This is a genomic window from Cupriavidus sp. FW305-26 (assembly GCF_058787975.1).
Window position 1 is genome coordinate 1 of the sequence record NZ_JBYTAH010000018.1, and the last position, 56,211, is coordinate 56,211.

Annotated in this window: 48 protein-coding genes and 1 tRNA gene (1 of these 49 only partly in view); 28 read left to right on the forward strand and 21 right to left on the reverse strand. The window is 66.9% G+C overall.

All coding sequences use genetic code 11. The annotated features are described in order from the left end of the window. Positions 1-85 precede the first annotated feature (85 nt). From lspA to AC3WQZ_RS12610, 3 genes are all read right to left on the reverse strand, one after another. Positions 86-613 carry a signal peptidase II gene (gene lspA / locus AC3WQZ_RS12600; RefSeq protein ID WP_010814992.1) on the reverse strand — a complete coding sequence of 176 codons (528 nt, stop codon included), beginning with the start codon at positions 611-613 and terminating at the stop codon, positions 86-88. Further along, positions 613-3,507, reverse strand: a complete 2,895-nt coding sequence (gene ileS / locus AC3WQZ_RS12605; protein ID WP_492300649.1) for an isoleucine--tRNA ligase — start codon at positions 3,505-3,507, stop codon at positions 613-615. Before ileS ends, lspA begins: the two co-directional genes overlap by 1 nt. A 124-nt stretch (positions 3,508-3,631) precedes the next feature. Further along, positions 3,632-4,627, reverse strand: coding sequence for a bifunctional riboflavin kinase/FAD synthetase (locus tag AC3WQZ_RS12610; protein ID WP_010814990.1), 996 nt, complete (start codon positions 4,625-4,627; stop codon positions 3,632-3,634). 227 nt (positions 4,628-4,854) lie between these two features. Here AC3WQZ_RS12610 and AC3WQZ_RS12615 point away from each other — a divergent pair, with 227 nt between their 5' ends. Continuing rightward, the gene (locus tag AC3WQZ_RS12615) at positions 4,855-6,669 is read left to right on the forward strand and encodes a hybrid sensor histidine kinase/response regulator (RefSeq protein WP_010814989.1); all 1,815 of its coding nucleotides are present in this window, start codon (positions 4,855-4,857) and stop codon (positions 6,667-6,669) included. Positions 6,670-6,683: 14 nt separating this feature from the next. Here AC3WQZ_RS12615 and AC3WQZ_RS12620 read toward each other — a convergent pair whose 3' ends face one another. Next, a complete protein-coding gene (locus AC3WQZ_RS12620) occupies positions 6,684-7,343 on the reverse strand; it encodes a response regulator (protein WP_011615962.1) in 660 nt (219 codons plus the stop codon). A gap of 257 nt (positions 7,344-7,600) precedes the next feature. Here AC3WQZ_RS12620 and purN point away from each other — a divergent pair, with 257 nt between their 5' ends. From purN to nadC, 6 genes are all read left to right on the forward strand, one after another. Beyond that, on the forward strand, positions 7,601-8,269 hold the full coding sequence (gene purN / locus AC3WQZ_RS12625) for a phosphoribosylglycinamide formyltransferase (RefSeq protein WP_037023529.1): 669 nt from the start codon (positions 7,601-7,603) through the stop codon (positions 8,267-8,269). Further along, a complete protein-coding gene (locus AC3WQZ_RS12630; RefSeq protein WP_010814986.1) occupies positions 8,266-9,666 on the forward strand; it encodes an RsmB/NOP family class I SAM-dependent RNA methyltransferase in 1,401 nt (466 codons plus the stop codon). The genes purN and AC3WQZ_RS12630 overlap by 4 nt, the downstream gene beginning before the upstream one ends. 65 nt (positions 9,667-9,731) lie before the next feature. After that, positions 9,732-11,138 (forward strand): mechanosensitive ion channel family protein, encoded by a 1,407-nt coding sequence (locus AC3WQZ_RS12635; protein ID WP_010814985.1) that lies wholly within the window; start codon positions 9,732-9,734, stop codon positions 11,136-11,138. A 385-nt stretch (positions 11,139-11,523) separates the two neighbouring features. Beyond that, positions 11,524-12,714: a DesA family fatty acid desaturase gene (locus AC3WQZ_RS12640; RefSeq protein WP_010814984.1), complete on the forward strand. Its 1,191-nt coding sequence runs from the start codon at positions 11,524-11,526 to the stop codon at positions 12,712-12,714. Between the two features lie 127 nt (positions 12,715-12,841). Further along, entirely contained in the window at positions 12,842-13,996 is a 1,155-nt protein-coding gene (nadA, locus tag AC3WQZ_RS12645) for a quinolinate synthase NadA (RefSeq protein ID WP_010814983.1), read from the forward strand. After that, on the forward strand, positions 13,993-14,856 hold the full coding sequence (nadC, locus tag AC3WQZ_RS12650; RefSeq protein WP_439668226.1) for a carboxylating nicotinate-nucleotide diphosphorylase: 864 nt from the start codon (positions 13,993-13,995) through the stop codon (positions 14,854-14,856). The genes nadA and nadC overlap by 4 nt, the downstream gene beginning before the upstream one ends. A gap of 73 nt (positions 14,857-14,929) precedes the next feature. On the opposite strand, the gene nadB is transcribed toward nadC, so the two are convergent. The 4 genes from nadB to radC form a co-directional block, all read right to left on the reverse strand. Continuing rightward, on the reverse strand, positions 14,930-16,522 hold the full coding sequence (gene nadB / locus AC3WQZ_RS12655) for an L-aspartate oxidase (protein WP_010814981.1): 1,593 nt from the start codon (positions 16,520-16,522) through the stop codon (positions 14,930-14,932). A gap of 187 nt (positions 16,523-16,709) precedes the next feature. Further along, positions 16,710-16,880 (reverse strand): 50S ribosomal protein L33, encoded by a 171-nt coding sequence (rpmG, locus tag AC3WQZ_RS12660; RefSeq protein WP_010814980.1) that lies wholly within the window; start codon positions 16,878-16,880, stop codon positions 16,710-16,712. A 13-nt stretch (positions 16,881-16,893) separates the two neighbouring features. Continuing rightward, positions 16,894-17,127, reverse strand: coding sequence for a 50S ribosomal protein L28 (gene rpmB / locus AC3WQZ_RS12665; protein ID WP_006575661.1), 234 nt, complete (start codon positions 17,125-17,127; stop codon positions 16,894-16,896). Between the two features lie 191 nt (positions 17,128-17,318). Continuing rightward, a complete protein-coding gene (gene radC / locus AC3WQZ_RS12670) occupies positions 17,319-18,005 on the reverse strand; it encodes a RadC family protein (RefSeq protein WP_058697791.1) in 687 nt (228 codons plus the stop codon). Between the two features lie 106 nt (positions 18,006-18,111). On the opposite strand from radC, the gene AC3WQZ_RS12675 reads away from it, so the two are divergent. From AC3WQZ_RS12675 to AC3WQZ_RS12705, 7 genes are all read left to right on the forward strand, one after another. Next, positions 18,112-18,600, forward strand: coding sequence for an FKBP-type peptidyl-prolyl cis-trans isomerase (locus AC3WQZ_RS12675; protein ID WP_492300652.1), 489 nt, complete (start codon positions 18,112-18,114; stop codon positions 18,598-18,600). Between the two features lie 39 nt (positions 18,601-18,639). Further along, positions 18,640-19,605 carry a 4-hydroxy-3-methylbut-2-enyl diphosphate reductase gene (ispH, locus tag AC3WQZ_RS12680; RefSeq protein WP_010814977.1) on the forward strand — a complete coding sequence of 322 codons (966 nt, stop codon included), beginning with the start codon at positions 18,640-18,642 and terminating at the stop codon, positions 19,603-19,605. Positions 19,606-20,172: 567 nt separating this feature from the next. Beyond that, positions 20,173-21,375 carry a branched-chain amino acid ABC transporter substrate-binding protein gene (locus AC3WQZ_RS12685; RefSeq protein WP_010814976.1) on the forward strand — a complete coding sequence of 401 codons (1,203 nt, stop codon included), beginning with the start codon at positions 20,173-20,175 and terminating at the stop codon, positions 21,373-21,375. 215 nt (positions 21,376-21,590) lie between these two features. Beyond that, positions 21,591-22,526, forward strand: a complete 936-nt coding sequence (locus tag AC3WQZ_RS12690) for a branched-chain amino acid ABC transporter permease (protein WP_010814975.1) — start codon at positions 21,591-21,593, stop codon at positions 22,524-22,526. Between the two features lie 13 nt (positions 22,527-22,539). Further along, complete coding sequence (locus AC3WQZ_RS12695; protein WP_010814974.1) at positions 22,540-23,697, forward strand: ABC transporter permease subunit; 1,158 nt, start codon at positions 22,540-22,542, stop codon at positions 23,695-23,697. Positions 23,698-23,710: 13 nt separating this feature from the next. Next, on the forward strand, positions 23,711-24,487 hold the full coding sequence (locus AC3WQZ_RS12700; protein WP_010814973.1) for an ABC transporter ATP-binding protein: 777 nt from the start codon (positions 23,711-23,713) through the stop codon (positions 24,485-24,487). Between the two features lie 17 nt (positions 24,488-24,504). Beyond that, positions 24,505-25,221 (forward strand): ABC transporter ATP-binding protein, encoded by a 717-nt coding sequence (locus AC3WQZ_RS12705; protein WP_010814972.1) that lies wholly within the window; start codon positions 24,505-24,507, stop codon positions 25,219-25,221. 227 nt (positions 25,222-25,448) lie between these two features. Here the strand turns inward: AC3WQZ_RS12705 and AC3WQZ_RS12710 are convergent, their stop codons facing one another. Then, a complete protein-coding gene (locus AC3WQZ_RS12710) occupies positions 25,449-26,636 on the reverse strand; it encodes an acetylornithine transaminase (protein WP_010814971.1) in 1,188 nt (395 codons plus the stop codon). A 279-nt stretch (positions 26,637-26,915) separates the two neighbouring features. Continuing rightward, entirely contained in the window at positions 26,916-27,974 is a 1,059-nt protein-coding gene (locus AC3WQZ_RS12715; RefSeq protein WP_010814970.1) for a CDP-6-deoxy-delta-3,4-glucoseen reductase, read from the reverse strand. 9 nt (positions 27,975-27,983) lie between these two features. Between AC3WQZ_RS12715 and AC3WQZ_RS12720 the strand changes: the two genes are divergently transcribed. The 11 genes from AC3WQZ_RS12720 to hutG all read left to right on the forward strand — a co-directional run bounded on the left by AC3WQZ_RS12720 (position 27,984) and on the right by hutG (position 40,218). Then, positions 27,984-28,991: an NAD-dependent epimerase/dehydratase family protein gene (locus AC3WQZ_RS12720; RefSeq protein WP_011615959.1), complete on the forward strand. Its 1,008-nt coding sequence runs from the start codon at positions 27,984-27,986 to the stop codon at positions 28,989-28,991. Between the two features lie 311 nt (positions 28,992-29,302). Next, entirely contained in the window at positions 29,303-30,271 is a 969-nt protein-coding gene (locus AC3WQZ_RS12725) for an ABC transporter substrate-binding protein (protein ID WP_011615958.1), read from the forward strand. 27 nt (positions 30,272-30,298) lie between these two features. Continuing rightward, positions 30,299-31,168 (forward strand): ABC transporter permease, encoded by an 870-nt coding sequence (locus AC3WQZ_RS12730; RefSeq protein ID WP_010814967.1) that lies wholly within the window; start codon positions 30,299-30,301, stop codon positions 31,166-31,168. Further along, the gene (locus AC3WQZ_RS12735) at positions 31,165-31,944 is read left to right on the forward strand and encodes an ABC transporter ATP-binding protein (protein WP_439668222.1); all 780 of its coding nucleotides are present in this window, start codon (positions 31,165-31,167) and stop codon (positions 31,942-31,944) included. Before AC3WQZ_RS12730 ends, AC3WQZ_RS12735 begins: the two co-directional genes overlap by 4 nt. Before the next feature lie 16 nt (positions 31,945-31,960). After that, a complete protein-coding gene (gene hutC, locus AC3WQZ_RS12740) occupies positions 31,961-32,722 on the forward strand; it encodes a histidine utilization transcriptional repressor HutC (RefSeq protein ID WP_492300654.1) in 762 nt (253 codons plus the stop codon). A gap of 64 nt (positions 32,723-32,786) precedes the next feature. After that, positions 32,787-34,364: a histidine ammonia-lyase gene (gene hutH / locus AC3WQZ_RS12745; RefSeq protein ID WP_010814964.1), complete on the forward strand. Its 1,578-nt coding sequence runs from the start codon at positions 32,787-32,789 to the stop codon at positions 34,362-34,364. 51 nt (positions 34,365-34,415) lie between these two features. Further along, complete coding sequence (hutU, locus tag AC3WQZ_RS12750) at positions 34,416-36,116, forward strand: urocanate hydratase (protein WP_010814963.1); 1,701 nt, start codon at positions 34,416-34,418, stop codon at positions 36,114-36,116. After that, a complete protein-coding gene (locus tag AC3WQZ_RS12755) occupies positions 36,113-36,715 on the forward strand; it encodes a HutD/Ves family protein (RefSeq protein ID WP_010814962.1) in 603 nt (200 codons plus the stop codon). Before hutU ends, AC3WQZ_RS12755 begins: the two co-directional genes overlap by 4 nt. After that, positions 36,712-37,965, forward strand: coding sequence for an imidazolonepropionase (gene hutI, locus AC3WQZ_RS12760; RefSeq protein WP_011615957.1), 1,254 nt, complete (start codon positions 36,712-36,714; stop codon positions 37,963-37,965). The genes AC3WQZ_RS12755 and hutI overlap by 4 nt, the downstream gene beginning before the upstream one ends. Then, positions 37,962-39,368: a formimidoylglutamate deiminase gene (locus AC3WQZ_RS12765; protein WP_492300656.1), complete on the forward strand. Its 1,407-nt coding sequence runs from the start codon at positions 37,962-37,964 to the stop codon at positions 39,366-39,368. Before hutI ends, AC3WQZ_RS12765 begins: the two co-directional genes overlap by 4 nt. 37 nt (positions 39,369-39,405) lie before the next feature. Then, on the forward strand, positions 39,406-40,218 hold the full coding sequence (hutG, locus tag AC3WQZ_RS12770; RefSeq protein WP_492298084.1) for an N-formylglutamate deformylase: 813 nt from the start codon (positions 39,406-39,408) through the stop codon (positions 40,216-40,218). Between the two features lie 42 nt (positions 40,219-40,260). Here hutG and AC3WQZ_RS12775 read toward each other — a convergent pair whose 3' ends face one another. The 7 genes from AC3WQZ_RS12775 to AC3WQZ_RS12805 form a co-directional block, all read right to left on the reverse strand. Next, positions 40,261-41,169 (reverse strand): SMP-30/gluconolactonase/LRE family protein, encoded by a 909-nt coding sequence (locus AC3WQZ_RS12775; protein ID WP_492300658.1) that lies wholly within the window; start codon positions 41,167-41,169, stop codon positions 40,261-40,263. A gap of 40 nt (positions 41,170-41,209) precedes the next feature. Beyond that, positions 41,210-42,583 carry a GntT/GntP/DsdX family permease gene (locus AC3WQZ_RS12780; RefSeq protein ID WP_492300659.1) on the reverse strand — a complete coding sequence of 458 codons (1,374 nt, stop codon included), beginning with the start codon at positions 42,581-42,583 and terminating at the stop codon, positions 41,210-41,212. A 2-nt stretch (positions 42,584-42,585) separates the two neighbouring features. Then, complete coding sequence (locus AC3WQZ_RS12785; protein WP_492300660.1) at positions 42,586-43,446, reverse strand: cytochrome b561 domain-containing protein; 861 nt, start codon at positions 43,444-43,446, stop codon at positions 42,586-42,588. Between the two features lie 568 nt (positions 43,447-44,014). After that, a complete protein-coding gene (locus AC3WQZ_RS12790; protein WP_058697786.1) occupies positions 44,015-45,640 on the reverse strand; it encodes a bifunctional aspartate transaminase/aspartate 4-decarboxylase in 1,626 nt (541 codons plus the stop codon). 94 nt (positions 45,641-45,734) lie between these two features. Next, positions 45,735-47,408: an aspartate-alanine antiporter gene (gene aspT / locus AC3WQZ_RS12795; protein ID WP_492300661.1), complete on the reverse strand. Its 1,674-nt coding sequence runs from the start codon at positions 47,406-47,408 to the stop codon at positions 45,735-45,737. Positions 47,409-47,896: 488 nt separating this feature from the next. Next, positions 47,897-48,640, reverse strand: a complete 744-nt coding sequence (gene loiP, locus AC3WQZ_RS12800) for a metalloprotease LoiP (protein ID WP_492300662.1) — start codon at positions 48,638-48,640, stop codon at positions 47,897-47,899. 194 nt (positions 48,641-48,834) lie between these two features. After that, a tRNA-Leu gene (locus AC3WQZ_RS12805) sits at positions 48,835-48,919 on the reverse strand. A gap of 149 nt (positions 48,920-49,068) precedes the next feature. On the opposite strand from AC3WQZ_RS12805, the gene AC3WQZ_RS12810 reads away from it, so the two are divergent. Beyond that, positions 49,069-49,989 carry an alpha/beta hydrolase gene (locus tag AC3WQZ_RS12810; RefSeq protein WP_439668214.1) on the forward strand — a complete coding sequence of 307 codons (921 nt, stop codon included), beginning with the start codon at positions 49,069-49,071 and terminating at the stop codon, positions 49,987-49,989. 22 nt (positions 49,990-50,011) lie between these two features. On the opposite strand, the gene AC3WQZ_RS12815 is transcribed toward AC3WQZ_RS12810, so the two are convergent. The 4 genes from AC3WQZ_RS12815 to AC3WQZ_RS12830 all read right to left on the reverse strand — a co-directional run bounded on the left by AC3WQZ_RS12815 (position 50,012) and on the right by AC3WQZ_RS12830 (position 54,363). Further along, the gene (locus AC3WQZ_RS12815) at positions 50,012-50,938 is read right to left on the reverse strand and encodes an NAD(P)-dependent oxidoreductase (protein WP_255266274.1); all 927 of its coding nucleotides are present in this window, start codon (positions 50,936-50,938) and stop codon (positions 50,012-50,014) included. Next, positions 50,922-52,079, reverse strand: a complete 1,158-nt coding sequence (locus AC3WQZ_RS12820; RefSeq protein ID WP_492300682.1) for an ABC transporter substrate-binding protein — start codon at positions 52,077-52,079, stop codon at positions 50,922-50,924. The genes AC3WQZ_RS12815 and AC3WQZ_RS12820 overlap by 17 nt, the downstream gene beginning before the upstream one ends. Before the next feature lie 94 nt (positions 52,080-52,173). Next, entirely contained in the window at positions 52,174-53,337 is a 1,164-nt protein-coding gene (locus AC3WQZ_RS12825; protein ID WP_010814949.1) for a methyltransferase, read from the reverse strand. 84 nt (positions 53,338-53,421) lie between these two features. Next, complete coding sequence (locus tag AC3WQZ_RS12830) at positions 53,422-54,363, reverse strand: CysB family HTH-type transcriptional regulator (protein ID WP_010814948.1); 942 nt, start codon at positions 54,361-54,363, stop codon at positions 53,422-53,424. A 166-nt stretch (positions 54,364-54,529) separates the two neighbouring features. Here AC3WQZ_RS12830 and AC3WQZ_RS12835 point away from each other — a divergent pair, with 166 nt between their 5' ends. Both AC3WQZ_RS12835 and AC3WQZ_RS12840 read left to right on the forward strand, forming a co-directional pair. Continuing rightward, complete coding sequence (locus AC3WQZ_RS12835) at positions 54,530-55,303, forward strand: sulfite exporter TauE/SafE family protein (RefSeq protein WP_010814947.1); 774 nt, start codon at positions 54,530-54,532, stop codon at positions 55,301-55,303. Positions 55,304-55,331: 28 nt separating this feature from the next. Beyond that, positions 55,332-56,211, forward strand: the 5' portion of a protein-coding gene (locus AC3WQZ_RS12840; RefSeq protein WP_010814946.1) for a nitrite/sulfite reductase. The gene runs 803 nt beyond the window's last position; the window shows 880 of its 1,683 coding nt (coding positions 1-880); its start codon is at positions 55,332-55,334; its stop codon lies beyond the right edge, outside the window.

Consider the following 56,211-nt stretch of genomic DNA (forward strand, 5'->3'; position numbering starts at 1 on the left):
CGGTTCTGGTGGCGTGGTGCCTTGCTGAACCGCCCCTCACCCTAGCCTCTCCCCGTGAGGGGAGAGGGGAACACAATCAGGGCGCTCAGTGGCGCCGCACCCTGCGCAGCTCGTCCACGATCAGCAGCACCGCGCCGACCGTGATCGCGCAGTCGGCCACGTTGAAGGCCGGCCAGTGGTAGTTGCGCACATAGAAATCCAGGAAATCGACCACGTGCCCGTAGACCACGCGGTCGATCACGTTGCCGACCGCGCCGCCCAGGATCAGCGACACCGCGAAGCAGAACAGCCGCTGTCCGGTGTGGCGATACAGCAGCCACACGATGAACGCGCCCACCACGATGCCCAGCCCGGTGAAGAACCAGCGCTGCCAGCCGCCGGCATCGGCCAGGAAGCTGAACGCCGCGCCCTTGTTGTAGACCAGCACCAGGTTGAAGAAGCCGGTCACCGGGCGCGATTCACCATAGGTGAAGGTGCGCACGATGACGATCTTGAAGAACTGGTCGAGCACCACCACCAGCAGCGCGAAGGCCATCCACAGCAGCGGGGTGGTGCTGGCGGCCTTGTTGTTGCGGCGTGCCGGGCGCGCGGAACGGGACGTGGTCGATGCCATCAGGCATGGCTCCTGTGTTCACCGGCGCCGAACAGGTTGCTGTCGCAGCGCCCGCAGAGGGTCGGATGGTCCGGGTTGTGGCCGACATCGGCGCGGTAGTGCCAGCAGCGCTCGCACTTGGCATGGGTCGACGGGGTCACGGTGACCAGCAGGTCGCCGGCCTCGGGCGCGTGCGTTACCTTGGCCGATGAGGTCAGCAGCACGAAGCGCAGGTCGTCGCCCAGGCTCTGCAGCGCGTCCAGCACCGGGCCGCCGGCCTGGATGGTCAGTTCGGCCTGCAGCGACGAGCCGATCTCGCCTTCCACGCGCACCGCTTCCAGCTGCTTGGTGACCTCGGCGCGCACTTCGCGCAGCGTGTGCCACTTCTGCAGCAGGTCGTCGGCGCCATCGTCGACTTCCGGTATCGCGTAGTAGGTGCTGGTGAAGATGGTGTCGGTGTGCTCGGTGCCGTGGGCGAAGATCTGCCACGCTTCCTCGGCGGTGAACGACAGGAACGGCGCCATCCAGTGCAGCATCGCCTGGGTGATGTGGTACAGCGCGTTCTGCGCCGCGCGGCGGGCCTTGGAGTCCGGCGCGGTGGTGTACAGGCGGTCCTTCAGCACATCGAGGTAGAACCCGCCCAGGTCCTCGGAGCAGAAGGTCTGCAGCTTGGACACCACCGGGTGGAATTCATACACCTCATAGTGCGACAGCACTTCCTTTTGCAGCTGCGCGGTCAGCGCCACTGCGTAGCGGTCGATCTCCAGCCATTCCGACGCCGGCAGCGCGTGCCTGGCGTGGTCGTAGTCGGACAGGTTGGACAGCAGGAAGCGCAGCGTGTTGCGGATGCGGCGGTAGCCTTCCACCACGCGCTTGAGGATCTCGTCCGAGATCGACAGCTCGCCGGAGTAGTCGGTCGAGGCTACCCACAGGCGGATGATCTCGGCGCCCATCTTGTTCGAGATGTCCTGCGGCGACACGGTGTTGCCGATCGACTTGGACATCTTGCGGCCTTCGCCGTCGACTGTGAAGCCGTGCGTCAGCAGCGCCTTGTAGGGCGGCTTGCCGTACAGCATCGACGCGGTCAGCAGCGACGAGTGGAACCAGCCGCGGTGCTGGTCCGAGCCTTCCAGGTACAGGTCGGCGAGGCGGCCATCGGCTTCATCGGCGGACGGATCGTACAGGTCGTCGCGGTGCGAGCCGCGGATCACGGACCAGTGCGTGGTGCCGGAGTCGAACCACACGTCCAGCGTGTCGCGGTTCTTCTCGTACTGGCTGGCCTCGTCGCCCAGCAGCTCGGCCGGGTCCAGCGTCTGCCAGGCCTCGATGCCATGCTGCTCGACGCGCCTGGCCACTTCTTCCAGCAACTGCGGCGTGCGCGGGTGCAGCGCTCCGGTTTCCTTGTGCAGGAAGAAGGCCATCGGCACGCCCCACTGGCGCTGGCGCGACAGCGTCCAGTCCGGCCGGTTGGCGATCATGTTGTGCAGGCGCTGCTTGCCCCAGGCCGGGAAGAACTCGGTGGCGTCGATGCCGGCCAGCGCGGTCTCGCGCAGGGTGGGGCCGGTCTTGCCGTTCTCGTCGGCCGGGTCCACGTCCATGCCCGCGAACCACTGCGAGGTGGCACGGTAGATGATCGGCGTCTTGTGGCGCCAGCAGTGCATGTAGCTGTGGGTGTACTTGTGCGAATTGAACAGGTTGCCCGAGGCCTGCAGCACCTCGACGATCTTCGGGTTGGCGTCCCAGATCGACAGCCCGCCAAAGAGCGGCAGCGTGCCGGCATAGACGCCGTTGCCCATCACCGGGCTGATGATGTCGGAATCGGCCATGCCGTGCGCCTTGCACGACTGGAAGTCTTCCACGCCGTAGGCCGGCGCCGAGTGCACGATGCCCGAACCGGTGTCGGTGGTGACATAGTCGCCCAGGTAGACCGGCGACAGGCGGTCATAGCCCGCGTCCATCCTGGCCAGCGGGTGGTGGAAGCGGATTTCCGACAATGCCGCGCCGGTGGTGGTGGCCACGACCTTGCCTTCCAGGCCGTAGACCTTGAGCTGCTCCTCGACGCGCTCGGTGGCCAGGATCAGGTAGCCGCGCGGGGTTTCGACCAGCGCGTATTCCACTTCCGGGTGCACGTTCAGCGCCTGGTTGCTCGGGATGGTCCATGGCGTGGTGGTCCAGATCACGATCCAGCCGGGCTTGCCGTCGAGCTGCTCGAAGGGCACCTTGAAGGCGTGTGCCAGCTTGTCGGCTTGCGCGAACGGGAAGCCCACGTCGATCGACAGGTCGACCTTGTCCTTGTATTCGACCTCGGCCTCGGCCAGCGCCGAGCCGCAGTCGAAACACCAGTTCACCGGCTTCAGGCCGCGGAACACATAGCCCTTCTCCATGATCTTGCCGAGTGCGCGCAGTTCATCCGCCTCGTTGCTGTAGTTCATGGTCAGGTAGGGGTGGTCCCAGTCGCCCAGCACGCCCAGGCGTTCGAAATCCACCATCTGGCGCTTGATCTGCTCGGTGGCGTAGGCGCGCGCCTTGGCCTGGACCTCCTGCACCGGCAGGCCCTTGCCGAATTTCTTCTCGATCTGGATCTCGATCGGCATGCCGTGGCAGTCCCAGCCCGGCACGTAGACGGCGTCCAGCCCGGTCAGGCCGCGCGCCTTGATGATCATGTCCTTGAGCACCTTGTTGACGGCGTGGCCGATATGGATGTCGCCGTTGGCATACGGCGGGCCGTCGTGCAGCACGAACTTCTTCGCGCCCTTGCGGGCCGCGCGGATCTTCTTGTAGAGCTGCTTGTCCTGCCACTGCTTGACCCACTGCGGCTCGCGCTTGGGCAGGTCGCCACGCATCGGGAAGGGCGTGTCGAGCAGGTTGACCGGATATTTGCTTTTCTCGGGCTTGGCGCGTTTGTCGTCAGGCATTTCGATTCTCAGGGCAATTCGGGTTGGCGCGCGGGCGGCGGCAGGCCGGCGGGCGCGCGGAAAGACTGGGGCGGCGGCGTGCGTGCCGGGCCCGCGCCACTGGCGTGCGGGCGGGCGCCGGCCGCTACCTAATTCGGTCGGTGGCGGAGGTGGCGAAGTCGCGCCCGCCGCTGCCTTCGGCCGCGCCCGGGGCGGTCAGGCCGAAGAAGGCGCGCGCATCGGCGCTGTCCTTGGCGATGGCGGCGGTGAGCTCGTCCAGGTTGTCGAAGCGCGCTTCGTCGCGCAGCTTCTTCATGAATTCAACCCGCACCAGCTTGCCGTACAGGTTCTCTTTGAAATCGAACAGGTGGACTTCCAGCAGCACCCGGCCGGCGTCCTCGATGGTGGGGCGCACGCCGATGCTGGCCACGCCCGGCAGGGGCTGGTCGGCGATGCCGTGCACCTGCACCACGAAGATGCCGCTGACTGCCGGCCGCTTGTGCGAGATGCGCAGGTTCAGCGTCGGGAAGCCCAGGTCGCGGCCCAGCTTGCGGCCGTGGATCACGTGGCCGCTGATGGCATAGCCGTGGCCGAGCAGGCGCCGGGCATGCTCCAGATCGCCGTCGGCCAGCGCCTGGCGCACGGCAGAGCTGGAGATGCGGATGCCGCCTTCGGACACCGATCCCATCTGCTCGACATCGAAGCCGTAGCGGCGCCCGGCTTCCTGCAGGTAGGTAAAGTCGCCGGCGCGCCTGGCGCCGAAGCGGAAGTCGTCGCCGACCAGCACCCAACGCGCGTGCAGGCCGTGCCACAGCACGTTCTCAACGAACGCCTGCGGCGACTGGGCGGCAAAGTGGGCGTTGAAGTGTTCCACCACCACCCGGTCCACGCCGTTGCGGCGCAGGCTTTCCAGCTTGTCGCGCAGCAGTGCGATGCGGGTGGGGGCCTTGTCCGGGGTGAAGAACTCGCGCGGATGCGGCTCGAAGGTCATCACGCACAGCGGCAGGCCGCGTGCGTCGGCGGCTGCACGCGCACGCGCGAGCAGCGACTGGTGGCCGCGATGCACACCGTCGAAATTGCCGATGGTGAGCGCGCAGGGCGCCCGGCTTTCGGCGTTGGGCAGGCCGCGGAAGACTTTCACGGGGACGGCGGGAAACGTTTCAGGTAAAGCGAGCATTATAAGGCGAATGGGTCCGCTTGCCGCTCCCGCCGCCCGCGGCCGGTGCCGCGCTGCTGTTTTTGTGCCGCAACCGGCCCTCGCGGCATGGCGCAATGCCGCAAAAGGCGGCATGATATGGCCCACTTCGGCTTCACTTCGGCGCTGGCACCTGCTGCCCCCGACATCCGCCCATTCCAAGCCAGCCACACTTGAAAGCGCTGCCCAACCGGTTCTTTTCCCGGCTCCTGCCCCGAGTCCTGCCTCAGGCGACCGCCCAGCTCGACGTCGAGACGCGCGCCAAGCTGATGGCCATCGTGCACAAGAACTCGCCCACGGCGATCGTGGCCTCGGTGCTGCTGCCCGCGCTGACCACGCTGGGATTCTGGAACGACGTGAGCCGCGCGGCCTTGCTCGGCTGGTGCGCGGTGATGCTGCTGCTGACGGTCGGCGGCCTGTGGTTCTATGTCGGCTACCAGCGCGACCATGCCTCGATGAGCCGCTCCGCGCACACGCGCAAGTGGTGGAACAATATGCGCGCGGTTGCCTTCCTGACCGGCGTGACCTGGGGCAGTTCGGCGCTGCTGCATTTGTATACGGGCTCGGCCGTGTTCTCCAGCGTGCTGTACCTGCTGACCCTTGGGGTGCTGGCAGGCGGCGCGGTGTCGCAGGCGCCGGTGCCGTCGAACCTGGTCTATGCCGGCGTGCCGATCCTGGTGCCCAATATCCTGATGGCGGAATTCGCCTTCCCCGGCCATGGCGTCTATGTGCAGGTGCTGCTGGTGATCTATGGTCTGATGCTGTCGCGCCATGCCTTGCACCTGCAGGTCACGCTGGTGCGCGCCATCCAGCTCGAGGGCGACAGCCGCCGCCTGGCCAAGCAGTTCCAGGAGGAAAAGGAGCGCGCGCTGCATGCCAGCGAGGAGAAGTCGCGCTTCCTGGCTGCCGCCAGCCACGACCTGCGCCAGCCGGTGCATGCGCTGGTGATGCTGGTGGAGGCGCTGCGCGCGCGCAACCAGTCGTCGGCGCTGCATCCGCTGGTGGAGCAGGTGGCGGCGGGCACCCAGACCATCGACCTCCTGTTCCGTTCGCTGCTGGACCTGTCCAAGCTGGAAGGGCGCAAGGTGTTGCCGACGCTGGAGCCATGCGAGCTGGGCGCGCTGATTCGCGACGTGATGAGCCAGTTTGCCGCCGATGCGCGCGAAAGCGGCCTGACCCTGACCCCGCGCGTGCCCGACGAGCTCTACGCCATGGCCGAGCCGGTGCTGTTGCGCCGGGCCCTGTTCAACCTGGTGCAGAACGCGCTGCGCTACACCCAGCGCGGCGGTGTGCTGGTGACCGCGCGCCAGCGCCGCAAGCATGTGCGGCTGGAAGTCTGGGATACCGGCGCCGGCGTGACACCCGAGCACCTGCCCGACATCTTTTCGCCGTATTACCAGGTCCATAACCCGCAGCGCGACCCGTCGCAGGGCCTGGGCCTGGGGCTGGCCATCTTCAAGGAATGCGTGCGCCTGATGCGCGGCACCTATGGCGTGCGCTCGGTGCCGGGCAAGGGTTCGGTGTTCTGGTTCGCGCTGGCGACGGTGCCGGCCGAGACCGTGGCCAGCGTGCGCGAGATGCGCGCGATGGCGCAGGCGGAAGAGGCCAAGCCCGACCGCCTGCAGGGCACGGTGCTGGTGGTCGACGACGACAGCCAGATCCGCAAGGCCTGGATCGCGCTGATGGAGGCCTGGGGCATCCGCGTGGCCTGCGCCGCGCACGGCGCCGAGGCCGACAAGCTGTTTGCCAAGGGCCTGCGCCCGGACATCATCTTCTGCGACCTGCGCCTGCCCGGCAGCGAGAACGGACTGGATTTGCTCGAGCGCTGGCAGAACACGCAGCCGCAGGCGCGCAGCGCGCTGCTGACCGGCGACCTGAAATCCGCCGCGCTGGCGGCGGCGGAAGAGGCGGGATATTTCGTGCTGCCCAAGCCGGTGGACCCGGCTTCGCTGCGGCTGCTGCTGCGCCGCTGGCTGCGGCCGGCGTAGGGTACCGGCCTGCGTTACTGGCGCAGGCGGAACCGCTCCATGCGCGACATCACCTGCATGCGCGTGCGCACGCCCAGGCGCTGCAGGATGGCTGACACGTGCTCCTTGACGGTGTTCTCGGTCAGCCCCAGGCGGCGCGCGATCACCTTGTTCGGCAGGCCTTCCAGCACCAGTGCCAGCACCGAGCCCTGGCGCGGCGTCAGGCCGAGCTCGGCCGGCGTGACCGGAATGCCGTGGGCGGGCCCGAACGACTGCGCGCGGCCGTTCAGGGCCTCATCGGTGGGGAAGGAGGTGTCGCCTGCCAGCACCTTGCGCACCGCGGCGGTGAAGGCATTGGCATCAAGGTGCTTGCCGACGAAGCCGCAGGCCGACAGCGCGCGGGCGCGGCCGACGATCTCGGGGGTGGCCTCGGCGGACATGAAGATGAAGCGTGCGCCGGGGATGACGGTCTTGAACGACTGCATGGCATCGAAGCCGGTGCCATCGTTCAGCCAGATATCGAGCAGCACGATATCGGGGCGCAGACCCTGCTGCAGGCTTGTCAGGGCTTCGCGGGCACTGCCGGCGGCATGGACTGCCACATCCGGCATGACTTCGGCGAGGAAAGCCGTAGTGCCTGACAAAGCCATAGGATGATCATCGACCACCAACAACGTCGGTGCAGCGTTCGACATGCGAATTCCCGTTCAAATTCCCGTTTCGTCCTTGTTGTCACCAGCTCTTGGCGAGCACTGTGTCATGCACAGGGTTGGCGCGTGGACGTAGCGCCCACTCTAGCAGAGGGGGCGAAGCGTCACAATCCATCAATCGGGGGTATACGGGCATGCCGTCACATGTTAGAGACATCGCGCCCTGTCCGAATCTCGTGAATTAAGCACGTAATGCGTTGGCTTTACCAGAGTTTAGCGCCTTGCCTTGGTAGAATTGCGCGATGAAAAAAATTGTCATCTTGATTTCCGGACGAGGCTCCAATATGGAAGCCATCGTCCGTGCCTGCGCGGGTGGCGGCTGGCCCGCCCGGGTGGCGGCAGTACTGTCGAACCGGCCGGACGCCGCCGGGCTGCAATTCGCGCAGCAGCATGGCATCGAAACCGGCGTGGTCGACCATCGCCAGCACCCTGACCGTGCCGCTTTTGATGCGGCTTTGGCCGAGGCCATCGACGCCCACGCGCCCGACCTGGTGGTATTGGCCGGTTTCATGCGTATACTCACGCCCGGCTTCGTCGACCGCTATGCGGGCCGGCTGCTGAATATCCATCCGTCGCTGCTGCCATGCTTCCCGGGCCTGAACACCCACAAGCAGGCGCTCGACGCCGGCGTCAAGCTGCATGGCGCCACCGTGCACTTTGTCACCCCAGAACTCGACCATGGCCCGATCGTGATTCAGGCTGCACTTGATGTGCGGCCGGCGGACACGCCCGAGAGCCTGGCCGCGCGCCTGCTCGAATGCGAGCACGTGATCTATCCCCGCGCCGTGCAATGGTTCGTAGAGGACCGCCTGCAACTTCAGGACGGCGTAGTCAACGTTATCAACCCGGCCGAATCGCAATTGCTGATGGCCATCTCCGCCGATACCCCGGCGGGAGGAGTCAAGGCATGAGTCGCACCCAGGCAGGAACCCGATCCCCGCGCAGCGAAGGACATGCCCCCGCGCGCAGCAAGGGCAAGGGCAAGGGCAGCCCCATCCGCAAGTCGCCCAATGCCAACGGTGCCCCGGTCCGCTCGCATGGCGGCCTCCATGCCACCCATATCCAGCATATCGACCGCCTGCTGGGCAAGGTCATGCTGTTTGCGCGCCCGGCCGATGCCGTGGTGAGCTATTACTTCCGCGAGAACAGCAAGCTTGGCCACCGCGAGCGCGGCATCATCGCCGAGGCCATCTACGCGGTGCTGCGCCGGCGCGTCGAGTTTGCCCAGTTTGCCGAAAGCGGCACGGGCGCGACCTCGCGCCGGCTGGCGCTGCTGGGCCTGGCCGCGACCCTGGGCCGCGACACGCTGACGCCGTTCCTGCATCCCGAAGAAGCCGAGTGGCTGGACCGTCTGACCACGATCGAGCGCTCCAGCCTGGCGCCGCGCGTGCGCGCCAACCTGCCCGAGTGGCTGTACGACGAACTGGTGCGCGGCCACGGCGAGGCCTTCGCCGCAGCCCTGGGCGACGCGCTGCTGCGCCCGGCGCCGCTGGACCTGCGCGTCAACCTGGCCAAGACCAGCCGCGAGGCCGCGCTGGCCGAGCTGCACGCCGCCGGCCTGGGCGCCGAGCCGACGCCGATGGCGCCGGCCGGCATCCGCATGGCCGGCAAGCCGGCACTGAACCAGTTGCCGATCTTCGTCAACGGCCTGGTCGAGGTGCAGGACGAGGGCAGCCAGCTGCTGTGCAACCTGGTCGCACCCAGGCGCGGCGAGATGGTGGTCGACTTCTGTGCCGGCGCGGGCGGCAAGACCCTGGCGCTGGGCGCGGCGATGCGCTCGACCGGCCGGCTCTATGCCTTCGACGTATCGGAAAAGCGCCTGGCCAACCTGAAGCCGCGGCTGGCGCGCAGCGGGCTGTCCAACGTCCATCCGGTGCTGATCGACTCCGAGCGCGACGCCAAGATCAAGCGCCTGGCCGGCAAGGCCGACCGCGTGCTGGTCGACGCGCCCTGCAGCGGCCTGGGCACGCTGCGCCGCAACCCCGACCTGAAATGGCGGCAATCGCCGGAGTCGGTGCTGGAACTGACTGCCAAGCAGAGCGCGATTCTGGATTCGGCCGCGCGGCTGGTGAAGGGCGGCGGCCGCGTGGTCTACGCGACCTGCAGCGTGCTGGAAGCCGAAAACGAGCAGATCGTGCGCGACTTCCTGGCTGCGCACCCCAACTTCCGCCTGGTGCCGGCCGCCGAAGTGCTGGCCGAGCAGAAGATCGAAGTGACCGGGCTGCCGGACAACGGCATGTTTGCCCTGTATCCGCACCTGCACCAGACCGACGGCTTCTTTGCCGCGGTGCTGGAACGCACCAGCTGAGCGCCGGTGCCTGCCGGGCCGCCTGCCGATCGCGCGGGCGGCCGCGCCAACCCTGAGTTTCCTCGATGAACGGTGAGACCCTGTCCGACCTGGGTGGCCTGAAAGACCTGAAGGCCTCCCACTCCATGTTCGGCAAGATGCTGGACGACCTGATCCGCGACGCAGGCGGGCCGGGCTTCTTCTGGCAGCTGCTGGTGCTGGCCGGCTGCCTGCTGGTGGCCTGGCCGCTGGCGCGCTTCGTGGTGCGGCGCCTTGAAGCGCGCTACCAAGGCTCAAGCTTCTCCGTGCGCTTTGCCGCCGCCAGCCTCGAGCGCGCCATGTTCCCCCTGGCCGGATGGGTGCTGGTGCTGATCGCCCGCTTTGCGCTGGAGCCGCTGATCCCGATCAGCGTGCTGCGCCTGGCGCTGGTGCCGCTGTTCGGCATCACCTTCCTGAATTCCACCTTCTATGTGCTGCGCCGGGTGATGTCGGGCAGTGGCCAGCTGCATGGCATGCTGCTGCTGGTGGAGAAGGTGCTGACCACGCTGGTGTGGGCCGGCATGGCACTGTACGTGCTGGGCGTGCTGGCGGACGTGGTGGCGTGGATGCAGGGCGTGCGCTTTGCGATCGGCGGCAAGCAGAAGATCAGCCTGGCCGAGACCCTGATGGCGGTGGTCTGGATCCTGCTGACGGTGCTGGTGGCGCTGTGGTTCGGTTCCTGGCTGGAAGAGCGGCTGATGCGCTCGGCCAACCTCGACGGCAACCTGAAGGTGGTGCTGACGCGCATCTCCAAGGCCTTGCTGCTGCTGGTGTCGCTGCTGCTGAGCCTGTCGCTGGTGGGGATCGACCTGACCGTGCTGTCGGTGTTCGGCGGCGCGCTGGGCGTGGGCCTGGGGCTGGGTTTGCAGAAGATCGCCAGCAACTACATCTCCGGCTTCATCATCCTGCTGGACCGCTCGGTCAAGCTGGGCGACCAGATCACGGTGGACAAGTACACCGGCATCGTGTCGCAGATCCGCACCCGCTATACGGTGGTGCGCAACGGCGATGGCGAAACCCTGGTGCCGAACGAGCAGCTGGTGGCGCAGCCGGTGCAGAACCATTCGTTCTCCAACACCAATGTGCGCGTGGCCACCCGGGTGCAGGCAGACTACAACGCCGATCCGGAAACGGTGATCGCGCTGCTGACCGCATGCGTGCGCGACCTGCCGCGCGTGCTGCCCGACCCGGAGCCCGCCGCTTTCCTGGTGCTGTTTGCCGATAGCGGCATCGAGTACGAGGTTGCGGTCTTCGTGGCCGATCCGCAGAACGGCAAGCTGGGGGTGCAGTCGGCGATGAACCGCGCGATCTGGCGCACGCTGCGCGAGCATGGGATTTCCATCCCCTATCCGCAGCGTGAACTCCGCGTGCTGGGCGAGGCACCCTTGCCCGGCAACGATCTGCCCCCATCTAAGACGGTAGCGGATGCAGCGAATGCGGCGAGTGCCGCATAGACCGCAAGATGGGCGCAGCATGCGCCACCCACGGAACGAAAACTGTGGCGCTCCGTCCAAATCCGGGAAATAGCGTATGCTTGCGCGTCGCGCGATCCGGTAGAATGCCGGGTTGTCGCGGGTTGCAGCTTCAGGTTGCAGCGCACGCTCCCACATCAGACAGCCGCCAGATTGCAGCGGCTCGTACCTTGTCCCGCCAGCGCAGGCCATCCCGGCGCCGGCGCGAGACTCGTGTGCCTGGGAGCCCGGTATGACTTCGGGTCCCGTGGCAGGCGCCAGAAAGCTATCGCAATCACTTGGATTCGCAGCCTTTTTTCTGCGCGTTGCGTGCACCGGCCCCGCCGGGCTGCACGGGAAAGTCCCTGTTTAACCGACGGAGAACAGTTTGTTCGACACTATTCTTGACTGGGCCGCCAACGGCCTTGCCAACTGGACCTGGTGGGAGATCGTCATCTACACGCTCGTGATGACGCATATCACGATCGCCAGTGTCACCATTTTCCTGCACCGCTGCATGGCGCACCGGTCGCTGGATCTGCACCCGATCGCCCAGCATTTCTTCCGCTTCTGGCTCTGGCTGACCACGGGCATGGTCACGCGCGAGTGGACCGCCATCCACCGCAAGCACCACGCCAAGTGCGAAACCGAAGAAGATCCGCACAGCCCGCAGACCCGCGGCATCCGCAAGGTGCTGCTGGAGGGAGCGGAGCTGTATCGTGCCGAATCCAAGAACAAGGAAACCATCGCCAAGTTTGGCCATGGCTGCCCCAATGACTGGATCGAGCGCAACGTGTACTCGCGCTTCGGCTGGCAGGGTGTCGGCCTGATGCTGATCATCGACCTCGCGCTGTTCGGCGTGATCGGCATGACCGTTTGGGCCGTGCAGATGCTGTGGATCCCGATCCATGCCGCCGGCATCATCAATGGCCTGGGCCACTGGTGGGGCTATCGCAACTACGATTGCGAGGACGCCTCGACCAACGTGTCGCCGTGGGGCCTGATCATTGGTGGCGAAGAGCTGCACAACAACCACCACACGTACCCGACCTCGGCCAAGTTCTCGATCAAGTGGTATGAGTTCGATGTGGGCTGGGGCTATATCCGCGCGATGCAGGCAGTCGGCCTGGCCAAGGTCAAGAAGACTCCGCCCAAGGCACGCCTGGTGGAAGCCCGCCCGGTTGACCACAACACGCTGGAAGCGATCATCGCCAACCGCTATGACGTGATGGCGCGCTATGCCAAGGCCGTCAAGGGCGCGTTCCGCCAGGAACTGGAAAAGCTCAAGGAAGGCCGCGTGGCCGAGTACCGCAGCTTCAAGCCCGCCAGCAAGTGGTTCCACCGCGAGGAAACCAAGCTGGCCGCGCCGCAGCGCGAACAGCTGGCAAGCATCGTTGAACAGAACAAGGCGCTGCAGACCTTCGTCGAAATGCGCCGTGAACTGGCCGCCATCTGGGGCCGTTCCAACCTGACGCGCGAGCAGCTGCTGCAGCAGCTGCAGGCCTGGTGCCATCGTGCCGAGGCCAGCGGCATCCAGGCGCTGCAAGATTTCTCGCTGCGCCTGCGCCGCTACGCCTGATACAATCCGGCCGCGCCGTATGGTTTGACAAAGCCCCGCCCATGGCGGGGCTTTTGTTTTAGATAAACTCCCCAATATTCTGGCCGGGCCGCATCCTTGCTGGCGAAGGTCTAGAGGAGTACCGGAGATGACCCCACAATCGATCAAGACCGTCGAGTTCGAAAAGCCGAACCTGGCGGATGCCGAAAACGCCACTGGCAGCAGCTGCGTGGCCCATGCCTGGGCCAAGGTGCCGCCGGTGCTGACACCCGACGAGCGCCAGTCCCTGAAGACGCGTATTCGCCGCCTGCTCAAGGAACGCAATGCGGTGCTGGTGGCGCACTATTACGTCGACGCCGACCTGCAGGACCTGGCCGAGGAAACTGGCGGCTGTGTCTCCGACTCCCTGGAAATGGCCCGCTTCGGCCGCGACCACGAGGCCCGGACCCTGGTGGTGGCGGGCGTGCGCTTCATGGGCGAGACCGCCAAGATCCTGAGCCCCGAGAAGACCGTGCTGATGCCGGACCTGGACGCGACCTGCTCGCTCGACCTGGGTTGCCCGGCCGATGAGTTCGCCGCCTTCTGCGATGCGCACCCGGACCGCACCGTGGTGGTCTACGCCAACACCAGCGCCGCCGTGAAGGCGCGCGCGGACTGGATGGTGACCTCCAGCATCGGCCTGAAGATCGTCGAGCACCTGCATGCGCAGGGCAAGAAGATCCTGTGGGCGCCGGACAAGCACCTGGGCAGCTATATCCAGAAGCAGACCGGTGCCGACATGCTGCTGTGGCAGGGCTCGTGCCTGGTGCACGACGAGTTCAAGGGCATCGAGCTGGACCTGCTGCGCCGCGAATTCCCCAACGCCAAGATCCTGGTGCACCCTGAGTCGCCGGAAAACGTGGTGGCACAGGCCGATGTGGTCGGCTCGACCTCGCAGCTGATCGAGGCCGCACAGAAGCTGGACGCGACCGAGTTCATCGTCGCCACCGACAACGGCATCCTGCACAAGATGCGCATGGCGGCGCCCGGCAAGCACTTCATTGAAGCACCCACGGCCGGCAACAGCGCGACCTGCAAGAGCTGCGCGCACTGCCCGTGGATGGCCATGAACGCGCTCACCAACCTGGCCGAGGTGCTGGAAACCGGCCGCAACGAGATCCATGTCGACCCGGTGATCGGGCGCCAGGCGGTGACCTGCATCAACCGCATGCTGGACTTCGCCGCCGCGCAGAAGCGCAATGTGCGTCCGTCGGCAGACCTGGCCAAGGAACAGGCGCTGTTCAAGGGGATTGGCCCGGCATGAGCGTGAATTCGATTTTCGACAGCTACGGTCCGGCGCTGCAGGCAGCGCTGCAAGCCAATGTGCAGGCCGCCATTGACGAGGATGTCGGCAGCGGCGACCTGACCGGCCTGCTGGTGCCTGCGGCCAAGGCGGCACGCGCGCGCGTGATCGTGCGCGAGTCCGCAGTGCTGTGCGGCCAGCCGTGGTTCGATGCCTGCATGCGCGCGGTCGACCCGGCGCTCGAGGTGCACTGGCTGCAGCAGGAAGGTGCCCGCATGGCGCACGATTCGGTGGTCTGCGAGATCACCGGCCCGGCGCGCTCGCTGCTGACGGCGGAGCGCCCGTCGCTGAATTTCCTGCAGCTGCTGTCGGGCGTGGCCACCGCCACGCGCCGCTATGCCGACCTGATCGCCGGCACCCGCGCGCGCGTGCTGGATACGCGCAAGACGCTGCCGGGCCTGCGCCTGGCGCAGAAGTACGCGGTCCGCATCGGCGGCGGCGAGAACCAGCGGCTGGCGCTGTACGACGGCATCCTGATCAAGGAAAACCATATCGCCGCGGCTGGCAGCATCAGCGCGGCCATGCAGGCGGCGCTGGCGCTCGATACCAGGGCGTCGGTGCAGATCGAGGTGGAAACGCTGGCCGAACTGGAAGAAGCGCTTGCGGCCGGTGCGAAGTCGGTGCTGATCGATAACTTCACCGTGCCGATGATGCAGGATGCGGTCAGGATCAATCGGGGCAGGGCGCTGCTGGAGGTGTCGGGCGGCGTCAATGCCGATACTATCCGCACCTTTGCCGAAACCGGCGTGGACCGGATCTCGGTTGGTGCGCTGACCAAGGACGTGCGGGCGACGGACTATTCGCTGCGGATCATCGGCTGACGCTTCGCGCGATACCGGAAAAACGGGGTGGGGCCTTGCGGCGCCACCCCGTTTTGCTTTGCCTGGCCGGCCGTCAGCGCTTCCTTGTGGCTGGCGGCTGAATCACCGTCGGCAGCGCCTTGGGCAGGGTATCCGGATAGTCCCGGCTGAAGTGCAGGCCCCGGCTTTCGTGGCGCGAATAGGCGCTGTCCACGATCAGCGAGGCCACTTCGACCAGGTTGCGCAGCTCCAGCAGGTCGCTGGTGACGCGGAAGTTGGCGTAGTACTCAGCGATTTCCTCGCGCAGCAGGCCGATGCGGTGCTGGGCGCGCTCCAGCCGCTTGCTGGTGCGCACGATGCCGACGTAGTTCCACATCATGCGGCGCAGCTCGTCCCAGTTGTGCGACACCACCACTTCCTCGTCGGCATCGGAGACGCGGCTTTCATCCCAGGCCGGCAGCGTGATGTCAGGCAGCCCGGCCTTGTCCTTGGAAGCGATGTCCTCGGCCGCGGCGCGGCCGATCACCATGCATTCGAGCAGCGAGTTGGAGGCCAGCCGGTTGGCGCCATGCAGGCCGGTGCAGGCGGTTTCGCCCACGGCGTACAGATTGCCGATATCGGTGCGCCCGGAGGTGTCGGTGACCACGCCGCCGCAGGTGTAGTGGGCGGCCGGCACCACGGGAATCGGCTCGCGCGTGATGTCGATGCCGAGCTCCAGGCAGCGCGCGTGGATGGTCGGGAAGTGTTCTTTCAGGAAGGATTCGGGCTGGTGGCTGATATCCAGGTAGACGCAGTCCAGGCCGCGCTTCTTCATCTCGAAGTCGATCGCGCGCGCCACCACGTCGCGCGGCGCCAGTTCGGCGCGCGCATCGTGTTCGGGCATGAAGCGGGTGCCATCGGGCAGCTTGAGCAGGCCGCCTTCGCCGCGCACCGCTTCGGAGATCAGGAAGGACTTGGCGTAGGGGTGGTACAGGCAGGTCGGGTGGAACTGGATGAACTCCATGTTCGAAACCCGGCAGCCCGCGCGCCAGGCCATGGCGATGCCGTCGCCGGTGGCCGTATCCGGGTTGGTGGTGTACAGGTAGACCTTGCCGGCACCGCCCGCGGCCAGCACGGTGTGCGTGGCGGTGAGGGTGCGCACCGCGCCGGTGCTGTCGTCCAGTACGTACAGGCCGTAGCAGCGGTTGCCCGGCAGCCCCAGCTTGCGCGAGGTGATCAGGTCGATTGCGAAGTGGTCTTCCAGGATGGTGATGTTCGGGTGCTGCATGGCCTGCTGCAGCAGCGTGCTGACCACGGCATGGCCGGTGGCGTCGGCGGCGTGGATGATGCGCCGGCGGCTGTGGCCGCCTTCGCGCGTCAGGTGGAAGCCCAGTTCGGCCTGTTCGTCGCGCGTGAACGGCACGCCGCGGTCGATCAGCCACTGGATGGCCTCGCGCCCATGCTCCACGATGAAGCGCGTGGCCTCTTCGTCGCACAACCCCGCACCGGCGACGAGCGTGTCCTGCGTATGCTCGTCATGGCTGTCGCCGGAATCCAGCACGGCGGCAATACCGCCCTGCGCCCAGTCGCTGGCGCCCTGGGTCATGGCGCGCTTGCTGAGGATGGCCACCCGGTGGGTGTCGGCCAGTTGCAGCGCGACCGTAAGGCCGGCCAGGCCGCTGCCGACGATGGCGACGTCGAAATTCATGGTGCGGAGTGCGCTGGGGGGCGCCAGGCAAAAAGGAGGAAACGGGAAAGTCTACACCTGAAGCGCCATCCCGCGCATCAGCGCGTCGCGTGGGGGTGGGCGCTTATCGCCCCGCAGGCCTGCGCGGCGCGCAGGCAACAAAAAGCCCCGCGGCATGGCGGGGCTTTCTGGCGGGAACCGGGATCAATTACTTGATCTTGGTTTCCTTGTAAGCGACGTGCTTGCGGGCGACGGGATCGAACTTCATGATCTCCATCTTTTCCGGCATGGTGCGCTTGTTCTTGGTGGTCGTGTAGAAATGACCCGTACCTGCGGTCGATTCCAGCTTGATCTTGTCGCGGCCGCCCTTGCTTGCCATGATGTGCTCCTAATTAGACTTCGCCGCGTGCGCGCAGGTCGGCGAGCACGGAGTCGATGCCTTTCTTGTCGATCAGGCGCAGGCCGGCGTTCGAGACGCGCAGGCTCACCCAGCGGTTTTCGGATTCAACGAAGAAACGACGATTCTGCAGGTTGGGCAGAAAACGGCGCTTGGTCTTGTTGTTTGCGTGGGAAACGTTGTTGCCGACCATCGGCGCTTTCCCGGTCACTTGACAGACGCGTGCCATGAAGCACTCCTAAATCTTCTATTCGTGGACAATGTTCGCAACAGATCAACAAAAGGCGCGCGGGCCCGGACTGCAGCGGTTGAGACTTCAGCAAAACGGGCATTATAGACCGGATTCCCTCGCCGAATCAATGCCTTCTGTGCTTTGGCGTTATCCGGTGTTGCTGCGCTGTATGTGCCGTGGCGTTGGCGTCACAGCCCGGGCAGGCGGTCGCAGCAGTCGGCCAGCGAGCGGATTTCCTGGCCGGCCACGATGAAATGGTCGAGCAGCCGCACGTCGATCAGATCGAGGGTGCGCGCCAGTTCGTGGGTCAGGCGGATGTCGCTGTGGCTCGGCGCGGTGGTGCCGCGCGGGTGGTTGTGCGCCACGATGATGCCGGCCGCATTATGCACGAGCGCCTGGCGCGCCACCTCGCGCGGGTAGACGGCGGTGCGCGTCAGCGTGCCGCGGAACATTTCTTCACTGGCCACCATGCGGTTGCGCGGATCCAGGAACAGGCACAGGAAGACCTCGTGCGGCAGCGGCGCCAGCGTCAGGCGCAGGTAGTTGCGCACCGCCGCCGGGCCGTCGAAGCCGGTGGGCAGGCGCAGCGATTCGGCCAGCGCACGCCGTGCCAGCTCCGGAATGGCCTGCAGTTGGGCATACTTGGTTTCGCCCATGCCCCGGACGCTTGTCAGTGCGCGCCCCTCGGCCGCGAACAGGGCTGTCAGCGAGCCGAAGCGGTGCAATAGCTCGCGTGCGAGGTCCACGGCACTTTTGCCGGCAGCGCCCACGCGCAGCAGGATGGCCAGCAGCTCGGCGTCTGACAGGGCGGCGGCGCCGCTTTCCATCAGTTTCTCGCGGGGCCGCTCGCAGGCGGGCCAGTTGGCAATGGTCATGAGCACTCCAGGGTAGTCACGCCGTGATGAGGGTGAGGCCGGGTCCGGGGGCGGCGGGCAATGGGCCAGTCGAATACAATACGGGTTGTTGACCGGTTGATCACCCATGAATTTGCAAACTTTCGCGTCGGAAACCGACGGCGGCACGGCTGGCCGCAAGACTGTCCAGGCCGACTCTTTCCTGACCCTGCACTACAGCATCGCGCTCGAGAACGGCACCGAGGTCGTCAGCACGTTCGAGGAGAAGCCCGCCACGCTGCTGCTCGGCCAGGGCCAGTTCGCGCCGACGCTGGAGCAGGCGCTGCTCGGCATGCCCGAAGGCAAGCGCATGACCTACCGGCTGGCGCCGGAGCAGGCCTTTGGCCCGCGCAACCCCGAGCTGCTGCAGTGGGTGTCGCTGGCCACGTTGCGCGAGAACAGTTCCTTCGAAGAGGACTACAGCCCGGGCGACCTGGTGGAGTTCAACGCGCCCGGCGGCGGCAAGTACGCCGGTGTGCTCAAGGAGTTCGGCGAGACCGCCGCGCTCTTTGACTTCAACCATCCGCTGGCCGGGCAGACCATCCTGTTCGACGTGCAGCTGATCGGCATTCTCTGAGCGCGCCGCACGTGTGCCGAACCATCCTGATACCGCAGCATGCCTGACCTGACTCCCGCACCCGACGCAGAAATCCTGATGGCGCAGCCGCGCGGCTTCTGCGCCGGCGTGGACCGTGCCATCGAGATCGTCGAGCGTGCGCTCGAGCGCTTCGGCGCGCCCATCTACGTGCGCCACGAGATCGTCCACAACGCCTATGTGGTGGCCGGCCTGCGCCGCAAGGGCGCGGTGTTCGTGCGCGAGCTCGACGAGGTGCCCGCGGGCGCCACCGTCATCTTCAGCGCCCATGGCGTGTCGCGCGAAGTGCGTGCCGACGCCGCCGCGCGCGGGCTGCACGTGTTCGATGCCACCTGCCCGCTGGTGACCAAGGTGCATGTCGAGGTGAGCAAGATGCGCGCCGAGGGCTGCGAGATCGTGATGATCGGGCATCGCGGCCATCCGGAAGTGGAGGGCACCATGGGCCAGGCCAGCAGCGGCATGCTGCTGGTGGAGTCGGTGGCCGACGTCGCCACGCTGCAGGTTACCGACCCGTCGCGGCTTGCCTACGTGACCCAGACCACGCTGTCGGTGGATGAGACCCGCGAGATCGTGGCCGCGCTCAAGGCGCGCTTTCCGCAAATCCGCGAGCCCAAGAAGCAGGACATCTGCTATGCCACGCAGAACCGCCAGGACGCGGTGAAGTTCATGGCGCCGCAGGTGGAGGTGGTGATCGTGGTGGGCAGCCCCAACAGCTCCAACTCCAACCGCCTGCGCGAGCTGGCCGAGCGCCTGGGCGTGCCGGCCTATATGGTGGACGCCCCCGAGCAGGTGCGCCCCGAATGGATCGCCGGCAAGCGCCGCATCGGCCTGACCGCCGGCGCTTCGGCGCCCGAGGCGCTAGCCCAGTCCATCGTCGAGCGCCTGCGTGAGCTTGGCGCGAGCCAGGTGCGCCCGCTTGACGGCATCGAAGAGAACATGGCCTTCCCGCTGCCGCGTGGGCTGCTGCCGGCCAGCGCCGCCGCCTGACCCGGTGCGGGCCGTGCCCGCCTGCCAGCCCCGCCTTGAACAAGGGCGCCGCTTGATGCGGCGCCCTTTGTCTTTGGTACGCCCGATTTGCAGCCGGCCGGCGCGAATAATGCACGGCGATGGTGCAGGTAATACATGGCTGTCCTGCTGATCAGACAAATCAGGGTAATCCCCCGGTTTGGGGTTTTCCCTATTATGGTGCGGCGCTACATTCTGCACATTAGAGAACGGTGCAGCTGAATTTAAATGAAACACCTAATTAATAAAGGCGCATTATAGGTGGTGCCGGCGATGCTTATCCGCGCCACCGGGCGGCGCAGGCACGATTCTTGTAAGTAGGTGAGGCGGCCGCGTCATGTGAGTGGGAATTGCCGCAATCTGTGCATTGGGGAAATTCCCTAGCTCATTTGACCGGTAAATGGTTAAGGATGTTGCGTCGCGTATTGCATCGACTAAGAAAGGGGATACAATGCGCGCGTTTCAAATTGAAACTAAACAAAGGCGGTCCAGGGAAACGTCCGGGAGGCGTTGAAAATCCCTGTCTTCGTGAATCCTAGGAGATCACTCATGCAAATCACGTTTGCCAAGATTCTGCCGATTGCGGCCGCAGTGGCGCTGGTAGCCGCTTGCGGCAAGAAGGAAGAGAAGCCGGCTGATGCGGCGCCTTCGGCGCCGGCGGCAGCCGCTCCTGCAGCGGGCGGCGGTGAAGTCGTCGTCAAGATCGGCCACGCGGCCCCGCTGACCGGCGGCATCGCGCACCTTGGCAAGGACAACGAAAACGGCGCCCGCCTGGCCGTGGAAGAAGTCAACAAGACCGGCCTGGAGATCGGTGGCAAGAAGATCAAGCTGGAACTGGTTGGCGAAGACGATGCCGCCGACCCCAAGACGGGCACCTCCGTGGCGCAGAAGCTGGTCGACGCCAAGGTGGTGGCCGTGGTCGGCCACCTGAACTCGGGCACGTCGATCCCGGCCTCCAAGATCTATAGCGATGCCGGCATCGTGCAGATCTCGCCCTCGTCCACCAACCCGGACTACACCAAGCAGGGCTTCAAGACCACCTACCGCGTGGTGGCCACCGATGCCCAGCAGGGCCCGGCACTGGCCAACTATGCCAGCAAGACGCTCCATGCCAAGAGCGTGGCGATCGTCGACGACGCCACCGCCTACGGCAAGGGCCTGGCCGACGAGTTCGAGAAGACCGCCAAGGCGGCCGGCGTGAACGTGGTGGCGCGCGAGGCCACCAACGACAAGGCCACCGACTTCAAGGCCATTCTCACCAAGATCAAGGGCAAGAAGCCTGACGTGATCATGTACGGCGGCATGGACGCCACCGGCGGCCCGTTCGCCAAGCAGGCCAAGGAACTGGGCATCGGTGCCAAGATCGTCGGCGGCGACGGCGTCTGTACCGACAAGGTGGCCGAACTGGCGGGCGACGCCGTGACCAACATCATCTGCTCCGAGGCCGGCCTGGCCCTGTCGAAGATGGAGCAGGGCGCGGACTTCTCCAAGCGCTACCAGGCTCGCTTCAACGCCCCGGTGCAGATCTATGCACCGTTCACGTATGACGCCGTGATGGTCGTCGTCGACGCCATGAAGCGCGCCAACTCGACCGAACCGGCTGCCATCCTGGCCGAAATGCCCAAGACCAACTACAAGGGCGTGATCGGCAATATCGCCTTCGACGAGAAGGGCGACATGAAGGAAGGCACCATCACGCTGTACGAGTACAAGGACAAGAAGAAGTCCGTCCTCGACGTCGTGAAGATGTAATCTGGGCTTACCGGCCCATCCGAACGGCACCGTGAGTATTTTGCGGTGCCGTTCTTTTTAGCCTCGCCTAATGTAGAAGCATCCTTACCATGGATGGAGCAGGGCAGGTCGCTTACCAGCAAACCAACCACCGCAACGTTACCCATTACACACCATGGTCCCGCCCCCGGCATCCACACCATGCCGCAAGGTCCGGGACTGAAGCAGGAGTTTTCATGGATATCCTTATCCAGCAGATCGTGAACGGTCTGGTGCTCGGCAGCATCTATGCGCTGATCGCACTGGGCTACACCATGGTCTACGGTATTCTCGGCATCATCAACTTCGCCCACGGCGATGTGCTGATGATCGGCGCGCTGACCGCCCTGTCAGCCATCCTCGGATTGCAGAAGTTCGCCCCCGGCCTGCCTGAATGGCTGACGCTGGTGATCGCCACGCTGGTCGCGATGCCAGTCTGCGCGATCCTGTCCTATTCGATCGAGCGGATCGCCTACCGGCCCTTGCGCAATGCGCCACGGCTGGCCCCGCTGATCACCGCCATCGGCGTCTCCATCATCCTGCAGACGATGGGCATGCTGATCTGGTCGCGCAACCCGCTGACCTTCCCGCAGCTGCTGCCGTCCGAGCCGATCGACATCGGCACGACCGGCGCCACCATCACCGGCAAGGAAATGGTCATCATCGGCATGGCCGTGATGGTGATGTCCGGCCTGCTGGCCCTGGTCAACCGCACCAAGCTCGGCCGCGCCATGCGCGCCACCGCCGAGAACCAGAAGGTGGCCGGCCTGATGGGCGTGAACCCCAATTTCGTCATTTCCGCCACCTTCATGATCGGCGCCACGCTGGCCGCGCTGGCCGGCGTGATGATGGCCACCAACTACGGCAATGCCCACTTCTACATGGGCTTCATCCCCGGCCTGAAGGCGTTTACCGCCGCGGTGCTGGGCGGCATCGGCAACCTGGCTGGCGCCATGGTCGGCGGCATGCTGCTGGGCCTGATCGAAGCGCTCGGCGCCGGCTATATCGGCGACCTGACCAACGGCGTCTTCGGTTCGAACTACCAGGACGTCTTTGCCTTTATCGTGCTGATCACCGTGCTCGTCTTCCGTCCGTCCGGCATCATGGGCGAACGCGTGGCGGATCGCGCCTGAGGAGAGCGAATCCATGAATACTCCGATTCCATCCACGGCAGCCGTCGCGGCGCCCACCAAGGTGCCGGCCAAGACCCTGGCCGCACTGATTGGCTTCCTGGTGATCGCCCTGTGCGCACCGTTCTTCGTCCAGACCCTGGGCGGCAACTACTGGGTCCGCGTGCTGGACTTCGCGCTGCTGTACATCATGCTGGCGCTGGGCCTGAACATCGTGGTGGGCTTTGCCGGCCTGCTTGACCTGGGCTATATCGCGTTCTACGCGGTCGGCGCCTACCTGATGGCGCTGCTGGGCTCGCCCCACCTGGCGAACCAGTTCGAGTGGATCCAGCAACTGTTCCCCACCGGCATCCACCTGTCGATGTGGTTCGTGTTGCCGATCGCGATCCTGGTAGCCGCCACCTTCGGCGTGCTGCTCGGGGCGCCAACGCTGAAGCTGCGCGGCGACTACCTCGCCATCGTGACGCTGGGCTTCGGCGAGATCGTCCGCATCTTCATGAACAACCTTGACCGCCCGGTCAACATCACCAACGGGCCCAAGGGCATCACCGCGGTGGACCCGGTCCATATCTTCGGCTTCGACTTCTCGAAGTCGCACGAGATCTTCGGACTCAAGTTCACGCCGGTGTTCATGTACTACTACCTGCTGGTGTTCCTGGTCATCGTGATCGTGTTCGTGAGCCTGCGGCTGCAGACCTCGCGTATCGGCCGCGCTTTCGTGGCCATCCGCGAAGACGAGATCGCCGCCAAGGCGATGGGCATCAACACCCGCAACATCAAGCTGCTGGCCTTTGCCATGGGCGCTTCGTTCGGCGGCGCCTCGGGCGCGGTGTTCGGCGCGTTCCAGGGCTTCGTGTCGCCGGAATCGTTCACGCTGTGGGAATCGATCTACGTGCTGGCCATCGTGGTGCTTGGCGGCATGGGCCATATCCCGGGCGTGATCCTGGGCGGCGTCCTGCTGGTGGGCTTCCAGGAGTTGCTGCGCGTGGTGGCGGAGCCGATGCAGACCGGTTTGTTCGGCCATGTCATCGTCGATGCCGAAGTGCTGCGCCAGCTGCTGTTCGGCCTGGCCCTGGTCGGCGTCATGCTGTATCGCCCGGCGGGCATCTGGCCGTCGCCGCGCAAGGAAGACCGCCCGGTGGTGCGCCGTGCGGGCAGCGTGGGCCGTTTCTGACCAGGAGGACAACATGAGCAACAACGATTTCCTCCTGTCGGTACAGGGGGTCAACAAGCGTTTCGGCGGCCTGCAGGCACTGTCCGAGGTGGGCCTGCAGATCAAGCCGGGCGAGATCTACGGGCTGATCGGCCCCAACGGCGCCGGCAAGACCACCTTCTTCAACGTGATCACCGGCCTGTACACGCCGGATTCAGGCGAGTTCGTGCTGGGCGGCAAGCCCTACCAGCCGACCGCCGTGCATGAGGTCGCCAGGGCCGGCATCGCGCGCACGTTCCAGAACATCCGCCTGTTCGGCGAGATGACTGCGCTCGAGAACGTGATGGTGGGGCGCCACGTGCGCTCCAAGGCCGGCGTGTTCGGCGCGATCTTCCGCCCGCCCGCGGTGCGCCGCGAGGAAGAGGGCATCGAGGACATGGCGCACGACCTGCTCGACTATGTCGGCATCGGCAAGTACGCCAACTTCACCGCGCGCAACCTCTCCTACGGCCACCAGCGCCGGCTCGAGATCGCGCGGGCGCTGGCGACCGAGCCCAAGCTGCTGGCACTGGACGAACCGGCCGCGGGCATGAACGCGACCGAGAAGGTGGAGCTGCGCGGACTGCTCGACAAGATCCGCAACGATGGCAAGACCATCCTGCTGATCGAGCACGACGTGAAGCTGGTGATGGGCCTGTGCAACCGCATGACGGTGCTGGACTACGGCAAGGTGATTGCCCAGGGCCTGCCGCACGAAGTGCAGAACAACCCCGCGGTGATCGAGGCCTACCTCGGCGCATCGGCACACTGATGGCCGGAGGACAAGCAATGACACAGACAGTACTGAAGATCTCCGGCCTCAAGGTCGCGTACGGCGGCATCCAGGCCGTCAAGGGCATTGACCTGGAAATCCGGGACGGCGAGCTGGTGACGCTGATCGGCGCCAACGGCGCCGGCAAGACCACCACCATGAAGGCCATCACCGGCCTGCAGGGCTGGGCCAGCGGCGACGTGGAATACATGGGCAAGTCGATCAAGGGCGTGCCCAGCTACGCGCTGCTCAAGCAGGGCCTGGCGATGGTGCCGGAAGGCCGCGGCGTGTTCGCGCGCATGACCATCACCGAGAACCTGCAGATGGGCGCCTACACGCGCAACGACGACGCCGGCATCAAGGCCGACGTCGAGCGCATGTTCGGCATCTTCCCGCGCCTGAAGGAACGCGCCAACCAGCTGGCGGGCACCATGTCCGGCGGCGAGCAGCAGATGCTGGCAATGGCGCGCGCGCTGATGAGCCAGCCCAAGGTGCTGCTGCTGGACGAGCCGTCGATGGGCCTGTCGCCGATCATGGTCGAGAAGATCTTCGAGGTCGTGCGCGACATCTCGGCACAGGGCGTGACCGTGCTGCTGGTGGAGCAGAACGCGCGCCTGGCGCTGCAGGCTGCCCACCGCGGCTACGTGATGGAGTCGGGCCTGATCACCATGAGCGGGGACGCCAAGCAGATGCTCGACGATCCCAAGGTGCGGGCCGCCTACCTGGGCGAGTAAGGCGCGCGCTGCCGCCTCCCACCCCGCCGCAAGAGGGGTGAGGGAGAGGGCAGGCGCACGCAGGCGCAAGGCCTTTCCCCTTGCCGCGGGGCCCCGCGCAACGCCTGCTCAGGCTGGTGTGCGCGGGTTCTGCGGCGCTGGCTCTCTCCCTCACTCCTCTGCGGCACCACAAAGAAAAAAGCCTCGCGCGCGCGAGGCTTTTTTTCCGTCTGGCGAATGACCAGGACTCAGGCCAGCTTCTTCAGCAGCGTGCGCAGCATGCCGATCATCTGGTCGATCTCTTCACGCGTCACGTTCAGCGCGGGCATGAAGCGCAGCAGGTTGGCGCGCGGTGCGTTCAGCAGCAGGCCTTGCGGCACCATGTCGCGGGCTTCTTCCACCAGTTGCGGGCCGATGTCCTTGCCCAGCATCAGCGCGCGCAGCAGGCCGTCGCCGCGTTCGCCGGCCAGGCCGAACTCGGCGGACAGCGCCAGCAGCTGTTCCCGCAGGTATTCGCCCTTGGCCTTGACGTCGTCGAGGAACCCCGGCGCGGTCAGCTGCTCGATCACGGCGCTGCCCACCGCGGTCATCAGCGGGTTGCCGTTGTAGGTGCCGCCCTGGTCGCCGGCCTCGAAGCTGGCGACCTCGGCCTTGCACAGCAGCGCCGACAGCGGCACGCCGCCGCCGATGCCCTTGCCCAGCGTCATGATGTCCGGCTCCACGCCTGCCAGCTCGTAGGCGAACAGGGTGCCGCAGCGGCCGCAGCCGGTTTGCACTTCATCGACGATCAGCAGCAGCCTGTGCTTGTCGGCCAGCGCGCGCAGGCCCTGCATGAACTCGCGCGTGGCGGGGATCACGCCGCCTTCGCCTTGCACCGGTTCCAGCATGATGCCGACGGTCTTGTCGGTGATCAGCTTCTCCACCGAGGCCAGGTCGTTGAGATCGGCGCGCGGGAAGCCCGGCACCTGCGGCGCAAAGATGGTGTCCCAGCCGGCCTTGCCCGACGCGCTCATGGTGGCGAGCGTGCGGCCATGGAAGCTGTGGTCCATGGTGATGATCTCGAAGGCGCCGTCCTTGTGCTTGCGGCCCCATTTGCGCGCCAGCTTGATCGCGCCTTCGTTGGCCTCGGCGCCGCTGTTGGCGAAGAAGACCTTGTCGAAGCAGCTGTGGTCGGTCAGCTGCCGGGCCAGCTTGAGCATCGGCTCGTTGTAGAAGGCCGGGCTCGGGTTGATCAGCCGGTGCGACTGGGCCACCAGCGCGTCGATCATGCCCTGGTTGGAATGGCCCAGACAGTTCACTGCCCAGCCCTGCACGAAGTCCAGGTATCGCTTGCCGTTGTGATCCGTCAGCCAGGAGCCCTTGCCCTCGGTGAACACGAGCTCGGGCCGGTTGGTGATGTACATCAGGGATTGGACGGGATACTCAGCAAATGCCATGGCGGACTCCAGGGGTCGGCTTTAAACGATGGACGGACGGGCGTAACAACCGGGACAAAAACAAAAAGCCACGGGGGTTGCCCGTGGCTCGTTGACATGAACAGACGCAGTCGACGGTCAGCCGCGCGGCACCCCAGCGGGGAGCGACGTACGGAAGCTGCGGCGTCGGTTGAAGGTCATGTGCATGCGGGCAAATATAAGGCGCATGCGCCCGGGTGTCAAAACGAATTTTGGCTGGCCCGGGCATTGTTGCGCTGAGGGAACGGCTCTCGGGCGGCCTCAGGCCGCGGGAGTGGCCGGGTGCATGTCGGCCTCGGAGGTGAACGAGTCGGCGAAGAACGCGTCCTCGTGCAGCTTGCACTGGCGAGTGAAGTCGCCACGCGCGGCATTGATCATCACCGGGGCGCCGCAGGCATAGACCTCGTGGCCCGACAGGTCGGGATGGTCGGCGATCACGGCCTGGTGGACAAAGCCGGTGCGGCCCTGCCAGTTGTCTTCAGGCAGCGCGTCGGAGATCACCGGCACGTAGCGGAAGTTGGGCAGCTCGCGCGCCCACTGCTCGCACAGCGCATGCATGTACAGGTCCTTGGGCCGGCGGCCGCCCCAGTACAGGGTCATCGGGCGCTGGATGCCGGTGTAGGCGGCGTGCTCGACGATGGCCTTGATCGGCGCAAAGCCGGTGCCGGAAGCCAGCAGGATAATCGGGGCCTCGGACTCCTCGCGCAGGAAGAAGCTGCCCAGCGGGCCCTCGAAGCGCAGGATGTCGCGCTCCTTCATGGCCGGCTGGCCTTCCCTGGCGCCGAAAACATAGTCGGTGAAGGCGCCGCCGGGCATATGGCGGATATGCAGTTCGATCGGGCCGTCTTCATGCGGCGGCGTGGCGATCGAATAGCTGCGGCGCTTGCCGTCGCGCAGCAGGAATTCCACGTACTGGCCGGCCAGGTACTGCATGCGCTCGGTCGCCGGCAGCTGCAGCTTGATGGCGATCACGTCGTCGGCCAGGCGCTCGATCGCGGTCACGCGGCACGGCACCTTCTTGATCGGGATGTCGCCCGCGCCGTGGACCTCGCGGCACTCGATGGTGACGTCCGAGGCGGCGTTGGCGCAGCAGAACAGGGCGCGGCCCTCGGTTTTCTCCTGCGCGGTCAGTGCCGCCGGGGCGTGGTCGCCCTGCACGATGGTGCCTTCGAGCACGCGGCCCTTGCACGAGCCGCAGGCGCCGTTCTTGCAGCCGTAGGGCAGCCCGATGCTGTGGCGCAGGGCCGCGCCGAGGATGGTTTCGTCCGCTGCCACTTCAAACTTGTGGCCGCTGGGCATGACGGTTACTTGATAAGCCATAATCGGTCTATGAGCCAAATTCTGTCGAAGCTGCAGCCCTCGCGCCTCCCACAAGTCCCGCGGCTGCCGGCGCCTTCGCGCCGGCTGGGCCGCCCGCGCCTGTTGATCGTCGGCTGCGGGGATGTGGGGACGCGCTGCCTGCGAATCCTGTCGTCGCGCATGCGTGTCTTTGCCGTGACCTCACAGCCGGCGCGCCGGGCTGAACTGCGCGCCGCCGGCGCGGTGCCGCTGGTGGCGGACCTGGACCGGCCGGCCACGCTGGCACGGCTGCATGGGCTGGCCACGCAGGTGCTGGACCTGGCGCCGCCGCCCGGGCAGGGCGAAGGCGATCCGCGCACGCGTGCCTTGCTCGCCGCCTTGCGCCGGGCGGCCTGGCGCAAGGCCAGGACGTCGGCCGGCATGCTTCCCGGCGAGCCCGCCATTCTACCCGACCGGGGCAGGCCCCGCGCTGCGTTTGTCTACGCCAGCACGTCGGGCGTGTACGGCGACCGGCAGGGCGCCCGGGTCTCGGAATTCCACGCCGTGCGGCCCCAGACCGCCCGCGCGCGCCGCCGCGTGGCCGCCGAGCAGGCAGTGCGCGGCTTCGGCCGCGATGCCGGCTGGCGTGCCAGCATCGTGCGCATCCCCGGCATTTATGCCGAAGACCGCCTGCCGCTGGCGCGCCTGCACCGCGGCACGCCCGCGCTGGTGCCGCAGGACGATGTCTACACCAGCCATATCCATGCCGACGACCTGGCGCGCACTATGGTCGCGGCGCTGTTCCGCGGCCGCGCGCAGCGCGTGGTCCATGCCAGCGACGACACCGAGCTGCGCATGGCCGATTACTTCGACCTGGTCGCGGACCGCCGCGGCCTGCCGCGCCCGCCGCGCATCACGCGCGGGCAGGCGCATGAAGTGATCGACAAGACGCTGCTGAGTTTCATGAGCGAATCGCGCCGCCTCGACAACCGCCGCTTGAAACGCGAGCTGCGCCTGCGCCTGCGTTACCCGACTGTCACCTCCTTCTTCGACACCTGACCGCCTTGCCGGCGCGTCCCGGTGCGGCTGGCACGGGGTTTGCTGTGCCTTTGCGTCGTTTTTGTCCTGTCTATACAGCAGCACTTCCATCGCCCCGGCCTGGTGCCGACACTGCAATCCGTGAACCGGGGTGGTGCGAGGCCTGTTGAGGATTCCCCGCTCTGGAAAGCGCCTTTCAAGGTGTTTGTCCGCCTGGTTGCTTGGTGGAAGCCCTACGTTGACTTGTATATACAGGTAATGTTTAATGTCCGAAAACGAGCGCGGCCACACGCATGGCCTGCCGTCGACGGACACACCAAAGGAGCGTACAGATGAGGAATCACAGCAGGATTCGCGGTCGGATGGCAGTGCAGGCCGCGGTGCTGGTTGCGGCATTGGGGGCCGGTGCGGCCCAGGCGCAGAATACCCAGGTCACGCTGGGCATGAGCGGCTGGACCGGTTTCGCGCCGCTGACGCTGGCCGACAAGGCCGGCATCTTCAAGAAGCATGGCGTGGACGTCGACATCAAGATGATCCCGCAGAAGGACCGCCACCTGGCGCTGGCCTCGGGCGCGATCCAGTGCGCGGCCACCACGGTGGAAACGCATGTGGCCTGGAACGCCAACGGCGTGCCCATCACCCAGATCGTGCAGCTCGACAAGTCCTACGGCGCCGACGGCCTGGCCGTGCGCAGCGACGTCAAGAGCTTTGCCGACCTGAAGGGCAAGACCATCGGCGTCGATGCGCCGGGCACCGCGCCGTATTTCGGCCTGGCCTGGATGCTGAAGAAGAACGGCATGACGCTCAAGGACATCAAGACCACCACGCTGTCGCCGCAGGCGGCCGCGCAGGCCTTCGTGGCCGGCCAGAACGACGGCGCCATGACCTATGAGCCGTATCTGTCGACGGTGCGCCAGAACCCGGACAAGGGCAAGATCCTGGCGACCACGCTCGATTACCCGATGGTGACCGATACGCTGGGCTGCGCGCCGAAGTGGCTTAAAGAGAATCCCAAGGCCGCGCAGGCGCTGGTCGACAGCTACTTCGAGGCCCTGGAGATGATCCGGAAGGAGCCGGCCAAGGCCAACGACATCATGGGCGCTGCGGTCAAGCAGACCGGCGAGCAGTTCGCCAAGTCCTCCGCCTACCTGCGCTGGCAGGACCGCGAGGCCAACCGCAAGTTCTTTGCCGGCGAGCTTGCCAGCTTCAGCAAGGAAGCTGCGGCGGTGCTGCTGGAAATCGGCGTGATCCGCCAGGTGCCGGACGTGACGGCGCTGTATGACGCGCGTTTCCTCAAGTAACCGACAGTCTTCAGGAGGCGTGACGTCATGACGCAAGCCAGACTTGGAACACCCGCCCCGGCCGCTGCCGCGGCGGTCCCTGCCGCAGCGGCGGCGCCGGTGCGCCGGCGCCACCCGTGGCTGGCCCCGCTGGTGCCGGTGGCGCCCAACACGCGCTGGATGCTGGGCCTGTCCTTCTTCGTGCTGTTCTTCGGCATCTGGGCCGTGGTAACGCTGGGCGGCTTCGTGCCGCGCACGTTCCTGGCCGATCCGATGACGATGGCCAAAGAGGGCTTCATCCTGTTCACCGAGCACAACTTCATCGGCGACATCGGCATGACCGTGTGGCGCGTGGTCGGCGGCTTCGTGCTGGCGGCGGTGCTGGCGGTGCCGCTGGGCATCTTCATGGGCGCGTACAAGGCGGCCGAGGCGTTCTTCGAGCCCTTCGTGTCGTTCTGCCGCTACCTGCCCGCGTCGGCCTTTATCCCGCTGCTGATCCTGTGGGCCGGCATCGGCGAGACCCAGAAGCTGCTGGTGATCTTCATCGGCTCGTTCTTCCAGATCGTGCTGATGGTGGCGGTGGCCGTCGGCGGCGCGCGCAAGGACCTGGTGGAGGCGGCCTACACGCTGGGCGCCAACAGCGCCGGCATCGTGCGGCGCGTGCTGATCCCCGGCGCCGCGCCCGAGATTGCCGAGATCCTGCGGCTGGTGCTGGGCTGGGCCTGGACCTACGTGATCGTGGCCGAGCTGATCGGCTCATCGTCGGGCATCGGGCACATGATCACCGACAGCCAGGCGCTGCTCAATACCGGGCAGATCATCTTCGGCATCATCGTGATCGGCTGCATCGGCCTGGTCTCGGACCTTGTCTTCAAGCGCGCCAACCAGCGCCTGTTCCCGTGGAGTTCGATCCAATGAGCGCACTGTCCATCCAGCAGGTCTCGCGCACCTTCTCCAACCCGCGCGGCGGCCAGACCCTGGCGCTGCAGCCGGTCGACTTCGAGGTCCGCGACAATGACTTCGTCACCATCCTCGGGCCTTCGGGCTGCGGCAAGTCCACGCTGCTGCGCATCGTCGCGGGGCTGGATACGCCCTCCAGCGGCCGCGTGCTGCTGGACGGCCAGCCGGTGTCCGCCCCCGGCGCGGACCGCGGCATGGTGTTCCAGTCGTACACGCTGTTCCCGTGGCTGACGATCGAGCAGAACGTGCGCTTCGGCTTGCGCGAGCGCGGCATGAGCGCCGCCGAGCAGAAGGAGCGCAGCGACTTCTTTATCCAGCGTGTGGGACTGCGCGGCTTCGAGCACCATTTCCCCAAGCAGCTGTCGGGCGGCATGCAGCAGCGCACCGCGATTGCGCGCGCGCTGGCCAACGATCCCAAGATCCTGCTGCTCGACGAACCCTTCGGCGCGCTCGACAACCAGACCCGCGTGCTGATGCAGGAGTTGCTGCTGGGAATATGGGAGGCGTCGCGCAAGACGGTATTATTCGTGACCCATGATATCGACGAGGCCATTTTCATGGCCAACCGGGTGGCGGTGTTTTCTGCCAGGCCGGGTCGGATCAAGAGCGAGATCGCGGTGAATTTCCCGCATCCGCGCCATTACACCGTCAAGACCACTCCGGAGTTCTCCGCGCTCAAGGCGCGGCTGACCGAGGAGATCCGCGCCGAGGCCATGGCCTCGGCCGAGCACTAGGCATCCAACCAACGCCATGAACCACTCCGCCGGCACCGCCTCTTCCGCTTCTGCCTCTCCCACCGCGCTCTACCAGCAGGTGAAGGAGTACATTGCCCGCCAGATCCAGAGCGGCGCGTGGCAGCCGGGCGACCGGGTGCCGTCGGAGCAGGAGCTGGTGAACCGCTTCGGCGTCTCGCGCATGACCGTCAACCGGGCGCTGCGCGAGCTGCAGGAGCAGGGCCGGGTGGTGCGGGTGGCCGGCGTGGGCACCTTCGTGGCGGAGCACAAGCCGCAGTCGACGCTGCTGTCCGTGGTCAACCTGCAGGACGAGATCCGCATGCGCGGCCATGACTATGCCTGCGACGTGATCCTGGTGGAGCGTGTGTCGGCATCGATCGAGGTGGCCGCGGCGCTGGAGCTGCGCACCGGCGAGTCGGTGTACCACTCGGTCTGCGTGCATCGCGAGGACGGCGTGCCGGTGCAGCTGGAGGACCGCTACGTCAATGCGCGCGTGGCGCCGGACTTCATCAGCCAGGACTTCAGCGAGACCCAGCCCGGCGAATACCTGCTGCGCCATGTGCCCTACGATCAGGTAGAGCACGTGGTCGATGCCATTGCCGCGACGCCGGAGCAGGCCGCGCAACTGGAAATGCCGCCCACGCAACCTTGCCTGATGCTGACGCGCCGCACCTGGACCAACGGCGTGCCGGTGACCTTTGTGCGCTGCCTGCATCCGGGCAACCGCTACCGCCTCGGCAGCCGCTTCCGCGCCGACGGCAACCCTGCTTTCGGCTGAATCCACAAGATCCGGCCGCACGGTTCAACTTTTTACTCTAAGCTGTATAGACAGGAACATACAAATGAGCGCCAGCCAACACGACGACCAAGCTTCCCGCCCGCTGCTGACCCTGCAGCCGGGCCAAGTCACCCTGGCCGACCTGCGCCGCATCTACCGCGGCGAAGTGCGCCTGGCCATGGCCGAATCGGCCTGGGCCGGCGTGCGCGCCGCGCAGGCCACGGTGCAGGACATCATCGACGCCGATGCCGTGGTCTACGGCATCAATACCGGCTTCGGCAAGCTGGCGCAGACCCGCATCCCCAATGACAAGCTGGCGCAGCTGCAGCGCAACCTGGTGCTGTCGCACAGCGTCGGCACCGGCCCGGACCTGGCCGAAGACACGGTGCGCCTGATCCTGGCGATCAAGGCCGTGAGCCTGGCGCGCGGCCATTCGGGTGTGCGCCCGGAACTGATCGAGGCGCTGCTGGCGCTGGCCAACCACGGCGTGACGCCGTGCATCCCGGCCAAGGGGTCGGTCGGCGCCTCGGGCGACCTGGCGCCGCTGGCGCATATGTCGTGCACGCTGATCGGCGTGGGCGACGTGCTGGTCGACGGCAAGCGCGTGCCCGCCGCCGAGGGCCTGGCGCACGCCGGCCTGCAGGCCTTCGAGCTGGGCCCCAAGGAAGGCCTGGCGCTGCTCAACGGCACCCAGGTGTCGACCGCGCTGGCGCTGGCCGGCCTGTTCGCCGCCGAAGACGCCTTTGCCGCCGGACTGGTGGCGGGCGCGCTGTCGCTGGAAGCGATCAAGGGCTCGGTCAAGCCGTTCGACGCCCGCATCCATGAGGCGCGCGGCCAGGCCGGCCAGATCGCCGTGGCCGGCGCCGTGCGCGCGATGCTGGACGGCAGCGAGATCGTCGACTCGCACAAGACCTGCGGCCGCGTGCAGGACCCGTACTCGATCCGCTGCCAGCCGCAGGTGATGGGCGCGTGCCTGGACAACCTGCAGCACGCCGCGCGCATCCTGCAGATCGAGTCCAACGCCGCCTCGGACAACCCGCTGGTATTCTCCGCGCAGGGCGACGTGGTCTCGGGCGGCAACTTCCACGCCGAGCCGGTGGCATTTGCCGCCGACATCATCGCGCTGGCGATTGCCGAGATCGGCGCGATTTCCGAACGCCGCCTGGCGCTGCTGCTCGATACCGGGCTGTCGGGCCTGCCGCCGTTCCTGGTGCGCGACGGCGGCCTGAACTCGGGCTTCATGATTGCGCAGGTGACCGCGGCCGCGCTGGCCTCCGAGAACAAGGCGCTGGCGCATCCGTCCAGCGTCGACAGCCTGCCGACCTCGGCCAACCAGGAAGACCATGTGTCGATGGCCACCTACGGTGCGCGCCGCCTGGGCGAGATGGCCGCCAACACCGCAGTCGTGGTCGGCATCGAGGCCATGGCCGCGGCGCAGGGCATCGAGTTCCACCGCCCGCTGAAGTCGTCGCCGCTGGTGGAGCAGGAACTGGCCCGCATCCGTGCGCGCGTGGCCTTTGTCGAAGAGGACCGCTACCTGGCACCGGATATCGAAGCGATGAAGCAATGGGTGGTGCAGGGCGATGCCGGCGCCGGCTGGCCCGATGCCGTGCGCGCGATCCTGCCGACCAACCTGTCGTAACGCGCCCCGCGCCGACACTGCCAGACCAGACCCGCAGCAGGAGAACAAGACATGAACGCCAACGAAAACCAATTCATCCAGCGCGGCCAGCGCGAAATCCGCGCCCCGCGCGGCAGCCAGCTGCACTGCAAGAACTGGCTGATCGAAGCCGCCTACCGCATGATCCAGAACAACCTCGACCCGGACGTGGCCGAGCGTCCGCAGGACCTGGTGGTCTACGGCGGTATTGGCAAGGCGGCGCGCAACTGGGAGTGCTTCGACGCCATCCTGGACAGCCTGCGCCGCCTGGGTGAGGACGAGTCGCTGCTGGTGCAGTCGGGCAAGCCGGTGGGCGTGTTCCGCACCCATGCCGATGCGCCGCGCGTGCTGATCGCCAACTCCAACCTGGTGCCGCACTGGGCCAACTGGGACAAGTTCAACGAGCTGGACCGCGCCGGCCTGATGATGTACGGCCAGATGACGGCGGGCTCGTGGATCTACATCGGCACGCAGGGCATCGTGCAGGGCACCTACGAGACCTTTGTCGAGGCCGGTCGCCAGCACTACAACGGCGACCTGTCGGGCAAGTGGATCCTGACCGCCGGCCTGGGCGGCATGGGCGGCGCGCAGCCGCTGGCGGGCGTGCTCGCCGGCGCCTGCGTGCTGGCGATCGAGTGCCAGGAGTCGCGCATCGATTTCCGCCTGCGCACGCGTTATGTCGACAAGAAGGCCACCACGCTGGATGAAGCGCTGGCGATGATCGCCGAGGCCACGCAGAAGAAGGAAGCGATCTCGGTCGGCCTGCTCGGCAACGCCGCCGAGATCCTGCCGGAACTGGTCAAGCGCGCGCAGGCCGGCGGCATGCGCCCGGACATCGTCACCGACCAGACCTCGGCGCACGACCTGGTCAACGGCTACCTGCCGGCCGGTTGGACCGTCGCTCAATGGGAAGCGGCGCGCACGCAGGATCCCAAGTCGGTGGAAGCCGCCGCGCGCCCGTCCATCGTCAAGCACGTGCAGGCCATGCTCGACTTCCAGAAGATGGGCGTGCCGACGGTCGACTATGGCAACAATATCCGCCAGGTCGCGTTCGACGAGGGCGTGAAGAACGCCTTTGATTTCCCGGGCTTCGTGCCGGCCTATATCCGTCCGCTGTTCTGCCGCGGCAAGGGCCCGTTCCGCTGGGTCGCGCTGTCGGGCGATCCGGAAGATATCTACAAGACCGATGCCAAGATGAAGGAGCTGTTCCCCGAGGACAAGCACCTGCACCGCTGGCTCGACATGGCGCACGACCGCATCGCCTTCCAGGGCCTGCCCGCGCGCATCTGCTGGGTGGGGCTGGATGAACGCCACCGCGCCGGCCTGGCCTTCAACGAGATGGTCAAGTCGGGCGAGCTGAAGGCGCCGGTGGTGATCGGCCGCGATCACCTGGACTGCGGCTCGGTGGCTTCGCCCAACCGAGAGACCGAGGCCATGCGCGACGGCTCGGATGCGGTGTCGGACTGGCCGCTGCTCAACGCGCTGCTGAACACCGCGGGCGGCGCCACCTGGGTCAGCCTGCACCACGGCGGCGGCGTCGGCATGGGCTTCTCGCAGCATTCGGGCGTGGTGATCGTGTGCGACGGCACCGATGCCGCGGCCAGGCGCATCGAGCGCGTGCTGTGGAACGACCCGGCCACCGGCGTGATGCGCCATGCGGACGCGGGCTATGACATCGCCATCGAATGCGCGCACGAGAAGGGCCTGAACCTGCCGATGGTGAAGGGCGCATGAGCCTGACGCTATTTCAACGGTTCGCGCTGGCCGAGATCGCGCCCACGCGCTGGAAGAACGGCGGCGGCAACACGCGCGAGATCGCGGTGTGGCCGCCGGGCGCCGGCATGGATGACTTCATGTGGCGCCTGAGCGTGGCCGATATCGGGCAGGACGGGCCGTTCTCGGCGTTTCCCGGCATCGATCGTCAGATCGTGCTGCTGGAGGGCGCCGGCGTCACGCTGCGTGCGGACGACGCCAGCTTCAGCCATCGCCTTGACCATATCGGCGAGCCGTTCGCCTTCTCCGGCGATACCAGCCTGCAGGCGACGCTGATCGACGGCGTCACGCGCGACTTCAACGTGATGACGCGGCGCGGCCACTGCCGCGCGCGCGTCGAGGTGTTCCGGCAGGGGTTCGTGCCTGGCACCGGCGGCCATGCCGTCTGCCTGCTGGCCGTCAGCGGCGCATGGCAGGCGCAGGATGCCGGCCTGCTGCTGCAAGCGGGCGAAGGAGCGCTCTGCGGCGCTGCGGAACCCCCATCCACGCCATCGTTTGAACCTGTGGGTGACGCGGCCCTGTGCCTGTGCGTCACCCTTGAGACGGAGCCCGGTCAATGACGCTGCCCTCTGTATCGTCCGCGCCCAGCGCGGACGGCGTCTGGCACAACTGCCACCTGCTGCCCGATGCCGATCCGGCGCACGCGATCCGCGATGCCGCGCTGGTGGTGGAGCATGGGCGCATCGCCTGGCTGGGTGCCACGGCGGACCTGCCGGATGCCTATCGCGGCGCGGCGCGCCATGATGCACACGGGGCATGGATCACGCCTGGGCTGGTCGACTGCCATACGCACCTGGTCTACGGCGGCCAGCGCGCCGACGAGTTCGCGATGCGGCTGGCCGGCGCCGGCTACGAAGAGATTGCGCGCGCCGGCGGCGGCATCGTCTCGACCGTGCGCGCCACGCGTGCCGCAGATGAAGACACGCTGTTTGCCCAGGCCGCCGCGCGCCTGCAGCCGCTGCTGGCCGAGGGCGTCACCGCCATCGAGATCAAGTCGGGCTACGGGCTGAGCCTGGAAGCCGAGCGCAAGCAGCTGCGCGTGGCGCGCCGGCTTGGCGAGCACTTCGGGATTTCGGTCTACACGACCTTCCTGGGCGCGCACGCATTGCCGCCGGAGTACGCGGGCCGTGCCGACGATTATATCGACCTGGTCTGCAACACCATGCTGCCGGCACTGGCCGGGGAAGGACTGGTCGACGCCGTCGATGCCTTCTGCGAATCGATCGGTTTCTCGATTGCACAGACCGGGCGCGTGTTCGAGGCGGCGGCGCGCCATGGCGTGCGCGTCAAGCTGCATGCCGAGCAACTGAGCAACCTCGGCGGCGCCGCGCTCGCCGCTCGCCACCGCGCCTTGTCCGCCGATCACCTCGAGCATCTCGACGAGGCCGGCGTCGCGGCGATGGCGGAGGCCGGCACGGTGGCGGTGCTGCTGCCCGGCGCCTACTACTTCCTGCGCGACACCAACCTGCCGCCGATCGCGCTGCTACGCCAGTACGGCGTGCCGATGGCAATCTCGACCGATCACAATCCGGGTACGTCGCCGGTCACTTCGCTGCTGCTGATGATGAATATGGCCTGCACCCTGTTCCGCCTGACCGTGCCCGAAGCGCTTGCCGGCGTGACCGTGCACGCCGCGCGTGCGCTGGGCGCATCGGATCGCCACGGGCGGCTGGAAGCAGGGCGCGTGGCCGACTTCGCGCTGTGGCGCATCGATTCGCCCGCCGAGCTGGCGTACTGGTTCGGCCGCAACCCGGTCGCGACGGTGGTGCGGCAAGGGCGTGTGCATGCGCACGAAGGAGCCTCGGCATGAGTGGCTCGCAACTCTTCGCTCCGTTTGCGCTGCTGCCGGCCGGCTGGGCGCGCGATGTGCTGCTGGCCTGGGATGAGCAGGGCCGCTTCACCACCGTGCAGCCCGGCACGGAGCCAGCCGCAGGCGTGCCGCATGCGGCCGGTCCCGTGCTGCCCGGCATGCCCAACCTGCACTCGCATGCGTTCCAGCGCGGCTTTGCCGGCCTGACGGAATTCCGCAGCCGCCCGCAGGGCGACGATCCGGCGGGTGCCGATTCATTCTGGAGCTGGCGCACCCTGATGTACCGCTTCGCGCAGCGGCTCTCGCCCGACACGCTGGAGGCCATCGCCACCCAGCTCTATATCGAGATGCTGCGTGCGGGCTACACCAGCGTGTGCGAGTTCCACTACGTCCATCACGATGCCGGCGGCACGCCCTATGCCGATGCCGCCGAGATGTCGCTGCGGCTGCTGCGCGCGGCCCGGCGTACTGGCATCGGCATGACGCTGCTGCCGGTGCTGTACCAGACCGCCGGCTTTGGCGGCAAGCCGCCGCTGGCCGAGCAGCGCCGCTTCCTGCACGACACCGACGCGATGCTGCGGCTGCTGGAACGGCTGGCCCCCGCGTGCGCGCAGTCCGGCGCGAGGCTGGGGCTGGCACCGCACTCGCTGCGCGCGGTGCCGGAGGAAAGCCTCGCCCACGCACTGGCGGGACTGCAGGCGATCGACCCGCAGGCGCCCATCCATATCCATATCGCCGAGCAGCAGAAAGAGGTCGACGATTGCATCGCGTGGTCGGGCACGCGCCCGGTGACCTGGCTGTTCGACCATGTAGAGGTCGACGCGCGCTGGTGCCTGGTGCACGCCACCCATATGGACTGGGACGAGCGCCGGCGCCTGGCGCACAGCGGCGCGGTGGCCGGCATCTGCCCGACCACCGAGGCCAACCTGGGCGACGGCGTGTTCGAGGCCGCGCCCTACCTGGCGCAGCAGGGCGCATGGGGCATCGGCTCCGACAGCCATGCCAGCGTCAGCGTGGCCGAGGAGCTGCGCTTGTTCGAATACGGCCAGCGGCTCGGCCTGCAGCGGCGCAATGTGCTGGCCTCCGACACGCATGCACAGGTGGCCGACCGGCTGTATCTCGAAGCCGTGGCTGGCGGCACGCGTGCCAGCCGCCGCGCCGTGGCGGGGCTTGTGCCAGGCCAGCAGGCCGATTTCGTGGTGCTGGATGGCGCCCATCCGACGCTGGCGGGCCTCGACGGGCCGCAGGCGCTGGCCACGCATGTGTTTGCCTGTCATGGTCATGAGACACTAGCGGATGTCCGCACCGCCGGACGCAGCCGCGTGCAGCATGGCGCGCATCCGCTGCAGGCGGATGCGGGGCGCCTGTTCATCGCGGCGCGCGCCAGCCTGCTGGCCGACTGACTGAAACCGGGCGCACGCCCACTGCATCGCAAAGACAATGTCCTTCTCCACCGATACCCCCGCCTTCACCCTGCATCGCGGCACGCGCCCGTTGCTGGTATCGATGCCGCACGTCGGCACGCACCTGCCGGCTTCGGTCTCGCAGCGCCTGACGGCCGAAGCGCGCACCGTGCCCGACACCGACTGGCACCTGGAACGCCTCTACAGCTTCGCCCGCGAGCTGGGTGCGTCGGTGCTGGTGGCCACGCATTCGCGCTACGTGGTCGACCTGAACCGACCGCCCGATAACGCCAACCTGTATCCCGGCCAGGACACCACGGGCTTGTGCCCGGTCGACACCTTCGACAAGACGCCGCTGTACGTCGACGGCAACGGCCCCGACGATGCCGAAATCGCCGCGCGCCGCGATGCGATCTGGCGCCCGTACCACCAGGCGCTGGCCGCGGAACTGGCCCGCCTGAAGGCGGAGCACGGCACCATCGCGCTGTGGGATGCGCATTCGATCCGCTCGGTGCTGCCGCGCTTCTTCGAAGGCAGGCTGCCGGACTTCAACCTCGGCACGGCCAACGGCGAGAGCTGCGACGCGTCGCTTGCGGATCAGCTGCTTGAGCAGGCTGGCGCGGTGGCCGGCCATACCGCGGTGCTCAACGGGCGCTTCAAGGGCGGCTATATCACGCGCCAATACGGCAAGCCGCAGGACGGCGTGCATGCGGTGCAGCTCGAGCTGTCGCAGGTCGCCTACATGAGCGAGACGTATCCGTTCGCCTACGACGAGGCGCGTGCGGCGGCGTTGCAGCCGGCTTTGCGAGGGATGCTGGCGACGGTGCTGGAGTTCGTCGAAACGCGCTAAGGCGCTGGCGCGGCACGATGGCTGCCGCGCAGCGCTGCCAGCTCACGTCAAGCGCTGACCAAGCCGCAGGCGGTAGAGCGAAGTGCTGGCGGCGATGAACAAGGCATCGCCCTCGGCGCCGCCGAAAACGAGGTTGCCGACCTTCTCCGGCACGGGAATATGCGCAAGCCGCGTCCCGTCCGGATGGAAAACCTGCACGCCGCTGGCGCTGCTGGTAAAGAGCCATCCGCGCCGGTCCACGCGAAATCCGTCCGGCAGTCCGGGCGCGATGACGGCGAAGACCCGCGGGTTGGCCAGCACCCGTCCCGCAACGACGTCGAAGGCGACGATATGGTGATGACCATCGTCGCGCAATGCCGCCGAGGTATCGGAGACATAAAGCACGTCTTCATCGGGCGAGAATGCCAGCCCGTTCGGCTCCTCGATCAAGTCGCTGGCGACTTCCAGCGCACCGACGGCGGGATCGTAGCGAAACACATAGTTGTGTCGCAGCTCGGGATCGGCCCGGTGGCCTTCGCGGTCCGACAGGATCCCATACGGCGGATCGGTGAACCACAAGGTGCCATCGCGCTTGACCACGATGTCATTGGGCGAATTCAGGCGCCGCCCCTGATAGTGGCTGACGACCAGTTCGTCCTCGCCAAGGCGGGCACCGCTGCGATGCGTCCGCACGATGGCCCGCTTTCCGTGCGAGCAATGCAGCAGCGAGCCGTCCGCCTCCAGTGCGTGGCCGTTGGTGAACCCGGCGCCCGTACGCCAGACCGACATGCCATCCGCGGCGCTCCAGCGCAGGATGCGGTCGTTGGGGATGTCGCTCCACAGCACCGCATCCTCGTCGGGCAACCACACCGGCCCCTCGCTCCAGGTTGCCCTGAATGCCAGTTGCTCGAGCCGTTCGCCCGCCAGCGGCAGCTCGCGTGCGCGCTCATCGAATATCCGGACTGTATCCATGGTCTTCCTTTATCCCGTTGCAAAGACACCCAAGCGGTCTTTACACGAACTGCCACAGCAAGAGGATCAGGCCAAGGGCTGCGCTACCGGCAAGCGTCGTCAGCACCGTCCAGCTCCTTAGTCCATCGCCGACGCTCAGGCCCAGCATCCGGGTCACGATCCAGAAGCCCGCATCGTTGACGTGGGAGACCGCCATGCCGCCCGCGCCCATCGCCAGGCCGATCATGGCCAAATGGTTGGGACCGGGCGAAGCCTGCGCGACCAGCGGGGCGATGATGCCGGCCGTGGTCATCAGCGCCACGGTGGTGGGCCCCTGTGCCGCGCGCAACAGCATCGCCAGCAGGAACGCGAGGACGGCCAGCGGCAGACCCGAAGACTGCAGCGACGTCGCCAGCGCGGGGCCGATTCCGGTCGACACCAGGATCTTGGCGAAAACGCCGCCGGCGCCGGTGATTAGGATCACCACCGATACGGTCGGGATGGCGGCGCCGGCCACCTCGGACACCGTCGCCAGCGGCGCGCCGCGACGGGTGCCCAGCAGGTAGGCACAGAGCATCAGGCCCAGCAACAGCGCGACGTACGGGATGCCGAGAAACATCAGCGCCGAGCGCCCGAAGAAGCCTTGCGGCAACAGCACCTGGGCCAGCGTCCCGGCCAGGATCAGCACGATCGGCAGCGCGATCAGCCCGGCGACGAGACGGGCGCCCGGCGGCGCACCGCTGCCCAGGCTGGCGGATGCCGCGTGGACCTTTGGGGCGCTGCCTGTGGCCTGGCCCACTTCGGCGGCGATATCGGCTGCCATATGGAACGGCCGCCTGGTCAGTCGCCGCGATGCCAGGAAAGTCACCAGGCCAGTGACCAGCGCGACCGGCAGGCCGATCAGCAGCAGGCGGCCGATCTCGATGCCGAGTTCCCCGGCCACTGCCACTATGCCCGGGTGCGGCGGCAGCAGGGCATGCACCACCAGCAACACGGCGCACACCGGCAGGCCAATCACCACCAGCGGAATGCCGCGGGTGCGCGTGAGCCCGTAGACCAGCGGCATCAGCATCATGACGCCGACTTCAAAGAACACCGGAATGCCGACGCCGAATGCGGTACAGGCCATGGCCAGCGGCACGCGTTTGTCGCCGAAGCGCTCGATCAACCGGTTGGCCAGCACCTGCGCGCCGCCCGACAATTCAATCATGCGTCCGATCATCGCGCCGAAGGCGATGATCACGGCGACATGGCCCAGGGTCTTGCCCAGGCCGCCTTCGACCGCATCGGCAATCTGGCTCACCGGTACGCCGGCCACGACGGCGACGCCCGTGGCCACCAGGATCAGTGCCAGGAAGGGGTGCAGCTTTGCGATCAGGATCAGGGCGAGCAACAGCAGGATCGCTGCCGCACCGCCGAATATCAGTATTGCCACGTCTAATCCTTGTGTTCAGCCGGCCACGCCTGCGGCCGGTGCGTGCCGGACGACGATGCCGGCTGTGAGGGAAAGCTGGTGATGCCCCAGCCGATGGGCCGTCGTCGATTGCCCGGGTGCCTGGGATCGGGGCCCCAGATCGCCTGATACGTGTCGATGCAGAAGCCCGCGCGCTGCAATGCCAGCGCGAGCGCCGCCAGCGTCAGCCACCAGGCGCCCAGCAGCAGCGGCATCCAGCGCGGCGCATCGGCCAGCGCGAGGCCGATGCCGATGGTTGCGATGGCAAGCGGCAGCGAACTCCAGCCAATGACTTTGTGCAGCCACTCGAACACCACCCGGCGCGCGCTCATGTCGTAGTGGTCGCCGCGCAGGCAGTTGCTGGTGGGCCCGCCCTTGCTGCCGCGCAACAGCCCGCCGCCTACCTGCAGCGCGGCGCAGGCTACCAGTGCCCAGCCGCCGAGGTGGTGCCAGCGCGCCAGCGTATCGGGCATGCCGCCGCCGTGGCCCAGGACCAGCAGCACGCCCACCGACATCAGCGCAACGCCGCTGCCCTGCATCCACAAGTGGGCGCGCCACCAGGTCTTGCGATCGAGCACGGCAGGCCAGGCTTGCGACGGCGTCACCTTGAAGAAGCGGGCGACCAGGATGCCGAGCGGCAGCAACAGTCCCCAGCTGAGCACCATCAGGCGCCCATGCCAGGCTACCCAGGGCACGACGTGGTGCGCGGCGGCGGTACCGGAAATCGGGCGGCTCAGCCATTGCGCGGGCCAGCCGGGCGCGGCCCGCGCGCCGAGAATGCAGAGGCAAAGCGTGAGGCCGAGCGGCAATATCCGGCGCACGGCCGCGGGAAGCGCAGGTGGCATTTCCGATCTCCTGATGCGCGGAGAATTCCTTTGAATGGGACAGAGGGTGGATAGCGGTGGCGAGGTTTCGCTATACCGGGATCGCCCGCGTGCTGGCGACACGCTGTGGCCGGTGTTGTGCCGCCACCCTTGTCTGGCGGGACGGGCGCAGCTAGATGGCGGTTGCGGCGGCCAGCAACGGCGCCGCGTGTGATACGCCTGAACCGAGTGGGACAGCAGCTTGCATGACCGAATGTCTCCATCCGCCCTTTCAAAGGGCGGTGATCTTATTGGAATGGGTAATTGGCGGCGCCGCGCAACCAGAATGCGGCTTGAGCCTGCTGCAGAGCCAATGGCCTGCGCGCAGGAAAGTGGAGACAACTATAGCAATGGCTGGAATATGCTTCTAATCAAATGATCGAATCTCCGATTTACCTCAGGTTATCGCTTGGGGATTCTGGAAAACGTTGCGGTGTCATCGGGCGCAGGATCCGCTTGAGGGTTTGATCGCATCTCGGCCCCGGCATAACGCAACACTGAACAAAAAAGCCCGGCCTGAAGCCGGGCTGCGAGCCACGCCAGCGAAGGCCTATTTCTTCACGACATTCTTGTCGGCCTTGCTCCCCGTCGCCGCGTTGTACTTCTCCACATACGCTTCGAACAACTTGCGGATCGAGCGCCCGATCTTGGCGTAGTCAGCTTCATTCAGGTTGGCCAGCGACACCCGCCCTGACGGGTGGCGCGTGCCGAAGCCGCGGCCTGGCAGCAGCACCACGCCTGCCTCATCGGCCAGCTGGAACAGCAATTCGTTCGGCTCGACCGAGTTCATCACCCATTTGACGAAGTCCGGACCGATCGCCTTGCCGCCCAGCTGCTCGATATCGAGCAGCGTGTAGTAGTCCACGGCATTCGGGTCGTCGCTTTCCGGCGCGATGCCGATCTCGCGGTACAGCGCGGCCTTGCGGCTGCGGATCAGCCGCTTCATCGCGTTCTTGTAGTTGTCCGGCGTATCCATCAGCGAGAACAGCGAGAACAGCACCATCTGCACCTGCTGCGGGGTCGACAGGCCGGCCGTGTGGTTCAGCGCCACCGTGCGGCTGTCGGCCACCAGGCGGTCGATGAACTTGAGCTTCTGCGGCTCGGTGGTGATCGAGCTGTAGCGCTGGTTCAGCTGCTGGCGTTGCGCGTCGGGCAGCTTGCCGATCTGCAGGTCGAAGATATTGTCGCGGTGCGTGGCGATCACGCCCAGGCGCCAGCCGGTCGCGCCGAAGTACTTGGAGAACGAGTACACCAGGATGGTGTTCTTCGGGCACATCGCGAACAGCGAGACGAAGTTGTCGGCAAAGGTGCCGTAGACGTCGTCGGTCAGGATGATCAGGTCCGGGCGCTCCTTGACGATCGAGGCCAGGTACTCCAGGCTTTCGTCGCTCATGCGCACTGAGGGCGGGTTGCTCGGGTTGACCAGGAAGAAGGCCTTGACCTTGGGGTCGCGCAGCTTGTCGAGCTCTTTCTTCGAATACTGCCAGTGCGACTCGGGATCGGCATTGACCGACACTTCCACCAGCTGGTAGTCGTTCAGTTCCGGGATCTCGATATACGGCGTGAAGATCGGCATGCCCAGCGCGATGGTGTCGCCGGCCGTGAGCAGGTGGTTCTCGCGAATGGAGTTGAACAGGTAGGTCATCGCCGCGGTGCCGCCTTCAACCGCGAACAGGTCGAAATCGCCGATGAACGGATGGTCGCCGATCATTTCCTTGCGGATGTACTGGCCGACCACGACCTCAGACAGCTTCAGCATGCGGTCCGGCACCGGGTAGTTGCAGGCCAGGATGCCTTCGCACATTTCATAGAGGAAATCACCCGCGCTCAGGCCGAGCTGGTCGCGCACATACGACACCGCTCCGGCGAGGAACTTCACCCCCGGGGTGTCGGCAAACTCGCGCGCAAACAGGTTGAAGCGTTCCTCGATGCCTTCGCGGCGCGGGAAACCGCCCACGCCCTCGGGCATGTAGGAGAACGAGCGCTCGGACTCGCGCATGGCAAACAGGCCCAGTTGCCAGAAGCCGTGGCGCGGCACGGTGGCGAGGAAGTTGGGATTGCCGCGGCCGGCGTTCAGCATCAGGCGTTCCGCGTCGCTGCTGGCCAGCTTGATCAGCTCGTCCTTCAGCTCGAAGGGGGAGAGGCTGGACAGCTTGGAGATATCGAACTTGCTCATGGCTTGCTCCTGTGCGGACGCTTGTCGGTAGGGCTGGCGGGCCGGTGGAGAGCGAATGCCCGCGCAGCAGGAGGGATATCGAAGGAAACGCGCGCTAGACGAGCCCGACCACCAGTGGTCCCAGCAGCGTCAGCAGCACGTTGGCCAGGGCATAGGTGATGGCGAACGGCACCGTCGGCACCGGGCTTTCGGCCTTGTCCAGGATGCCGCCGAAGGCCGGGTTGGCGCTGCGCGAGCCTGACAGCGCGCCAGCCAGCACGGCGGCGTTGTCGTACTTCAGCACGTAGCGGCCGAACAGCATGGTCAGGAACAGCGGCAGCAGCGTCACCACCGCGCCCAGCAGGAAGATGGTCAGGCCGCTCTGGCGCAGCGTGGTCACCGCCTGCAGGCCGGAGTTGATGCCGACGATGGCCACGAACGCGGCCAGGCCGAAGTCCTTCAGCAGCTGGCAGGCCGCGGTCGGCATCGCTCCGTACATCTTGTGCTTGGACCGCGCCCAGCCAAACACCAGGCCCGACAGCAGCGCGCCGCCGCCGGCGCCGAGCGTCAGCGGGATCGCGCCCACGCGCCACACCAGCAGGCCGATCAGCAGGCCCACCAGCACGCCGGCGCCGAAGTAGACGAAGTCCGTCTTCTCGCTGGGCACCAGCTCATAGCCGGCGATCTCGGCGGCACGCTTGGTGTCGGCGGGGGTGCCGTAGAGCGTGATGATGTCGCCGTGCTGCAGCTTGAGGTCGGGCAGCAGCGGCAGCGGATGGTCGAAGCGCTCGATACGCTCGATGTACACGCCGTGGCGCACGTCGCGGCCGACCGTGTCGACGATCTCGGCCACGGTCATGTTGTTCATGCCCTTGGCCGTGAACACCAGGTTGCGCGACTGCATCACCACGCCCATGCCCTCGGCATCGGCCACTTCCTCGCCGATTTGCGCGGCAGTCGGCACCATGGCATCGCGCCGGCCCACCAGCAGCACCAGGTCGTCGGCCTGCAGCACCAGGTCCTGCTTGACGTCCAGCGGCTTGCCGCCACGCTGCACCTTTTCCACGGTGACCAGGTCCTCGCCGCCGATCTCGATCTGCGACACGGTCTTGCCGGCCGCGCCCGTCACGCGGAAGATCCGGCCCACCAGGCGCGGCAGGGCGCCGCGCTGGCCCGGCCCGTACTGCGGCAGGCCGCCGCTGAGCTGGGCTTCGATCTTCTTGGCGTCGGTCTTCAGGTCCGACTTCATGAAGCGCGGCAGGATATTCACGCACACGATGATCGCGCCCAGCGAGCCGAACACATAGGTCACGGCATAGCCGATCGCCACATTGGCCTGCAGCGTCTTGACCTGGTCGGGCGGCAAGCCCAGCTTGGTGATGGCATCACCCGCAGTGCCGATGATCGCCGACTGGGTCATGCCGCCGGCGGCCAGGCCCTTGTCGAGGTGGAACAGCCTGGCCAGCACCACCACCGTGACCAGGCCGCACACCGCCATGAACACCGCCATGGCGATCTCGCGCAGCGAGCTGCGGTTCAGCGAGTTGAAGAACTGCGGACCGCTTTCATAGCCCACCGCGTAGATGAACACCGCGAACATCACGGCCTTGACGCCGTTGTCGATCTCGACGCCGACCTGGCTGATCACCACCGCGGCGAGCAGCGAGCCAGCCACGCCGCCTAGCTGGAAGCGCCCGAAGGTGATCTTGCCGATGGCGTAGCCGACCGACAGCGCAAGGAACAGCGCCGATTCGGGCGACTTCTGGAAAATCTCATGCAACCATTCCATCGAAGGCTCCTGAAGCGAGTGATGCGGGTTGGGTGAGTCGTTGCATCGGATTGCGGGGGTGCGGGAAATTCAGGGCAGGACGGGGCAGCGCAGGACTGCGGGTGCGGGGCGAGCGGAGGCGGGGCATGTCCATGGCGCGGAGGCGTGTCCTTCGGGCATGAAGGTGATCATGGCGATCACGGCAATCACGGTGGCGGCGCGCACACCGCAGCTGGCAGGTGCAGCGTTGGCGCCGCGGATCGCGCATGCAGTGGCGCGACCGCATCAACCGCGTTAATGCAGCGTGAGGCATTATCTCCGCGGGTTTCCGGCCAGCGTAGTGAAAGCTTTTGTCGGCGAATTAAGCGCAGTCAACACGCCGCGGGCATGGCCGCGCGAGTGTGGAAACGGTGTCGGGAGCGGTGCGCGAGGGAAGTGAAGCGGGGCAGTCGGGAGGGAGGTGCCGCCTCACCCGAACGGGTGCGGCGGCAAGGGCAAATGCGCCGCTGTCAGCGCCCGCCGGCCAGGCGGGCTTCGATATGCTTGGCGCGCTCCAGCGATCCCGGGTGCGAGCTGAGCATGCTCGACTGTCCGCCATCGAGGGCCGACATCTTGCGGAACGCCGATGCCAGGGCCTGGCGGTTGGCGCCGTTTTTGGTCAGCAGGTCGAACGAATAGTCGTCGGCCGCGGTTTCCTGCCGCTGCGAGAACTGCGCATTGACGAACTGCTCGGCGAGCGCGCCGATCTGCGACGACGATAGCGCCGTCAGCGAAGCCACGCCAGTCGACCCCAGCAGCCCGCGCGCCGCAGCCGTGGTGTAGGCCACCTGCATCGCGGCCTTGGTATGGCCCAGCGACACATGGCCGATTTCATGGCCCACCACGCCACGCACTTCATCGTCGCTGAGCAAGTCCATCAGGCCGCTGTAGACCCGCACGCAACCGTTGGCCATGGCCCAGGCATTGACGTCCTTGGTCACATACACCTTGCCATTGAGTGGCAGCCCGGTGTTGCCCAGCCCGCTCATCACATTGGCCAGGCGCTTGGCGTAGGTGCTGTCCGCCGGCGCGATGGTGTTCTTCTGGTCCATTTCCGCGCAGGACTGGTCGGACAGCATCTTGACGTTGCTGTCCGACAGCGTCGCGGCGGTAAAGAGGCTGCCGCCGGCCTGCGTCAGGCTTTCCATATTGGCGCCGGCACAGCCGGCCAGCAGCGCGGAACAGGCGAGGGCGGAAAGGGCGAGTCGCTTCATGGTTCGCTCCGGGAAAGGGGGTTGGCAATGCCATAGGATAGGTAGCCGGGCGAGGGCGCGCCAGTGGGCGCCGTCCGACAGGCGCTCAGGCAAAGTGGCTGGCGGGGCACGTCCGAGGCCAGGAGGCGTGCGCCGACCCGCGGCCGAGATGGCACCACGGAGGCAATGCTGGGAACTAGTCGGGAAGAAGCCGATGGTGCCCGGGGTCGGACTCGAACCGACACGCCTTGCGGCGGGGGATTTTGAGTCCCCTGCGTCTACCTGTTTCACCACCCGGGCAGGGTGTATGGCGCCGGAACCGGCACCGTGCTGAGCCGGGAATTATGCCGGAAATCCCGTCGTCGGACAACCAGTGCGCGGCTGCGCAAATCCGGTAGCATGGCGCCCAGCCTCTCACTCGCCCATCGTCCCGACTACCCCCGACTGCCATGACCGACCAAGCTTCGCTGGCGCGCCTCGCCAGCCTGCCTTCGCAGGACCCCGGCTTCTATGACCGGGAATACAACAACCGCGCCAATGTGCCGGACAACGCCGTGCATATGGCGCGCTGGGCGCAGTGGTCCGCCGGGGTGCGCGCACGCGGCGCTTATCTGGCGGACCTGAGCTATGCCGGCGAGGACTCGCGCCATGCGCAGGACGAGACGCTGGACTACTTCCCCGCGCAGCGGGCCAACGGGGCGCTGCCGCCGCTGCTGGTCTTCGTGCACGGCGGCTACTACCGGGCGCTGGACAAGCACGACCACAGCTTTGTTGCCAGCGCGCTGCCGGCGCTGGGGGTGTCGGTGGCGGTGGTGAACTACACGCTGGTGCCTGCGGTGACGGTGCCGGAGATCGTGCGGCAGGTGTTGCGCAGCGTCGCCTGGCTGTACCGGCAGGCGGACCGGCTGGGCCATGATCCGGACAAGCTCTTCCTGGCCGGGCATTCCGTCGGCGGCCACCTGGTGGCGATGCTGATGGCCGCGCGCTGGCCGCAGCTGGGCGCGGAGCTGCCGGCCGACCTGGTCAAGGGCGGGCTCTCGGTCAGCGGGCTGTACGACATGGAGCCGCTGCGGCGCGCTGCCTTCCTGCAGCGCGACCTGCGGTTCTCGGAAGACGATGTCGCGCGGCTGTCGCCCGCGTACATGCCGCCGGCCAGCGGTGCCCCGCTGGCGATCGCGGTGGGGGAACTCGAGGCCGCCGAATACCACCGCCAGCACGCGCTGATCCGCGCGGCGTGGCCGGCCAAGGTGGCGCATCCGGCCGCGAGCGACCTGGTGCTGCCGGACTGCCATCACTTCAACGTGCTGGACGGCTTTGCCAGCCCGGACGGTGCCCTGACGCGCGCGGTGCTGCGGCTGATGGAGCGCTGAGCGCGCACCGGGCGCGAGGGCGTCAGCCCTCCAGCACGCGCAGCAGCGACGAGGTGTCGTCCTTGCCCCAGCCGTTGGCCATCAGCGTGCGCAGCTGCGCCGAAGTGGCCTGCATCGCGGGCAGGTCCAGGCCGATTTCTTCGGCGATATCGCGCGCCAGCCCGAAGTCCTTGTCGTGCAGCCGCGCCTCGATGCCGGCGGCGAAGTTGCGCGCCACCATCTTGGGGCCCATCAGGTCGAGCATGCGGCTGCCGGCCATGCCGGTCGCCATGGCTTCGAACACGCGGCCGGTGTCGACGTTCTGCGCGGCGGCAAAACGCATGGCCTCGGCAATGCCTTCGATATTGACCACCTGCGCGATCTGGTTGCACAGCTTGGCGACCTGGCCCGCGCCGTGGTCGCCGATATGGGTGATGGTCTTGCCCAGCTGCTGCAGCAGCGGGCGCACGCGCTCCAGCATCTCGGGCTTGCCGCCGACCATGATGGTCAGCGTGCCCGCCTCGGCGCCCATGGTGCCGCCCGAGACCGGGCAGTCCAGCGCCTCGATGCCGCGCGCGGCCAGCGCCGCGGCGATCTCGCGCGTGACGATCGGCGAGATGGTGCTGTGGTCCACGCAGATGGTGCCCGGCGCGGCGCCGTGGATCACGCCCTGCTCGCCCAGCAGCACTTCGCGCACGTCTTCGGACGAGGTCACGTTGGTGAAGACGACGCTGGCGCCGCGCGCCGCTTCAGCCGGAGTGAAGAAGGGCTCCGCCCCCAGCGCGCGCGCGGCCTCGGCCGCTTCCGGGCGACGCACGAAGGCGCGCACGGTGTGGCCGGCGGCCAGCAGGTGGCGGACCATGTGCGAGCCCATGGCGCCCAGGCCGATGAAGGCGACGGTGGTGGGGGTGAGAGTGGTGCTCATGCCATGCTTCCTTTCTTGATGCGGCGGGCTACTTATCGCCCGCATAGGCGAACTTGCCGTTGCGGATCACCCCCATCACGCGCGAACGCTGGTCGAAGCCCTGGTGGTCCTTCGGGTTCAGGTTCATCACGCCGTTGGGGATGGTGAGGTTGGTGGTGGCTTCCAGCGCGTCGCGCATGGCGGCGCGGAAGTCGCGCGTGCCGGGCTGGGCGCCGGTCTTCAGCGCGCGGCGGGCGGCGTCGTCCAGCAGCATCCACGCGCCCCAGGCGTCGCCGGCAAACTGCGTGACGCTGTCGGCGCCGTACTTGCTTTCGTAGCGGTTGACGAAGTCCAGCGCCACCTTGCGCACCGGGTGGCTCTCGGGCAGCTGGCGCGCGACCACCACCGGCCCGGTCGGGAACAGCGTGCCTTCCACATCCTTGCCGCCCATGCGCAGGAAGTCCCAGGTGGCGATGCCGTGGGTCTGGTAGACCTTGCCCTTGTAGCCGCGCTCGCCCAGCGTCTTCTGCGGCAGTACGGACGGCGTGCCGGCGCCGGCGATCAGGATCGCGTCCGGGTTTGCCGCCATCAGCTTGAGCACCTGCCCGGTCACCGAGGTGTCGTTGCGCGAGAAGCGCTCGTTGGCGACCACCTTGATCTTGCGCACCTCGGCCAGCTTCGAGAACTCGCGCCACCAGCTCTCGCCGTAGGCGTCGGCAAAGCCGATAAAGCCGACGGTCCTGACGCCGTGGTTGCTCATGTACTCGGTCAGCACGGTCGCCATGTGCGAGTCGTTCTGCGGCATCTTGAAGGCCCAGCGGCGCTTGGCGTCGGTCTGCGGCTCGACGATGGAGGCCGAGGCGGCCAGTGCCACCATCGGGGTTTCGCCCTCGGCCACGGAGTCGAGCGCGGCGATGGCGGTAGGGGTGATGTTGGGGCCGACGATCACGTCGACCTTTTCCTCGGAGATCAGCTTGCGCACGTTGCGCACCGCCGCGGCCGGGTCGGTGCCGTCGTCAAGGATGACGTAGTGCGCCTTCTGGCCGCCCAGGGTCTGGGGCCACATCAACACGGTGTTCTTGGAGGGGATGCCGATCGAGGCCGCCGGACCGGTGGTGGACACATCGATGCCGACACGGATGTCGGCATGCGCGGCGGCGCTGGTGAAGAGCAGGGCGCCGGCCAGCAGCAGGGGGCGCAGGGGCATTGTCAGCATGGTCTCCTCCGTTCTTATATGTGACGGGAAGGATAGCCGAACTCGGCCGCCGGGGCACGCCTGCGCCCCGCCGCGGCCGTGCCGGTCAGCGCACGCCCAGGCGCCAGAGCGTGGTCACCTCGGCGGAACGCGCCGCGTGCAGCGGGTCGGCAGCATCCGTCGCGCGCGGGTGGCGCGGGCGGATATCGGAACGGCCCAGCACCTTCAGCCCGGCGGCGTCGATCCAGCCCATCAGTTCCTCGCGCGGGCGCAGGCCGAGATGCTCGGCCAGGTCCGACAGCAGCAGCCAGCCTTCGCCGCCCGGCGCCAGATGCTCGGCCAGCCCCTGCAGGAAGCCGCGCAGCATGGCGCTGTCAGGGTCGTAGACCGCGCGCTCGACCGGCGAGCTGGGCCGGGCCGGCACCCAGGGCGGGTTGCACACCACCAGCGGCGCCCGGCCTTCGGGGAACAGGTCGGCCTGCACGATTTCGACCTCCCCGGCGTAGCCAAGCTGCGCGATGTTCTCGCGCGCGCAGGCCAGCGCGCGCGGGTCCTGGTCAGTGGCGACCACGCGCTGCACGCCGCGGCGGGCCAGCACCGCGGCCAGCACGCCGGTGCCGGTGCCGATATCGAAGGCGAGGGTCTTGGCCGGCAGCGGCTCGGTCGCGACCAGGTCGACATACTCGCCGCGCACCGGCGAGAACACGCCGTACCAGGGGTGGATGCGGTCTTCCAGCGCCGGGATCTCCACGCCCTTCTTGCGCCATTCATAGGCGCCGATCATGCCCAGCAACTCGCGCATCGACGCCACGTAGGGCTCGCTGGCCGGGCCGTAGACCTGTTCGCAGGCGTCGCGCACATCCGGCGCGCGGCGCAGCGGCACCTCGTGGCTGGCCTCGAACGGCAGCAGCAGCATGCCCAGCGTGCGGGCGCGCTGCGACTGGGCCAGCCGGTGCAGGTTGAAGGCCTCGATTGGCGAAGCGGCCCCGCCCTTGGCCTTGTCCCTGGCTTTCTGGCCGGGGCGGCTGGCCTTCTTGGGCTTGCGCTCGGTGCGGCGGGCCAGCGCGTGCAGCAGCTGGCGCGCGTTCTGGAAGTCGCCGCGCCACAGCAGCGCGGTGCCCTCGCAGGCCAGGCGGTAGGCGGTGTCGGCGCTGGTGGTGTCGTCGGCGATGATCACGCGGCGCGGCGGCGGCAGGCCGGCTTCAGAGCGCCAGGCGGCGCTGCGCTCGATGCCGTCCTCGGTCCAGTGAATGCGGGGCAGGTCGCTCACAGGGCCTCCGGCCGGCAGGGCGTGATGGGCAGCAGATGCATGGTTGGGTTTGCTTTTTATATAGGGAGAGGCGGCGGGCCGTCCTCAGAGTTCGTAGGCTTCGTGTTCGCCGGACATGGCCTGCTCAACCAGCTTGCGGTTGAGCGTCGGCGAGAACAGCTCGATGAAGGTGTAGACAAAGCTGCGCAGGTAGGCACCCTGCTTGACGGCCAGGTGCGTCACGTTGCTGCCAAACAGGTGGCCGGCCGAAATGCCGCGCAGGTTGCGGTCACGCTCGGCATCATAGGCGACGCCGGCGACGATGCCCACGCCCAGCCCGATCTCCACGTACGTCTTGATCACGTCCGCGTCGATGGCCTCCAGCACGATGTCCGGCTCCAGGTGGCGCAGCGCGAAGGCCTTGTCGATCTTGGTCCGGCCGGCAAAGTTGGCATCGTAGGTGATCAGCGGGTAGCCCATCAGGTCTTCCAGCGCCAGGTGCTTCTTGTCCAGCAGCGGATGCTCGGGTGGCGTAATCACCATATGGGTCCACTGGTAGCCCGGCAGCGACACGAGGTTCTTGTCGGCGGAGATGCCTTCGGTCGCGATGCCGATATCGGCCTGGTCGTGCAGCAGCATGTCGGCGATCTGCGCCGGGTTGCCCTGCTGGATCGACAGCCGCACCTTGGGGTAGCGCTTGGTGAACTCGCTGATCACCCGCGGCAGGGCGTAGCGCGCCTGGGTGTGGGTGGTGGCGATGGTGAAGTTGCCCTGATCCTGTGCCGCATAGTCCATACCGACGCGCTTCAGGCTTTCCACCTCCTGCAGGATCTTCTCGACCGAGCTCAGGATGCGGCGGCCGGGCTCGGTCAGGCTGCGGATGCGCTTGCCGTGGCGGGTAAAGATATCAACGCCCAGCTCTTCTTCCAGCTCGATGATGGCCTTGGACACGCCGGGTTGTGACGTGTAGAGCGCTTTGGCGGCCTCAGTCAGGTTGTAGTTCTGCCGGACGGCCTCACGCACGAAGCGAAACTGGTGCAGGTTCATATATCTGGGTTCGTATAAACAAACAACTTCTTATTAGTTTGAGGTATGAGGCCAGTTTATTACGATTCTCGAACTTTGTTAATTAATGGCCAGCCCTCAGCGCGTCCTCTCGCAGCAGCCACTTTGTGATGCGAGACCCACGGGCCAGGTTCCCACCGAGTCCCCCATGTCTGTTGCCTATACGGTTTCCGGTCTGTTTGTAGGCGTCCTCGTCGGTCTGACCGGGGTGGGTGGGGGCTCGTTGATGACGCCGCTGCTGACGTTGCTGTTCGGCTTTTCGCCGGCCACCGCGGTTGGCACCGACCTGGCCTTCGCCGCCATCACCAAGGGCTTCGGCACCATCGCGCACCGTGCCCACGGCCATGTGCAGTGGCAGGTGGTGCGGCGCCTGTGCATCGGCAGCCTGCCGGCGGCTGTGGCCGCCATCCTGGTGCTGAAGAGCGCCGGCGAGCTCAACGCCCAGTGGCTGCACGCGATCCGCCTGACCATCGGCGTGTCGGTGCTGCTGACCGTATTGTCGCTGCTGTTCCGCAAGCAGATGCTGGCCTGGCTGGAACGCAATCCGCGCTTCCAGCTGCACGGCCGCGCCCAGGTCATTGCCACCATCGTGGTCGGCGCCGTGATCGGCGTGCTGGTGACGGTGTCGTCGATCGGCGCCGGCGCGGTTGGCGCCACGCTGATCCTGCTGCTGTATCCCCATATGAAGCCGGCTGAAGTGGCCGGCACCGACATTGCCTACGCCGTCCCGCTGACGGCGCTTGCCGGGCTGGGCCATGTATGGCTCGGCACGGTCGACTGGAATTTGCTGCTGGCGCTGCTGGTGGGTTCGATCCCCGGCATCTGGCTGGGCGCGCAACTGTCGCGGGCGCTGCCCGAACGGCTGGTGCGTGCCGCACTGGCGACCACGCTGACGCTGGTCGCCATCAAGCTCGTTTCCTGAATTCAACGAATACTGAACGGACCCCGCCATGTATCAGTACGACCAATATGACCAGCGCATCGTCGCCGAGCGCGTCGCCCAGTTCCGTGACCAGGTGCGCCGCCGCCTGTCCGACGAGCTGACCGAGGAAGAATTCCTGCCGCTGCGCCTGCAGAACGGCCTGTACATGCAGCGCCATGCCTACATGCTGCGCGTGGCGATTCCGTACGGCCTGCTGTCGTCGAAGCAGATGCGCAAGCTGGGCCATATCGCGCGCGAGTACGACCGCGGCTATGGCCACTTCTCCACGCGCCAGAACATCCAGTACAACTGGATGGAGCTGGAGCGCGTGCCCGACGTGCTGGCCGAGCTGGCCAGCGTCGAGATGCACGCCATCCAGACCTCGGGCAACTGCGTGCGCAACATCACCACCGATCACTTCGCCGGCGTCGCGCCGGACGAGTCGGTGGACCCGCGCGTGCTGGCCGAGCTGCTGCGCCAGTGGAGCACCTTCCAGCCGGAGTTCGCCTTCCTGCCGCGCAAGTTCAAGATCGCCATCTCGGCCTCGGCCAATGACCGCGCCGTGGTGCAGATGCACGATATCGGCATCTACGCCTACAAGAACGCCGAAGGCGAAACGCGCCTGCGCATCCTGGCCGGCGGCGGCCTGGGCCGCACGCCGATCCTGGGCACGATCATCAAGGACGACCTGCCGTGGCAGCACATGCTGTCCTACGTCGAGTCGGCCATCCGCGTGTACAACCGCTATGGCCGCCGCGACAACAAGTACAAGGCGCGCATCAAGATCCTGGTGAAGGCCATCGGCGCAGAGAAGTTCGCGCAGGAAGTCGAGGAAGAGTGGCAGCACAGCAAGGACGGCCCGGCCACGCTGACGCAGGCCGAGTTCGACCGCGTGGCGCAGTATTTCA

What these genes read in the sequence shown, in the direction of transcription:
- lspA (WP_010814992.1), bottom strand. Translation starts at nt 613, where the DNA reads ATGGCATCGACCACGTCCCGTTCCGCGCGCCCGGCACGCCGCAACAAC.
- ileS (WP_492300649.1), bottom strand. Translation starts at nt 3,507, where the DNA reads ATGCCTGACGACAAACGCGCCAAGCCCGAGAAAAGCAAATATCCGGTC.
- AC3WQZ_RS12620 (WP_011615962.1), bottom strand. Translation starts at nt 7,343, where the DNA reads ATGTCGAACGCTGCACCGACGTTGTTGGTGGTCGATGATCATCCTATG.
- purN (WP_037023529.1), top strand. Translation starts at nt 7,601, where the DNA reads ATGAAAAAAATTGTCATCTTGATTTCCGGACGAGGCTCCAATATGGAA.
- AC3WQZ_RS12630 (WP_010814986.1), top strand. Translation starts at nt 8,266, where the DNA reads ATGAGTCGCACCCAGGCAGGAACCCGATCCCCGCGCAGCGAAGGACAT.
- AC3WQZ_RS12635 (WP_010814985.1), top strand. Translation starts at nt 9,732, where the DNA reads ATGAACGGTGAGACCCTGTCCGACCTGGGTGGCCTGAAAGACCTGAAG.
- nadA (WP_010814983.1), top strand. Translation starts at nt 12,842, where the DNA reads ATGACCCCACAATCGATCAAGACCGTCGAGTTCGAAAAGCCGAACCTG.
- nadC (WP_439668226.1), top strand. Translation starts at nt 13,993, where the DNA reads ATGAGCGTGAATTCGATTTTCGACAGCTACGGTCCGGCGCTGCAGGCA.
- nadB (WP_010814981.1), bottom strand. Translation starts at nt 16,522, where the DNA reads ATGAATTTCGACGTCGCCATCGTCGGCAGCGGCCTGGCCGGCCTTACG.
- rpmG (WP_010814980.1), bottom strand. Translation starts at nt 16,880, where the DNA reads ATGGCAAGCAAGGGCGGCCGCGACAAGATCAAGCTGGAATCGACCGCA.
- rpmB (WP_006575661.1), bottom strand. Translation starts at nt 17,127, where the DNA reads ATGGCACGCGTCTGTCAAGTGACCGGGAAAGCGCCGATGGTCGGCAAC.
- radC (WP_058697791.1), bottom strand. Translation starts at nt 18,005, where the DNA reads ATGACCATTGCCAACTGGCCCGCCTGCGAGCGGCCCCGCGAGAAACTG.
- AC3WQZ_RS12675 (WP_492300652.1), top strand. Translation starts at nt 18,112, where the DNA reads ATGAATTTGCAAACTTTCGCGTCGGAAACCGACGGCGGCACGGCTGGC.
- ispH (WP_010814977.1), top strand. Translation starts at nt 18,640, where the DNA reads ATGCCTGACCTGACTCCCGCACCCGACGCAGAAATCCTGATGGCGCAG.
- AC3WQZ_RS12685 (WP_010814976.1), top strand. Translation starts at nt 20,173, where the DNA reads ATGCAAATCACGTTTGCCAAGATTCTGCCGATTGCGGCCGCAGTGGCG.
- AC3WQZ_RS12690 (WP_010814975.1), top strand. Translation starts at nt 21,591, where the DNA reads ATGGATATCCTTATCCAGCAGATCGTGAACGGTCTGGTGCTCGGCAGC.
- AC3WQZ_RS12695 (WP_010814974.1), top strand. Translation starts at nt 22,540, where the DNA reads ATGAATACTCCGATTCCATCCACGGCAGCCGTCGCGGCGCCCACCAAG.
- AC3WQZ_RS12700 (WP_010814973.1), top strand. Translation starts at nt 23,711, where the DNA reads ATGAGCAACAACGATTTCCTCCTGTCGGTACAGGGGGTCAACAAGCGT.
- AC3WQZ_RS12705 (WP_010814972.1), top strand. Translation starts at nt 24,505, where the DNA reads ATGACACAGACAGTACTGAAGATCTCCGGCCTCAAGGTCGCGTACGGC.
- AC3WQZ_RS12710 (WP_010814971.1), bottom strand. Translation starts at nt 26,636, where the DNA reads ATGGCATTTGCTGAGTATCCCGTCCAATCCCTGATGTACATCACCAAC.
- AC3WQZ_RS12715 (WP_010814970.1), bottom strand. Translation starts at nt 27,974, where the DNA reads ATGGCTTATCAAGTAACCGTCATGCCCAGCGGCCACAAGTTTGAAGTG.
- AC3WQZ_RS12720 (WP_011615959.1), top strand. Translation starts at nt 27,984, where the DNA reads ATGAGCCAAATTCTGTCGAAGCTGCAGCCCTCGCGCCTCCCACAAGTC.
- AC3WQZ_RS12725 (WP_011615958.1), top strand. Translation starts at nt 29,303, where the DNA reads ATGAGGAATCACAGCAGGATTCGCGGTCGGATGGCAGTGCAGGCCGCG.
- AC3WQZ_RS12730 (WP_010814967.1), top strand. Translation starts at nt 30,299, where the DNA reads ATGACGCAAGCCAGACTTGGAACACCCGCCCCGGCCGCTGCCGCGGCG.
- AC3WQZ_RS12735 (WP_439668222.1), top strand. Translation starts at nt 31,165, where the DNA reads ATGAGCGCACTGTCCATCCAGCAGGTCTCGCGCACCTTCTCCAACCCG.
- hutC (WP_492300654.1), top strand. Translation starts at nt 31,961, where the DNA reads ATGAACCACTCCGCCGGCACCGCCTCTTCCGCTTCTGCCTCTCCCACC.
- hutH (WP_010814964.1), top strand. Translation starts at nt 32,787, where the DNA reads ATGAGCGCCAGCCAACACGACGACCAAGCTTCCCGCCCGCTGCTGACC.
- hutU (WP_010814963.1), top strand. Translation starts at nt 34,416, where the DNA reads ATGAACGCCAACGAAAACCAATTCATCCAGCGCGGCCAGCGCGAAATC.
- AC3WQZ_RS12755 (WP_010814962.1), top strand. Translation starts at nt 36,113, where the DNA reads ATGAGCCTGACGCTATTTCAACGGTTCGCGCTGGCCGAGATCGCGCCC.
- hutI (WP_011615957.1), top strand. Translation starts at nt 36,712, where the DNA reads ATGACGCTGCCCTCTGTATCGTCCGCGCCCAGCGCGGACGGCGTCTGG.
- AC3WQZ_RS12765 (WP_492300656.1), top strand. Translation starts at nt 37,962, where the DNA reads ATGAGTGGCTCGCAACTCTTCGCTCCGTTTGCGCTGCTGCCGGCCGGC.
- hutG (WP_492298084.1), top strand. Translation starts at nt 39,406, where the DNA reads ATGTCCTTCTCCACCGATACCCCCGCCTTCACCCTGCATCGCGGCACG.
- AC3WQZ_RS12775 (WP_492300658.1), bottom strand. Translation starts at nt 41,169, where the DNA reads ATGGATACAGTCCGGATATTCGATGAGCGCGCACGCGAGCTGCCGCTG.
- AC3WQZ_RS12785 (WP_492300660.1), bottom strand. Translation starts at nt 43,446, where the DNA reads ATGCCACCTGCGCTTCCCGCGGCCGTGCGCCGGATATTGCCGCTCGGC.
- AC3WQZ_RS12790 (WP_058697786.1), bottom strand. Translation starts at nt 45,640, where the DNA reads ATGAGCAAGTTCGATATCTCCAAGCTGTCCAGCCTCTCCCCCTTCGAG.
- aspT (WP_492300661.1), bottom strand. Translation starts at nt 47,408, where the DNA reads ATGGAATGGTTGCATGAGATTTTCCAGAAGTCGCCCGAATCGGCGCTG.
- loiP (WP_492300662.1), bottom strand. Translation starts at nt 48,640, where the DNA reads ATGAAGCGACTCGCCCTTTCCGCCCTCGCCTGTTCCGCGCTGCTGGCC.
- AC3WQZ_RS12810 (WP_439668214.1), top strand. Translation starts at nt 49,069, where the DNA reads ATGACCGACCAAGCTTCGCTGGCGCGCCTCGCCAGCCTGCCTTCGCAG.
- AC3WQZ_RS12815 (WP_255266274.1), bottom strand. Translation starts at nt 50,938, where the DNA reads ATGCGGGCGATAAGTAGCCCGCCGCATCAAGAAAGGAAGCATGGCATG.
- AC3WQZ_RS12820 (WP_492300682.1), bottom strand. Translation starts at nt 52,079, where the DNA reads ATGCCCCTGCGCCCCCTGCTGCTGGCCGGCGCCCTGCTCTTCACCAGC.
- AC3WQZ_RS12830 (WP_010814948.1), bottom strand. Translation starts at nt 54,363, where the DNA reads ATGAACCTGCACCAGTTTCGCTTCGTGCGTGAGGCCGTCCGGCAGAAC.
- AC3WQZ_RS12835 (WP_010814947.1), top strand. Translation starts at nt 54,530, where the DNA reads ATGTCTGTTGCCTATACGGTTTCCGGTCTGTTTGTAGGCGTCCTCGTC.